The organism is Shewanella sp. ECSMB14102, from assembly GCF_000813075.1.
Classification (GTDB): Bacteria; Pseudomonadota; Gammaproteobacteria; order Enterobacterales; family Shewanellaceae; genus Shewanella; species Shewanella indica.
This window is the reverse complement of sequence record NZ_JWGX01000041.1, coordinates 1-57,671: the sequence shown is the minus strand read 5'-3', so window position 1 is coordinate 57,671 and position 57,671 is coordinate 1. Positions and strand designations below refer to the sequence as shown.

55 protein-coding genes (1 of these 55 running past the window's edge) are annotated in these 57,671 nt (G+C 53.2%); 40 read left to right on the top strand and 15 right to left on the bottom strand.

All coding sequences use genetic code 11. From position 1 onward, the window contains the following. Positions 1–146: the final stretch of an SO_0444 family Cu/Zn efflux transporter gene (locus tag RC73_RS14050; RefSeq protein ID WP_039035241.1), read on the top strand. 1,189 nt of this gene lie to the left of the window's left edge; 146 of the gene's 1,335 nt are visible here — the last part of the coding sequence; the start codon falls outside the window, past its left edge; it ends in the stop codon at positions 144–146. 84 nt (positions 147–230) lie between these two features. Here the strand turns inward: RC73_RS14050 and RC73_RS21395 are convergent, their stop codons facing one another. Continuing rightward, a complete protein-coding gene (locus RC73_RS21395; RefSeq protein ID WP_256213884.1) occupies positions 231–362 on the bottom strand; it encodes a hypothetical protein in 132 nt (43 codons plus the stop codon). A gap of 426 nt (positions 363–788) precedes the next feature. Continuing rightward, positions 789–1,676 carry a DMT family transporter gene (locus RC73_RS14045; protein WP_039035240.1) on the bottom strand — a complete coding sequence of 296 codons (888 nt, stop codon included), beginning with the start codon at positions 1,674–1,676 and terminating at the stop codon, positions 789–791. A 125-nt stretch (positions 1,677–1,801) separates the two neighbouring features. Between RC73_RS14045 and RC73_RS14040 the strand changes: the two genes are divergently transcribed. After that, positions 1,802–2,605, top strand: a complete 804-nt coding sequence (locus RC73_RS14040) for an AraC family transcriptional regulator (RefSeq protein ID WP_039035239.1) — start codon at positions 1,802–1,804, stop codon at positions 2,603–2,605. A 617-nt stretch (positions 2,606–3,222) separates the two neighbouring features. Here the strand turns inward: RC73_RS14040 and RC73_RS14035 are convergent. Then, positions 3,223–3,612, bottom strand: coding sequence for a GreA/GreB family elongation factor (locus RC73_RS14035; protein WP_224867961.1), 390 nt, complete (start codon positions 3,610–3,612; stop codon positions 3,223–3,225). Positions 3,613–3,841: 229 nt separating this feature from the next. Further along, positions 3,842–4,816, bottom strand: coding sequence for a LysR family transcriptional regulator (locus tag RC73_RS14030; RefSeq protein WP_039035238.1), 975 nt, complete (start codon positions 4,814–4,816; stop codon positions 3,842–3,844). A 683-nt stretch (positions 4,817–5,499) separates the two neighbouring features. On the opposite strand from RC73_RS14030, the gene RC73_RS14025 reads away from it, so the two are divergent. Together RC73_RS14025 and RC73_RS14020 are read left to right on the top strand one after the other, a co-directional pair. Then, on the top strand, positions 5,500–5,967 hold the full coding sequence (locus tag RC73_RS14025; protein ID WP_039035237.1) for a GNAT family N-acetyltransferase: 468 nt from the start codon (positions 5,500–5,502) through the stop codon (positions 5,965–5,967). Then, on the top strand, positions 5,968–6,285 hold the full coding sequence (locus RC73_RS14020; RefSeq protein WP_039035236.1) for a putative quinol monooxygenase: 318 nt from the start codon (positions 5,968–5,970) through the stop codon (positions 6,283–6,285). It abuts the gene before it with no gap. A gap of 56 nt (positions 6,286–6,341) precedes the next feature. Here RC73_RS14020 and RC73_RS14015 read toward each other — a convergent pair whose 3' ends face one another. Then, positions 6,342–6,593: a hypothetical protein gene (locus RC73_RS14015; RefSeq protein ID WP_039035235.1), complete on the bottom strand. Its 252-nt coding sequence runs from the start codon at positions 6,591–6,593 to the stop codon at positions 6,342–6,344. Between the two features lie 210 nt (positions 6,594–6,803). Between RC73_RS14015 and RC73_RS14010 the strand changes: the two genes are divergently transcribed. After that, on the top strand, positions 6,804–7,682 hold the full coding sequence (locus tag RC73_RS14010) for a radical SAM protein (RefSeq protein ID WP_039035234.1): 879 nt from the start codon (positions 6,804–6,806) through the stop codon (positions 7,680–7,682). On the opposite strand, the gene RC73_RS14005 is transcribed toward RC73_RS14010, so the two are convergent. Next, positions 7,683–8,528 carry a mechanosensitive ion channel family protein gene (locus RC73_RS14005; RefSeq protein ID WP_039035233.1) on the bottom strand — a complete coding sequence of 282 codons (846 nt, stop codon included), beginning with the start codon at positions 8,526–8,528 and terminating at the stop codon, positions 7,683–7,685. It abuts the gene before it with no gap. Positions 8,529–8,651: 123 nt separating this feature from the next. Between RC73_RS14005 and RC73_RS14000 the strand changes: the two genes are divergently transcribed. Further along, on the top strand, positions 8,652–9,143 hold the full coding sequence (locus RC73_RS14000) for a hypothetical protein (RefSeq protein ID WP_039035232.1): 492 nt from the start codon (positions 8,652–8,654) through the stop codon (positions 9,141–9,143). A gap of 19 nt (positions 9,144–9,162) precedes the next feature. On the opposite strand, the gene ygiD is transcribed toward RC73_RS14000, so the two are convergent. Next, complete coding sequence (gene ygiD, locus RC73_RS13995; RefSeq protein WP_039035231.1) at positions 9,163–9,942, bottom strand: 4,5-DOPA dioxygenase extradiol; 780 nt, start codon at positions 9,940–9,942, stop codon at positions 9,163–9,165. Positions 9,943–10,388: 446 nt separating this feature from the next. On the opposite strand from ygiD, the gene RC73_RS13985 reads away from it, so the two are divergent. Then, positions 10,389–11,564, top strand: coding sequence for a type III PLP-dependent enzyme (locus tag RC73_RS13985; protein ID WP_039035229.1), 1,176 nt, complete (start codon positions 10,389–10,391; stop codon positions 11,562–11,564). A gap of 67 nt (positions 11,565–11,631) precedes the next feature. Here RC73_RS13985 and RC73_RS13980 read toward each other — a convergent pair whose 3' ends face one another. Continuing rightward, a complete protein-coding gene (locus tag RC73_RS13980) occupies positions 11,632–11,844 on the bottom strand; it encodes a YdcH family protein (protein WP_039035228.1) in 213 nt (70 codons plus the stop codon). Positions 11,845–12,151: 307 nt separating this feature from the next. Between RC73_RS13980 and udp the strand changes: the two genes are divergently transcribed. Beyond that, positions 12,152–12,910 (top strand): uridine phosphorylase, encoded by a 759-nt coding sequence (gene udp / locus RC73_RS13975; protein WP_025011557.1) that lies wholly within the window; start codon positions 12,152–12,154, stop codon positions 12,908–12,910. A gap of 63 nt (positions 12,911–12,973) precedes the next feature. Here udp and RC73_RS13970 read toward each other — a convergent pair whose 3' ends face one another. Beyond that, positions 12,974–13,726 (bottom strand): outer membrane protein OmpK, encoded by a 753-nt coding sequence (locus RC73_RS13970; RefSeq protein WP_039035227.1) that lies wholly within the window; start codon positions 13,724–13,726, stop codon positions 12,974–12,976. Between the two features lie 413 nt (positions 13,727–14,139). On the opposite strand from RC73_RS13970, the gene RC73_RS13965 reads away from it, so the two are divergent. The 4 genes from RC73_RS13965 to RC73_RS13950 all read left to right on the top strand — a co-directional run bounded on the left by RC73_RS13965 (position 14,140) and on the right by RC73_RS13950 (position 17,454). Beyond that, on the top strand, positions 14,140–14,601 hold the full coding sequence (locus RC73_RS13965; protein WP_039035226.1) for an NfeD family protein: 462 nt from the start codon (positions 14,140–14,142) through the stop codon (positions 14,599–14,601). 22 nt (positions 14,602–14,623) lie between these two features. After that, positions 14,624–15,550 (top strand): SPFH domain-containing protein, encoded by a 927-nt coding sequence (locus RC73_RS13960; RefSeq protein WP_039035225.1) that lies wholly within the window; start codon positions 14,624–14,626, stop codon positions 15,548–15,550. Then, positions 15,547–16,503, top strand: a complete 957-nt coding sequence (locus tag RC73_RS13955) for an SPFH domain-containing protein (RefSeq protein ID WP_039035224.1) — start codon at positions 15,547–15,549, stop codon at positions 16,501–16,503. The genes RC73_RS13960 and RC73_RS13955 overlap by 4 nt, the downstream gene beginning before the upstream one ends. Positions 16,504–16,923: 420 nt before the next feature. Continuing rightward, complete coding sequence (locus RC73_RS13950) at positions 16,924–17,454, top strand: PH domain-containing protein (RefSeq protein ID WP_039035223.1); 531 nt, start codon at positions 16,924–16,926, stop codon at positions 17,452–17,454. A 54-nt stretch (positions 17,455–17,508) separates the two neighbouring features. Here the strand turns inward: RC73_RS13950 and rarD are convergent, their stop codons facing one another. Continuing rightward, positions 17,509–18,393, bottom strand: a complete 885-nt coding sequence (gene rarD, locus RC73_RS13945) for an EamA family transporter RarD (protein ID WP_039035222.1) — start codon at positions 18,391–18,393, stop codon at positions 17,509–17,511. Positions 18,394–18,499: 106 nt separating this feature from the next. After that, entirely contained in the window at positions 18,500–18,964 is a 465-nt protein-coding gene (locus RC73_RS13940; protein ID WP_039035221.1) for a thioesterase family protein, read from the bottom strand. Between the two features lie 204 nt (positions 18,965–19,168). Here RC73_RS13940 and recQ point away from each other — a divergent pair, with 204 nt between their 5' ends. Beyond that, positions 19,169–20,956 (top strand): DNA helicase RecQ, encoded by a 1,788-nt coding sequence (recQ, locus tag RC73_RS13935; protein ID WP_373297560.1) that lies wholly within the window; start codon positions 19,169–19,171, stop codon positions 20,954–20,956. Here the strand turns inward: recQ and RC73_RS13930 are convergent. Further along, positions 20,938–22,701 (bottom strand): diguanylate cyclase domain-containing protein, encoded by a 1,764-nt coding sequence (locus RC73_RS13930; protein WP_039035219.1) that lies wholly within the window; start codon positions 22,699–22,701, stop codon positions 20,938–20,940. The two genes, recQ and RC73_RS13930, sit on opposite strands and share 19 nt — an antisense overlap. 479 nt (positions 22,702–23,180) lie before the next feature. Here RC73_RS13930 and leuA point away from each other — a divergent pair, with 479 nt between their 5' ends. From leuA to RC73_RS13880, 10 genes are all read left to right on the top strand, one after another. Beyond that, positions 23,181–24,749 carry a 2-isopropylmalate synthase gene (leuA, locus tag RC73_RS13925; protein WP_039035218.1) on the top strand — a complete coding sequence of 523 codons (1,569 nt, stop codon included), beginning with the start codon at positions 23,181–23,183 and terminating at the stop codon, positions 24,747–24,749. After that, the gene (gene leuB / locus RC73_RS13920) at positions 24,746–25,840 is read left to right on the top strand and encodes a 3-isopropylmalate dehydrogenase (RefSeq protein WP_039035217.1); all 1,095 of its coding nucleotides are present in this window, start codon (positions 24,746–24,748) and stop codon (positions 25,838–25,840) included. Before leuA ends, leuB begins: the two co-directional genes overlap by 4 nt. After that, a complete protein-coding gene (gene leuC / locus RC73_RS13915; protein ID WP_039035216.1) occupies positions 25,840–27,249 on the top strand; it encodes a 3-isopropylmalate dehydratase large subunit in 1,410 nt (469 codons plus the stop codon). The genes leuB and leuC overlap by 1 nt, the downstream gene beginning before the upstream one ends. A gap of 1 nt (position 27,250) precedes the next feature. After that, on the top strand, positions 27,251–27,856 hold the full coding sequence (leuD, locus tag RC73_RS13910) for a 3-isopropylmalate dehydratase small subunit (RefSeq protein WP_039035215.1): 606 nt from the start codon (positions 27,251–27,253) through the stop codon (positions 27,854–27,856). Positions 27,857–28,364: 508 nt separating this feature from the next. Continuing rightward, positions 28,365–29,711 carry an outer membrane protein transport protein gene (locus RC73_RS13905; protein WP_039035214.1) on the top strand — a complete coding sequence of 449 codons (1,347 nt, stop codon included), beginning with the start codon at positions 28,365–28,367 and terminating at the stop codon, positions 29,709–29,711. 178 nt (positions 29,712–29,889) lie between these two features. After that, positions 29,890–30,360, top strand: coding sequence for a nuclear transport factor 2 family protein (locus RC73_RS13900; protein ID WP_039035213.1), 471 nt, complete (start codon positions 29,890–29,892; stop codon positions 30,358–30,360). 25 nt (positions 30,361–30,385) lie between these two features. Further along, complete coding sequence (glpK, locus tag RC73_RS13895) at positions 30,386–31,891, top strand: glycerol kinase GlpK (protein ID WP_039035252.1); 1,506 nt, start codon at positions 30,386–30,388, stop codon at positions 31,889–31,891. Positions 31,892–31,980: 89 nt separating this feature from the next. After that, the gene (locus RC73_RS13890; protein WP_039035212.1) at positions 31,981–32,694 is read left to right on the top strand and encodes an NUDIX hydrolase; all 714 of its coding nucleotides are present in this window, start codon (positions 31,981–31,983) and stop codon (positions 32,692–32,694) included. Between the two features lie 149 nt (positions 32,695–32,843). Next, complete coding sequence (gene prs / locus RC73_RS13885; protein WP_160289578.1) at positions 32,844–33,710, top strand: ribose-phosphate diphosphokinase; 867 nt, start codon at positions 32,844–32,846, stop codon at positions 33,708–33,710. Between the two features lie 12 nt (positions 33,711–33,722). Next, positions 33,723–35,303, top strand: coding sequence for a nicotinate phosphoribosyltransferase (locus RC73_RS13880; protein ID WP_039035211.1), 1,581 nt, complete (start codon positions 33,723–33,725; stop codon positions 35,301–35,303). A gap of 31 nt (positions 35,304–35,334) precedes the next feature. Here the strand turns inward: RC73_RS13880 and RC73_RS13875 are convergent, their stop codons facing one another. After that, entirely contained in the window at positions 35,335–35,634 is a 300-nt protein-coding gene (locus RC73_RS13875) for a hypothetical protein (RefSeq protein ID WP_052248197.1), read from the bottom strand. A gap of 571 nt (positions 35,635–36,205) precedes the next feature. Between RC73_RS13875 and mraZ the strand changes: the two genes are divergently transcribed. From mraZ to lpxC, 15 genes are all read left to right on the top strand, one after another. After that, entirely contained in the window at positions 36,206–36,664 is a 459-nt protein-coding gene (gene mraZ / locus RC73_RS13870; RefSeq protein WP_039035209.1) for a division/cell wall cluster transcriptional repressor MraZ, read from the top strand. Between the two features lie 29 nt (positions 36,665–36,693). Beyond that, positions 36,694–37,635 carry a 16S rRNA (cytosine(1402)-N(4))-methyltransferase RsmH gene (gene rsmH, locus RC73_RS13865; RefSeq protein ID WP_039035208.1) on the top strand — a complete coding sequence of 314 codons (942 nt, stop codon included), beginning with the start codon at positions 36,694–36,696 and terminating at the stop codon, positions 37,633–37,635. A gap of 7 nt (positions 37,636–37,642) precedes the next feature. After that, positions 37,643–37,957: a cell division protein FtsL gene (gene ftsL, locus RC73_RS13860; protein WP_039035250.1), complete on the top strand. Its 315-nt coding sequence runs from the start codon at positions 37,643–37,645 to the stop codon at positions 37,955–37,957. After that, complete coding sequence (locus RC73_RS13855; RefSeq protein ID WP_039035207.1) at positions 37,954–39,690, top strand: penicillin-binding transpeptidase domain-containing protein; 1,737 nt, start codon at positions 37,954–37,956, stop codon at positions 39,688–39,690. The genes ftsL and RC73_RS13855 overlap by 4 nt, the downstream gene beginning before the upstream one ends. Beyond that, positions 39,687–41,156, top strand: a complete 1,470-nt coding sequence (gene murE / locus RC73_RS13850) for a UDP-N-acetylmuramoyl-L-alanyl-D-glutamate--2,6-diaminopimelate ligase (RefSeq protein ID WP_039035206.1) — start codon at positions 39,687–39,689, stop codon at positions 41,154–41,156. Before RC73_RS13855 ends, murE begins: the two co-directional genes overlap by 4 nt. Further along, the gene (locus RC73_RS13845; protein WP_039035205.1) at positions 41,153–42,529 is read left to right on the top strand and encodes a UDP-N-acetylmuramoyl-tripeptide--D-alanyl-D-alanine ligase; all 1,377 of its coding nucleotides are present in this window, start codon (positions 41,153–41,155) and stop codon (positions 42,527–42,529) included. The genes murE and RC73_RS13845 overlap by 4 nt, the downstream gene beginning before the upstream one ends. Continuing rightward, positions 42,530–43,612, top strand: a complete 1,083-nt coding sequence (mraY, locus tag RC73_RS13840) for a phospho-N-acetylmuramoyl-pentapeptide-transferase (protein ID WP_039035204.1) — start codon at positions 42,530–42,532, stop codon at positions 43,610–43,612. Positions 43,613–43,618: 6 nt separating this feature from the next. Continuing rightward, positions 43,619–44,938, top strand: a complete 1,320-nt coding sequence (gene murD / locus RC73_RS13835) for a UDP-N-acetylmuramoyl-L-alanine--D-glutamate ligase (protein ID WP_039035203.1) — start codon at positions 43,619–43,621, stop codon at positions 44,936–44,938. Beyond that, on the top strand, positions 44,928–46,145 hold the full coding sequence (ftsW, locus tag RC73_RS13830; protein ID WP_039035202.1) for a cell division protein FtsW: 1,218 nt from the start codon (positions 44,928–44,930) through the stop codon (positions 46,143–46,145). The genes murD and ftsW overlap by 11 nt, the downstream gene beginning before the upstream one ends. Further along, a complete protein-coding gene (gene murG / locus RC73_RS13825; protein ID WP_039035201.1) occupies positions 46,142–47,245 on the top strand; it encodes an undecaprenyldiphospho-muramoylpentapeptide beta-N-acetylglucosaminyltransferase in 1,104 nt (367 codons plus the stop codon). The genes ftsW and murG overlap by 4 nt, the downstream gene beginning before the upstream one ends. Beyond that, positions 47,242–48,711, top strand: coding sequence for a UDP-N-acetylmuramate--L-alanine ligase (murC, locus tag RC73_RS13820; RefSeq protein ID WP_039035200.1), 1,470 nt, complete (start codon positions 47,242–47,244; stop codon positions 48,709–48,711). The genes murG and murC overlap by 4 nt, the downstream gene beginning before the upstream one ends. Before the next feature lie 96 nt (positions 48,712–48,807). Beyond that, positions 48,808–49,572, top strand: coding sequence for a cell division protein FtsQ/DivIB (locus RC73_RS13815; protein WP_144362109.1), 765 nt, complete (start codon positions 48,808–48,810; stop codon positions 49,570–49,572). Between the two features lie 3 nt (positions 49,573–49,575). Next, positions 49,576–50,811 carry a cell division protein FtsA gene (gene ftsA, locus RC73_RS13810; protein WP_039035199.1) on the top strand — a complete coding sequence of 412 codons (1,236 nt, stop codon included), beginning with the start codon at positions 49,576–49,578 and terminating at the stop codon, positions 50,809–50,811. A 35-nt stretch (positions 50,812–50,846) separates the two neighbouring features. After that, on the top strand, positions 50,847–52,019 hold the full coding sequence (gene ftsZ, locus RC73_RS13805) for a cell division protein FtsZ (protein ID WP_039035198.1): 1,173 nt from the start codon (positions 50,847–50,849) through the stop codon (positions 52,017–52,019). 178 nt (positions 52,020–52,197) lie between these two features. Beyond that, positions 52,198–53,118: a UDP-3-O-acyl-N-acetylglucosamine deacetylase gene (gene lpxC, locus RC73_RS13800; protein WP_039035197.1), complete on the top strand. Its 921-nt coding sequence runs from the start codon at positions 52,198–52,200 to the stop codon at positions 53,116–53,118. An 8-nt stretch (positions 53,119–53,126) separates the two neighbouring features. Here lpxC and RC73_RS13795 read toward each other — a convergent pair whose 3' ends face one another. Beyond that, complete coding sequence (locus tag RC73_RS13795; RefSeq protein ID WP_039035196.1) at positions 53,127–53,579, bottom strand: DUF721 domain-containing protein; 453 nt, start codon at positions 53,577–53,579, stop codon at positions 53,127–53,129. A gap of 28 nt (positions 53,580–53,607) precedes the next feature. Between RC73_RS13795 and RC73_RS13790 the strand changes: the two genes are divergently transcribed. Beyond that, complete coding sequence (locus RC73_RS13790; protein ID WP_039035195.1) at positions 53,608–54,507, top strand: M23 family metallopeptidase; 900 nt, start codon at positions 53,608–53,610, stop codon at positions 54,505–54,507. Between the two features lie 58 nt (positions 54,508–54,565). Further along, complete coding sequence (gene secA / locus RC73_RS13785; RefSeq protein ID WP_039035249.1) at positions 54,566–57,289, top strand: preprotein translocase subunit SecA; 2,724 nt, start codon at positions 54,566–54,568, stop codon at positions 57,287–57,289. Between the two features lie 113 nt (positions 57,290–57,402). Here the strand turns inward: secA and RC73_RS21195 are convergent. Continuing rightward, on the bottom strand, positions 57,403–57,671 hold a 269-nt coding region (locus RC73_RS21195), incomplete at its 5' end, for a hypothetical protein (protein ID WP_039035194.1).

Here is a 57,671-nt window from a genome sequence, read left to right as displayed (position 1 = left end):
TGATGCCGCAGATAGGGGAAGAGCACCAGTTACTGCCACAGGCTGTGGTTAACTGGTCGGGGATTATTCTGGCGCTGCTGATGGGCAAGGTGATTTACGACAAGATCCCCAGGCGTTGGCTGCGGCGGGATTGCTGCTCTGGCTGACACTCAACTGAATATAGGGAAAGGCGCTCGATTGAGCGCCTTTCGTTTTATCTATTGCCAAACAGGGGCTGTGAAGGGAGGGGGTCATTTGCTTTGTTTGATATTCTCCACAGGATTGAGTTTGGCCTGTTTCTTGGCTATTTTGGCGGCCCGTTTCTCCTTGGCAGAGTGCATGGGTTTCTTCTTTTGCTCTTTGCTGTTTTTGTGCTCTTTCATGGTGTTGATTCCATTGATAGCGAAAGCCTGGCTGGGGTTTATCTCCCCGCTTCCTGCAATTTAAGATCCACTTACAGCTGGCATACCGGTCAGTCAGACACCGGCGTGATTCAACCAGTTGGTCGGCTTGGGCCGACCTGAATATTTTACGCCTGTTGCCGAAATACTGCTGTCGGCTTCAATAGAATATTTGTGAATAACGCTCTGGTTTTGAGACGGTATTTGACTAAGGAGCGTTAACAAGCTTTATCTGTGCAGTGCGTCGGTTTGCAGGCCTGGACGCAAGGCGCGGTTCGCAGCCAATGGCCCTGGCCCTTTGCAAGAATTTTCTAAGAGTATTTCACTACAAAGTGGCCAGGGCCGTGCGCAAGATTGTGTGAGAGAGCGAGTGAAAGCTTGGACGAATCTGTCTCTGCCACAACTTTTTTAAAGTGCTTCCGCCTTGAGTATGGCTCTTGGGCGTCTGGCTCGATACTGCACCAGGCTGACCCCGGTCAGCACTAAAGCACCGCCGACATAGTGAGGTATTCCCAATTGCTCATCCAGTAGCGTGGATGCCAGCACGGCAGTGAAAATTGGCATCAGATTCATAAAGATGGCAGTTCTCTCTGTGCCCAGTAGGGCTATTGCTTTGATCCAGGCCCAAGGCGCCAGAATCGAGGCACAGATAGCGGCATAGGCTATCAAGGGCAGTGAAGCCTGAGTAATGCTGATACTGCTGGCAAAAAGCAGCAGGGGGGACAGCATGAACACGGCGAACAGTATTTGCACGTACAACAAATCCCAGGTCGGCAGTTGCAGTGACCAGCGTTTCAACAGCACGCCGTAGAGGGCGTAGACCACGGCGGCCAGCAGTAACAGGAGATCGCCGGGAACCACTGAGGTGGACAGCCGGGCCAAGTCGCCTTGGCTGAGCATAAACAGTAAGCCGCTGAAGGAGATAAAGGCGCCAAGCAGTGCCAATTTGGAGAGCCTTACTCCGAGTAAAGGCACCGCCAGCAACAGGCTGAGAACCGGCACCAGAGAGGTGATCAATGCCATATTGGTGGCGCTGGTGGTCGCGGCGGCAAAATACGCCAGGCTTTGGTTCAGCACCATTCCTAGGCTTGCCAACACGGCGAGTTTGCCAAGATGAGGGCGAATCATGGCGCGGCGGCGCCAAACCCCGGGAAGCAACACTGGGGTCAATAACAAAAGTGCAAAGGCCCAACGATAGAAGGAGATGGCTTCCGGCGCTATAACATCGGCGGAGAGTTTATTAACCAGACTATTGCCGGCCCAGATGGCTACCGCCAATAAGGGAAAAAGATACAAAAAAGGACTCCTCAGCCCTAAGAACAAGGCTTAACAGATAGATAATAGGGGCAGATTATTTCACGTCTTATGTGATATACATATCTGCTATCAGACAAGTTCAATCCGCCTTCGGACATAGGTATATGGCTAATATTTATCATCCACCGGGGCAGCATCCTGGTGATGGCTCACAGGTGTTTTTCTATTACCAGCAGTTTTCACCCGATACGCTGACACCCATGCACAGCCATACCTGGGGGCAACTGCAATTGAGTCGCGGTGGTTTGATGGAGCTGGTGGCTCAAGGGCGGCGCTTTATGTCGTTGTCGCAGTGCGGTATCTGGATCCCGGTCGGTATAAAACATGAGAGCTACATGCGCCGCTGCGTGCAGTACAGTTCAATGAATGTGCCGCAGGAACTGGCTACCAGGCTGCCCAAGCACATCTGCCTACTGGAGTTGAGTCCGATAGCGGAAGCTATTTTGATGGACTTGAACTCAAGAGGTGTTGAGTTGGCCCATACGCCTGAGGATCAAAGGCTGCTTAAGGTGCTGTTGGATCAATTGAGTCGGGCCAGGGAAGTGCAGCCTTTTTTACCGGTAACCGACCATCCCATGTTGCAAGCCATAGCTGCCGAGCTGGAAGCCGTACCTGAGGGCGGGCGCAGTTTTGCTGCCTGGGCAGATACCTTGGGGACAACAGAACGTACGTTGGCGCGCTTGTGCCAGGCAAGGCTTGGGATGAACTATACCGAGTGGCGGCAACGTTATCGCTTTATCCACAGTTTACAATTGCTGCGGCAAGCGATATCAGTAAAAGAGGTGGCATTGACGCTGGGGTATCATCAGACCTCGCCCTTTATTAGTTTGTTTCGCAAGTATGCCGGTTGTACACCACAGGCTTACAGGCAACAACTGGCCCAAGGAAGTGCCCTTGTTCTTCCTTGAAAAAAGGGGCGCCTTAAGGCGCCCAAAAGGTGGCTCGAAACTAAGGAAGGTGCGAACAAGTCCTCGTGGCACTCTGGCTTACACAGCAATTGGCGTTCAAGGCATCTGACTGAAGGCATGCCGGGGCCTGTCGAAGTCGGATAACGCAGAGAGCCCTTTGCAGTGAAAGCCCCGAAGGGCGTGGCTTACAGGCCTGCCTGCTGTGTTGTGTTTCTTGCAAAGGACTAGGGCCATTTGCTGCGAACCACGCCTTGCATTCAGGCCTGTAAGCCGACGCAGAGCACACATGGGACTTATTTGCACCTTCCCGAAGGAGTAGCTTGGGCTTACTCTTGATCTGCGCGTTTTTCGCGCTTTTCCCGTCGTTTTTCTTTCAGGGATTTAGTTGGTTTTTTCTTCGCTTTTTCTTTACTCATGAGCGTATCTCCTCTTCAATGACCCCTCTCCACGCCGCCGCTTTGCTAGGAGAGAGGGCTGTTTCCCCTTTGACCGACCGGGAAAGAGGCGGTGGTCAAAGGATTAAGCCAAACCCCGGATCATCCTGTCGGGGCAGTTCACGGCTGAATTAAACACTTCAAGGCACTGTCTCCTCTTGTTAAGCGTCTATAAGCATGCAATCAGGCTGGCAGGCAGGGCCTTGGCTGGTTCAGGGATAAGATCTGAAACAGCACGGGGCCACCTGGTACATCCACTTCAATCAGTTCATCCAGCGTACATCCGAGCAGGGCTTCGCCCAGATCGGACAATACCGAATAGCGGCCGGAGTCGGGATCATGTTGTTGTGGATAAACCAACTCTACCTCCAGAAATTCGCCGGTTTTCAGGTTTTGCAGGCGCGCCTTGGTTCCCGGGTGCACCACACCGCCGCCGGGACAGGGTTGCGCCAGTCTGGCGATCACCGATGCCAGGGTCAGTGGTCTCAATGAGACATTGAACGAGTTTTGCAGATAGAGCTGCGATGTTTTGAATGAAAATAGATCTGCCAGTGCAGACAAAGATTTATACACCACCACAACCTCACAGGCTGAAACGGAAAATGAATAGAAAACTTTGTTACTGCCGGATGCGCGGCCGCACCCGGCTTACACTGGAAATGTCAGTGAGGTGCTCTTGAGAGAAAAAGTGTGACTGTACATAATGAGCCTCCGCAACATCAATGCAAGTGCAAGCACTTAAAAATAAGGGAAAATATGACCAACACCCACCATAGCCCAAGGAGATCGTAAAAGCAAACCCTCAATGGTCACAGCAGATATTGGTCGGGGTCATCTGTGCCAAATTCTCCGGGGGAATGACATAGGGGGGTATGTCCAATACCAGATTACCCCAACGTTGGAACAAGGCTTCATAGAAGTATTCGATAAAGGTGCGGCATTTTCTCGGTAGATAGGCGCGTTTGGGATAGATGAGATTGACAGTGACATGCTCCATGGGAAAATCTTGCAGTATCGGCAGCAAGTCACCTCGCTGCAATGCATCATAGGCAATCATCATAGGTAGGCTGGCGATCCCAAGGCCATCTATGGCGGCTTCTCTGGCCAGGGTGATATTGTTGACCTGCAAGCGACAGTCGGGAATGATCTCTTGCCACTGCTTGCCATCAAATATTCGCCAGTTGCCATCTATGTATGGTGATGCCAGGCGTATTCCTTTGTGCTTCAATAGCTCATCGGGTGAAGCCGGTGTACCAAATTTCTGTAGATATTCCGGGCTGGCCATCAACACCTTGTGGGCATTTATCAGGCGGAAGTTTTCCAGTCTCGGGTCATCCAACCCCTGGACATGAAACATCACATCGATCCCTTCTTCGACCATATCTACTTTGCGGTTGGTCAGTTCGGCTTCAATCTGCATTTGTGGATAGTCTTCCAGAAATTTGGCAATTACAGGGCCGAGAGCTTGCTGGCCAAATTCTATTGGGCAAACAATACGCAGGTTGCCGCGGATAGTTTGCTGACTGGCGCTGAGTTGATCTTCGGCGCTGCGTAAATCCGTGAGTATTTTATTGACTTTGTTGAAGTAAATAGACCCTGCCTCAGTCAGTTTCAGGCTACGTGTGGTGCGTAGTAAAAGCTGTACTCCAGTGCTGTGTTCCAACTCGGCTATCTTACGACTAACGGTCGCCTTGGTGATGCCCATTGCCTTAGCTGCGGCGGTAAAGCTTCCCTTATCAACAACTTGTGCAAAAACCTGTATCCGATTAAGATCCATTTTATTGTTACGCCTGTGAAACAGTGGGTTGAGTATCGGGTATCTAATAAATCTACTGAGACAGTTGTAAAATACCACTGCAAACTTCAGGAGTCTAATGATGTCAATGAGTGAGGCCGTCAGCGTTATCTTCGGCTCTCTTGGAATGTGATTACTGACATCGGCAGTCAATATTTATTGAAGCCAAAAACAGTGCTGATATAAAAACTGATATTGCTTGTGCTCGACCCTTGGTGCCGGATGGGGTTGTGTGAGGTAAGGGGACTCGACAGAGCCCGACTTCCACATTGATAACCCGGTTCGTCGATACAGACCTATTTAGATGCGTTTCCCGACCAAACCTTTACTGGTGTTATCGATAGTCTGTCACCGGCCTCCGGCACCAAACCTATCCCACCTTCTCTAGGCTACGCCGGGAGATGGCTTGGCGCTTAACTCGGTAACTTGGGCTATTTTTCTTTGTGGCGCTTGGCTTTGAATAACAAGCAAGGCCGGTTATTTTGAGGACTCGGGACGAGCGATCACTGTCTTATCGACCACATCATGGGGCAGGCCAATGATTGGAGCGTGCGTCTCTTGGTTATACATCTTCATCCCTCCTATCGTACTCATTGCTGAGATATTTTGCGCCGAATTTCAGACTGGTGTAGGCTGAGTTTCCGAGAAATAACAGAGTACTACCTGTGCAGTGGCAATTATTACCCTTTACAGAGTTAACCTTGGACTCCCTCTATGAATTGATGAAACTGAGGGTGGATATTTTTGTAGTTGAACAAAATTGCCCTTACCCTGAGTTGGATGAAAAAGACCGCGTGGCGGGGACCATGCACCTGCTTGGCCGTGGTAGTTCCGGAGAACTGTTGGCTTATGCCAGATTGCTGCCAGCAGGTGTCAGTTATTCCCAGGTCAGTATCGGCCGGGTAGCAGTCGCGCCCAAGGCTCGTGGTGATGGCCGCGCCAGGCAGTTGATGCAGGAGGCGATTGTTAATTGTCAAAAGCTGTGGCCGGCTGAAGATATCAAGATTGGCGCGCAGGATTATCTGCGGGCGTTTTACCAGAGTTTGGGGTTTGAAGCGGTTTCAGATGTTTATCTGGAAGATGGCATTCCCCACCTGGATATGTTGTTGCATGCTCAAAAGAAGGACACTTGAATGTCGTTATATCGTATAAACCAGCGTCAAATCGTATGTGTGGCCAGCTTTCTGGCCAAACCAGGCAAAGAACAGGCTTTGATTGAGGTGCTGGCGGCACTAATCACGGATACTCGCAAGGAAGATGGTTGCATTCGTTACGAGTTGAATCAGAGTCGTGATGAGCCGCGCAGGATCACTTTCGTTGAGAAGTTTGTCGACATCGAATCTTTCGATCAGCACTGCGCTAAAGGAGCCATCCAGCACTATTTCCATCAGCAAATGCCTGAGCTGGTAGAGTCCCATCATGTAGAGACTTATCAGGAAATCATCGTCTGATATTTCCGGGATGAATTGAAGCAGGCTTTAAAACCAATGCCCCGTCCGGGGCATTTTCAGGCCCTCAGGCGAATATCCGGTTGCAGATCCAGCTCTCCTGCCGAGGGGATAGTCGCCAGCTGTGCATGCTGAGCTATGATAGCCAAGGGTCCACTGAGCAGATTACGTACAAACAGCAAGCGATAACCATATCCCTGTAAGCGATAGAAGGCGAGTTGTTGCTCGGCAGTCATGGCATGCCAATGGATGCTATTGCTGACCTGCTCTGCGTCCGGCTTTCGTCTGTCAGGTACTTGTGTGGCGATCATAGTGACTCTTTCCCAGATTGGCACTTGCTGACCATAAGGCGCTGCAGTTGTTACGTATTTGGCTAATATAACAGGCTTGCATGACTTAAAATATGATTTTGTTCAAAAAACAGACTAATTTAGCGCTTCAGTGTTAGCCCTAAAGTTTAAGCCTGGTCGTTACCGGAACATAAAGGGGTAATAGCGATTGGGTCATCGAGGAGGAGCCGTATGTTGTCCTATATTGAACCTGTGTTCCGGCCGCCATCGGAATGGAAATCTCTCATATTGCAGGTAACCAATGGTTGCAGCTGGAACCGCTGCGCCTTTTGCGACATGTATACCCAGGAGCAAAAGCGGTTCAGGGCGTTTAATTTGGAAAAGGTGGAGCAAGACCTGCGCCGGGTTGCAGCTTCCGGCGCCGAGGTGAGCCGGGTGTTTTTGGCCGATGGTGATGCCATGACTTTGCCGTTTGCCAGGTTGGAACAGATTTGTGAGCTGATTCATCACTACTTACCCAATGTCAGTCGCATCAGCAGCTATTGTTTGCCACGCAACCTTGGTAACAAGAGTGTGGAGCAGCTACAGCGGCTGCGGCAACTTAAGCTGTCCTTGCTGTATGTCGGTTGCGAGAGTGGTGATGACGAGGTGCTGACCCGTATTGGCAAGGGGGAGAGTTACGCCTCCTCGCTGGCGGCGCTGGAGAAAATCCGTGCTGCCGGGATTAAGTCATCTGTGATGATACTCAATGGTCTGGGGGGTGTGGCTTTATCGAGGCAACACGCACTTAATTCAGCGCGGTTGATGAATGAGGTGCAGCCGGATTATCTCAGTACCCTGGTGGTGACCCTGCCACTTGGCAAGGAAAGAATGGATAGTGCGTTTGATGGCGATTTTCAAATGCCGGACCAAAGACAACTGTTGCTGGAGATGCGTTATTTGCTGCAGGAGTTGGAGTTGAAGCAGACCATTTTCCGTTCGGATCATGCTTCCAATTATTTGGTGCTGAAAGGCATACTTGGGCGGGATAAGGCCAAATTGATGGCGACGGTTGAGGAGGCGCTCGCAGGACGCTTCGCCCTGCGAGCCGAGTGGCAAAGAGGCTTGTGATCAGTTCTCTTGTCGCTCAGTGATCCTTATGTCCCGTGCCGGGCAGGGGATCTGAATTCCTGCTTGTTGCAGGCCTTGCCAGATTTGCAGATTTATTTGGTACTTATCCTGGAAATAGCTGGCAGTGGGAACCCAATAGCGCACGCCGATATCTATGCCTGTGCTGTTAAAACCATTGATACCCACCTGTGATGGGGAGTTGGCATCGACACTGGGATGGCTGCCGAGCACCGCCTGAGCTATGGCTATCGCCTGCTGGGGATCGGCTTGATAGTCGATATTGAAGTGGGTTTCCACCAACTTGTTGGCAAAGGAGTTATGTAGTATCTCGCCGACAATGTGTTTATTGGGAATGCTAATCTGCTCGCCTTCCTCGTTGGTGAGTATGGTCAGCCCCAGATGAATATCTTTGACCAGGCCAGTGGTCCCCTTGACCGTGATGGTGTTGCCCACGATAAAGGGACGAGTGACGATAATGGTCACCCCAGCGGCGTAGTTGGATAGCATGCCCTGAATTGCCAACCCGGCACCCAGTGACGCGGCACCTATGGCTGCCACCATGGGGGTGACGCTTATCCCCAACTTACCTAAGGCAACGATGGCGATCATTATGATGATCAGTATCCGCACCAGATGGGTGACAAAGGTGGCCAGGGTGACATCGACATTGTGTTTTGCCAACTGGCGGCTGACGGTGTTGGCCACTTTGGCGGCCAGCCACAACCCCAGTAGAAAGATGATCAGTGCACCCAGGAGTTGGAAGCTGTATTTCACCAAAAACTCGGTTATCAGATCATAAACATTTTGCAGCTGCGCCAACTCCAGCTCCAACCCGGTATTTTTCATTGCTTGGCTCCTTTCCTGAAATGTCGCAAGATATGGACACAATATTCCTGAGTCATGTCACTCACTTGTATTCAATAACAGGGTATTCTGCCTCTTTGTTATGGCAAATTAAAAGGGAACTATATGAAGTCTTTTGCGTTTTTATTTTCTCTGTGTCTGACCATATTGGTCAGCCCTGTGATCCAGGCTTCCGAATATACAGTGGGCGATAGATTGACTCCCATTTCGCTGCAGGATCAGCATGAAGCAACCATGGTGTTGGATACTTCGGCCAAGTATCTTTTGTTTGGCCGCAGCATGAAAGGCGGGGAGATCATCAAAACTGCACTCGAAGGCCGTGATAATCAGGCGTTGCAACAGGCGGGTATCTTTTACCTGGCCGATATCAGCGGTATGCCATCCTTGATTGCCAAATTTGTTGCCATTCCACAGATGCGGGATCTGACTTTCAGTATTGCCCTGGACAAAGAGGGTGAGATCAGCAAATTACTGCCCGCCGCCAAGGATGCCGCCAGCCTGATCTCTCTGGACAAGTTGGCCATTACCAAGCTGCAATACTTTGATGATGCCGAAGCCCTGAAGCAGGCACTCAAAGAAGCCGGGCTGCAAGACTGAGCCCTTGGCAGCTAGAGCTTCAGCCGAGCTGCAGACTCAACATACTGATAGCCCCCATCTCCAGGCTGTTGTTGAACAGCAGCCTGCGCTCTCCTGAAAAGGCACTTCCCAATAAATAAAACAGCGGCTGCAGATGCTCATCTGTTGGATGACACAGCTCGGCGGTGTTGGCATCGACCAGGGTTTTATAGTCCAGCAGCGCTGAGTATTCTTCTGCCAATAAACTGTCGGCAACCGCTTGATTAAACCGGGTCGCCCAAGGCCGTGGTGGGCTGCCTGGTGCCAGGACGCGCAGATTGTGGACCACATTGCCTGAACCTATGATCAGTACGCCTTGCTCGCGCCAATGCCTTAACTCGCGTCCAAGCTGGAACTGCTGCTGCGCTCTGAGGTTTTGATCCAGACTCAGCTGAAATACCGGAATATCGGCCTCGGGGTAGAGGTGAACCAAGGCCGACCAACTGCCATGATCCAACCCTTGCGAATTGATACGAGTGACAGGAATGCTCAAACTGGCAGCAACCTGCTCTGCCAACTCCGGCGCGCCGACGGCCGGGTACTGCATGGCAAAGAGTTCGGCGGGAAAACCGCCGAAATCATGTATGGTTTGCGGCCGACGTGCGGTGGAAATAACTGTGCCCCGTGTCAACCAATGGGCCGAAAGTAATAATATCGCTCTGGGCCTGGGGAGTGTTTGTCCCAGCTTTTGCCACTGCTGTGTGGTGGTGTTGTTTTGCAAAGCGTTCATCGGGCTGCCATGGCCCAGAAACAGCGCCGGCATTATCTGTGTTGCGGACATAGAGTCTCCAAATCAGCTATCGGATGCAGCTCCTGACATATTTGCATTCAGCTTACCCGGACGCTCGATTGAAAATAATCGCAAAATACTCGCTATATACTTCCATTAAATCGAATATCTCCTGCTCTCCTGCTCTCCTGCTCTCCTGCTCTCCTGCTCTCCTGCTCCCCTGCTTGCCGCTATGCTTTACCTGTAGCCGTTTGCTTTGAAGCATCTTCAAGCGAGCAGCAATCATGGTTTGTATTTGAGGGTGAAAGTAGTAATTGCATGATTCTTAATGATTTTAATTTGTAGTCGTTAGGGTTTGAATTTTTGGAATAAAAAATTATTTTTAATGTATAAAAATTCATTGCCTGGGAGGCTGAAATAGCGTTTACTGCGCTGGATTTTAATCCGCATCGGCGAGGCTGTTCGCCGCACTTGAATGTCGAGGAGACACAGGGCCAATGAGCCAATTTCAATCTATTGATGTTGCTGATTATTATGACAATGAAACCTTTGAGCGTATCAAAGCTTTTGCCAGTGATAAGGTGACACCTTTTGTGGTGATAGATACCAAGATCATCGCGAAACAGTATGATGATATGGTGCAGAGCTTTCCCTTTGCCAGCGTTTATTATGCAGTGAAGGCCAACCCGGCACCTGAGATCCTCAGCTTGCTGCGTGATAAGGGCGCCAATTTTGATATAGCCTCCATCTATGAGCTGGATATGGTGATGGAGTTGGGTGTTTCCCCCGAGCGGATAAGCTATGGCAATACCATTAAAAAACGCAAGGATGTCAGAGCTTTCTACCAGCGTGGCGTGACTATGTTTGCCTCAGACTCAGAGGCCGATCTGCGGATGATTGCCGAAGAAGCCCCTGGGGCCAAGGTTTATGTGCGGATCCTCACCGAAGGGACTGAAACCGCCGATTGGCCTTTGTCGCGTAAGTTTGGTTGTCAGAACGAGATGGCCTATGAGCTTTTGGTGCTGGCCAAGGAGTTGGGGTTAAAGCCATACGGCTTGTCGTTCCATGTGGGCTCTCAGCAACGGGATATTGGGGCTTGGGACGCGGCTATCGGTAAGGTGAAGGTGATATTTGACCGGCTCAAAGAGGAACACGGCATAGTGCTGGAGATGATCAATATGGGCGGCGGCTTTCCGGCCAACTATATCGACAAGACCAATAGTCTTACCACTTACGCCGAGCAGATCATTCATTTCCTCAAAGAAGATTTTGGTGAGCAGTTGCCCAAGATAGTGCTGGAACCCGGGCGCTCCTTGATTGCCAATGCCGGAGTGTTGGTCTCTGAGGTGGTGCTCATCAGCCGTAAGTCCAACACGGCACTGGAGCGCTGGGTATTTACCGATGTCGGTAAGTTTTCCGGGCTGATTGAGACTATGGACGAAGCGATTAAGTTTCCGATTTACACTGAGGCTCAAGGGGAGCTGCAACCTTGCGTCATTGCCGGGCCTACCTGCGATAGCGCCGATATAATGTATGAACAGTACAGTTATGGGTTGCCAGAGGAGTTGGCTATCGGCGATAGGCTTTATTGGTTGACCACTGGCGCTTATACCACCACTTATTCGGCTGTGTGCTTCAATGGTTTTCCGCCTTTGCAAGACTACTACTTGTAATCCTGGCTAGGGTTTTAGCCTAAATTGATTTACACAGGGTGCCAATTGGCACCCTATCTGTTTGGGGTTAATTGTTCGCCTTGAGGATGGCGAAAACTTGTTCTTTCAACTCCAGTTTACGCTTTTTCATCTCTTTGACTTCTTGGGTAAATTCACTGGATAGTTGGCTTTCCTTATTCTTTATCTCTTTATCCAGCAGATTGTGTTCATCAAAAAGCTTCTGAAAATGGCTATCGCTGTTCTTGAGGCTGGTGATCAGATCGCGGTATTCCGGAAACATTGGCGCACTCCTGTTGGCTGGGGGGTTAGTGTTAACCCTACTCTGTTTGAAATGACGAATTTGTGACCTTGATCAACGGAAAGATTAACCGTTTGGTGGAGGTGAGTGAGGCCTTTTACTGCTATGCTTTCGAACAAGTTGCGGTAAAAATAGTCAGACAATTGTAGCCAACTTGGTAACTCTTTTACGGCTTAATATTTAATTATTGCCGTAAAATCTGTGATCAAGTTAATCTTATCCGCTTCCATACTGGGATAGAGTCTCGTTGAGACGAATTTTACAATCAAAATTGAAAGGGGTTTTCACTATGGCTGATGTATTTCACTTGGGTTTGACCAAGCAGATGTTGGATGGCGCCACACTGGCTATTGTGCCCGGCGATCCTGAACGAGTTAAACGTATCGCTGAATTGATGGATAAGCCAACTTTTTTGGCAAGCCATCGTGAATACACCAGCTATCTGGCTTATCTTGATGGTAAGCCGGTGGTGATCTGCTCTACCGGTATTGGTGGTCCTTCGACTTCCATCGCTGTGGAAGAACTGGCGCAATTGGGGGTTAATACTTTCCTGCGTGTCGGTACTACAGGTGCAATTCAGCCTCATGTGAATGTGGGCGATGTGATAGTGACTCAAGCTTCTGTGCGTCTCGATGGTGCCAGCTTGCACTTTGCACCAATGGAGTTCCCTGCAGTGGCTAACTTTGAGTGTACCACCGCCATGGTTGCCGCCTGTCGTGACGCCGGAATTGAACCACATATTGGGGTTACAGCCTCATCCGACACCTTCTACCCGGGTCAGGAACGCTATGATACCGTTAGTGGCCGGGTAACCCGCCGTTTTGCCGGTTCAATGAAAGAGTGGCAGGAGATGGGGGTTCTTAACTATGAAATGGAGTCCGCGACTCTATTCACCATGTGTGCTTCTCAAGGCTGGCGTGCCGCTTGTGTGGCCGGTGTGATAGTCAACCGTACCCAACAAGAGATCCCCAACGAGGCAACAATGAAGCAAACTGAAGTCAGTGCGGTTTCGATCGTGGTCAACGCCGCCAGAAAACTGCTGGCCTAGGCCTAATAGGTAAAAATGGAAAAGGCGCTCAACGAGCGCCTTTTTAATGAAGCATGATCCGGCTCAGAAATGGTACTGAGCTATTACCGAATAGGTGTTCTGGTCGACACCGTCCACACCATACTTGTTCTGCCAGTAATCATATTCAATACCCACCAAGAGTTTATCCTTTTTGGCTTCACCAAAAAGCACTGCGCCCAGGTCATATTTTATCTGGGGGTTGATGTGGATATTTTCTTTGTAGCCGTCTTCATCGGCGGCGAATACCCAGTCAATAAAGCCGTCGAAAACAATCTTGCTGTTGCCCACGGGAATGTCCATACGGAACACCGGAGTCAATTGCCAGCCATCGCTGAGATTGGCGCTGTTTTGGGCGTCACGGCGATAGGTGTTGAGTTGGAAATAGGTGAAGTAGGGCAGTTTGAGATCCATGCCGACACCGTAGAGTAGCGTCTCAACCGGGCCTTCACCCTCTTCAAACGTCAGGGCCAGCGACAGGTCGGTTACCGGACCGAAACCCACAGGTTCGCCGAGAATTTTACCGGCACTGAAGCGGGTAGAGATCTCACCATAGGTAGTATTGTCTTTGCCGCCATTGTGGCCGTTGAAATTGATAAAGTCCTGAAACACAAACCAGTCACCGTATTTCCAGCCACCGGCGCTTTCCAGGGTAAAAGTGGTTTGTTTGTCGGATGGTGCCAGGTCATAGTCCTGGCCATAGAGTGCGGTTACATTGATATCCCACCATTGCACCAGAGGTTCGCTGAATGCTTGAGGCGAGAGTAACAGAGCTGCACACAGGCAGATTTTTTTCATCTTAGAGTATCCCTTTGGTAGAGTCAGAAGCGGTTTGCTGTTGTGCCGGCAGCTATCTGTTGACGAAATATTTCGTCAAGGCTGAATTCTGTGATTCGATTGCCGGTCAAAAAGCCATGGCAATATAGGGAAAAATCGCGTTGGACTCAAAGCTTTTTTAACTGGCAGAAATACTTGTTACTTAATAATATTTTTGCATTTATTCAATGACTTAACTTGTATTTTGGGAGCTGTTGATTCGAGGCGGGTTAACGGGGATGTAAAGAAAAGTTGAATTTTGTGAGCTGAAAGTCATTTGTGCGGCTCATTCAAGGTCGTTTCAATTGCCCGTCATGACATATTATGTCGCCAAGGTGCGTAACTGCTGATATAGTGCTGAGAATGGATACTTGATTTTTGGGGGGGAGGGATATATGGCATCTTCGGATCCCATGCTTTATTGGGCCTTAGTCGGTATAGTGCTGATGCTGGCCGAACTGATACTGCCTGGCGGGATAGTAGTATTTCTCGGCGCGGCTTGTCTGGTGGTTGCCGGGGCTATCTGGGTGGGTTTGGTTGATGGCTTGGCCCAAAGCCTAACCCTGTGGTTTATCTCCTCAATCGTTTTGTTATTGAGCTTCAGGCAACTGACTCAACGCTTGGTGGGGGGGGACTCTCACGTTGGCAATACTGACGAAGAGCTGGATCTGTTTAATTTGCCGGCTCGGGTCAAGGAAACTATTGGGCCGGGTGAAAAAACCGGTCGCGTCGAATTTCAGGGGGCGGATTGGCCTGCACTGGGAGACGGCTCGGAGATCCCGGCCGGTACTCGGGTGAAGATCATCTGTCGCGACAATATTGCGCTGGTCGTGGAACCATTAGACGACTCTGAATAATCAATCAAGCAGGAAGGACTCTATGTTTGCATTTACCATTTTTATACTCTTTGTTCTGTTTATTCTCTATAAGCTGATGTTGATTGTGCCCATGCGTGAGGTGCATGTCATTGAGCGTTTGGGAAAATTCCGTACAGTGTTGCAGCCTGGCTTTCACTTTTTAATCCCTTTTTTCGATCGAGTGGCTTATCGCCACGATACCCGTGAGCAGGTGCTTGATGTACCGCCGCAGAGCTGTATCTCCAAGGACAATATCCAGCTGGAAGTTGACGGTCTGGTTTACCTCAAAGTGATGGACGGTAAGCTGGCAAGCTATGGGATTGAAGATTACCGCATGGCGGCGGTAAATTTGGCGCAAACCACCATGCGTTCCGAGATAGGTAAGTTGAGCCTGAGCCAAACTTTCTCAGAGCGTGACGCGCTCAACGAGGCAATTGTCCGCGAAATTGACAAGGCGTCCGATCCCTGGGGGATCAAGATGCTCAGATATGAAATCAAAAACATTAGCCCATCCAGGCATGTGATCCACACCCTGGAGAAGCAGATGGAAGCCGAGCGCCGCAAGCGCGCTGAAATCACCCTGGCCAGCGCCGAGAAAGAAGCGATGATCAATCTGTCTCAGGGTGAGCGGCAGGAAGCGATTAACATCTCAGAGGGCCAGAAACAGAAACGCATCAACGAGGCTCAAGGTACGGCACAGGAGATTGCGATTGTTGCCAACGCCCAAGCCGAGAGTATGGCCATGATTGCCAAGGCGCTGGCGGTCAACGGCGGGAACGAGGCGATGAACATGCAGCTCAAGGAACAGTTTATCGAACAGGTCGGTGAGATCTTGCAGAAGGCCGATATTTCTGTGGTTCCCACTGAACTGGCGAAGATGGAAGGTTTTTTCGAGGGTATTCAGCAAGTCAGCAATACAGCTGCCGGTAGCAAAGGAGCGCGCAAATGAATCTGGGACAGATAGATACCGACATGGTCGTACTGGGGATCTGGGGTCTTATTTTTCTGGTCTTTATCATCAAGCTGTTTCAGTCGATTCGCTTGGTGCCAACCAAATCCGCCTATATTGTGGAGCGTTTGGGTAAATATCATATGACCCTGGATGCCGGTTTCCATGCGCTGCTGCCATTTATTGATAAGGTTGCCTATATCCATGACCTTAAAGAAGAAACCATAGATGTACCGCCTCAGGAATGTTTCTCCAGCGATGAAGTGAATGTCGAAGTCGATGGGGTTATCTATATTTCTGTGGTGGACCCGGTTAAAGCCAGCTACGGGGTAACCGATTATCGTTATGCTGCGATTCAGCTGGCGCAAACAACCACTCGCTCTGTGATAGGTACTCTGGAGCTGGACCGCACCTTTGAAGAGCGCGACTTGATTAGTGCCAAGGTGGTAGAGGTACTGGATCAGGCCGGTGCCACCTGGGGGATTCGGGTGCATAGATATGAGATCAAGAATATTACGCCGCCGGAAACCGTGAAAAACGCCATGGAGATGCAGGTCAATGCCGAGCGTGAACGCCGGGCATTGCTGGCCAAGAGTGAAGGCGATAAGCAGAGTAAGATCAATCGCTCCGAGGGTTTGAAACAGGAGATGATCAACCACTCAGAGGGTGAGATGCAGCGCCGAATCAACGAGGCCGAAGGTAAGGCCGAGGAGATACTGGCGATTGCCCGCGCTACTGCAGGTTCGATAGAGAAGTTGGCCGAAGTGATCGCTGCGCCCGGTGGCAAAAACGCACTGCGGATGCAACTGGGTGAGCAGTATCTGGCGCAGCTCAGTGGTCTGAGCAAGCCTGGCAGTAAGATAGTCCTGCCGGGGAACATGGTGGACTTTGAATCCTGGATGGCCTCAATCGGGCTGACTGAAGAGAATGATACCATTCCACCCAGGAGTTAATTTAATCCTCTAAGAATGGAAAGGTGGGGATGCGGCTAAGGATATACATTGTCCGGCGCCGTATCCGTGCCCGTTTGATGCGTCTTGCAGGTACTTGTCAGCCACGTGATTATTTACCAGATTGTTTAGTTCTAGGTTTTTGCTTGCGACTCGAATGAGTGCCGTAGTTTCCGGTAGTGTAAACATACTCCAAAGTTGCTGGGTCATGGATTCTGTTTATATATCAAGCCCCTGCATTTTAAAATTATCCACTCCTTCTTTGAATTAAAGTCTTGCAGACCACATTAAGGCCCTGTTCGGGCTTTGATTTCAGTTTTAGTCGGGCAGCGCTTTTTATTACTGCGAGATTTTATTTTTGACATATTATGTCTTTCAAACCTAAGCTAAGGCCACTTATGCCTATCCATTAAGGAGCAAGAGATGAACAGTGGAAGTTACGAGTTGGCGCCATTGACCGGCGTCGCCATTGGCAGCTTTATCGCCTTGATACTGATGTTGGCGGCTATATTGCTGTTTATCCGCAGGCGAAAGATGCCGACAACGGCCAAGAGCGCCGCCTCGGGTTTGCTGTTGGTAACATTGGCGGGTTCTGTGTGGGTATTTTGGCAGGCGCAGGCATCCAAGGTGGAATTGACGGCTCAAAGCCTGGTGATCGAGGTGCCTTTCTACGGTCAGAGCCTGGCTCCTGAGCATCTGCGTATCTCAGAGTCGAAAGTGATTAAGCTCGGCGATGCCAGTGGCCCCAAGCTTGGCATGCGTACCCAGGGCATAGGTCTGCCCGGTTACACCCTGGGGTGGTATCGGCTCAATGATGGCAGCAAAGCGTTTGTGGCTCTGACGGAAAAAGACAGCGTTTTGTTGTTGCCGACCGACCTTGGTTACAGCCTGCTGCTGAGTATGCCTGAAGCGGAGAGTTTGCTTAAGGGACTGGGGCAGAACCTGCCGGGATAAACGTTGAATATTGCTTAACCGGCCCGGAAACTCCATCCGGGCCGATTGTACTTGTTACCTGCGAGAGCGTTTTTGCAGCATATCCAAAGTAAACACCACCAGGGCGGCCCAGATAAAGCCGAAGGTAATGCTCTTTTCGATATCGAAGGGTTCATCGAACAGGGTCACCGCCATGATAAACATGATGCTGGGGCCAATGTACTGGAAGAAGCCCAGCATGATCAGCGGGATCCGCACTGCCGCACCGGCAAAGCACAGCAAGGGGATGGTGGTGATGATACCGGCAGCCATCAGCAGCAGGTTGAGATCCCAACTGTTGCTGAGCATATTGGCGCTGGCTTCACCGGTGCCCAGCAGTAAAAAGCCCAGCGCTGCCGGCATTAACACTGCAGTTTCGACCAAAAGTCCTGTCTTGGCGTCGACATTGACCTTCTTGCGCAGCAGGGCGTAGAAACCGAAGGAGGCTGCGAGCCCCAGGGATACCAGCGGAATTGAGCCGAAGGAAACCAGCTGGATCACCACCCCGGCAGCGGCAAGCGATACCGCAACCCATTGCAGTTTTCCGAGTCGCTCCCCCAGAAACAGCATGCCGAGCATCACATTGAACAGCGGGTTGATAAAGTAGCCCAGGCTGGCATCCAGCATATGATCATTGTTGACCGCCCAGATAAACAGCAGCCAGTTGCCGGCGATAAGAATCGAAGTCAGCAGCAGTACCGCCAACTGTTTCGGGCGCTTGAGTAACAGCCTGAGCTGTCCGAAACCACCGATAAATTGCATCAGGACCCCCATAAAGACGAAGGACCAGATGATGCGGTGCAACAGGATCTCGGGGGCCGAGACATGATGCAGCAACTTGAAGTACAGCGGCGCAAAGCCCCAAAAAATATAAGCGCAAAGGGCGAGAATGACCCCCTTGCGGTATTCGGTTTCAGGCATAGGTACTACACAATGACGAAAAGGAGAGAAGGGCGATTGTAGGGGGCAAAGCCCCTCGGCTCAAGTTATCGACAACAGATTCAGTGTTTGAGTTTTAAACAGCCACTCAGCCGACCATGTAAGTCCCTGTACCAAAAGCGATATGGCTGCCTTTTTCATTATGCAGCTCCATTCGACAGACAGAGACCCTGTTGCCGGCACGGATCACTGTTCCTGTGCCACTGAAGACTTCTCCCCAGCCGGGGCGCAGATAGTCGACCCTGAGATCTATGGTGCTCAGGGTTTGCAGTCGCTGTTGCAGCTGCTCCACTGTCCAGTTGTCGCGACTGATAACCAAGCCGGAGAATGCCGTCAGGCCGCCAACCACATCCAGCACGGTTGCGGTAACCCCGCCATGGAGTATTTTTTGATGTATGTTGCCGATTAGCTCCGGCTTCATTTTGATCTCCACTTCGACACCAGAGGCGTCGTATCGGCGGATCCCAAGGCCGAGAAGATTGTGAAAAGGCACTTGTTTATCAAATACTTCTGCTACCTTGGCGAGTACTTCGGCTTGAATGTCCTGGCTCATGGGGCTTCCTGCGGTTGTTGTTTTTTAGAGCAATCAATCTAACGCTAATATGGCCGTTTGCCTAGTCCGGGCGGAAAAATCCCCTCTTGGCTGGCACTCTGGTGTTGGCTTCATTTAGAATAGCGTCCTCTTCTTTGGACACAGACAGTCATGGATCAGCCGCTGAGTATCGCTCCCGAGAGCCTAAATCATCCCCAAGACCCTATGCAGCAAGCCTTGCAGCAGGTGTTCGGCTACCGTACTTTCCGTGAAGGGCAGCGCCAGGTGATTGAACGTGTGATGGCCGGGGAAGACTGCATGGTGATCATGCCCACCGGCGGCGGCAAGAGTCTGTGTTACCAACTGCCCGCATTGTTGATGCCAGGGCTGACTCTGGTGGTTTCGCCGCTGATCTCCCTGATGAAAGATCAGGTCGACAGCCTGCTGCAGACCGGAGTCAATGCCGCTTATCTCAACTCATCCCTGCCCAGGGAGCAGAGCCTCAAGGTGCTGCGCCAGTTGCATCAGGGGGAGATCCGCCTGTTATATGTCTCGCCGGAGCGCTTGCTGCAGCATGAGTTTATTGAACGGCTGCAATCCCTGCCGCTGTCGATGTTTGCCGTGGATGAGGCGCACTGTATCAGCCAGTGGGGCCATGATTTTCGCCCCGAATATGCCCAGCTTGGCCGCCTGAAACAGCTGTTTCCCGGCGTGCCTGTGATGGCGCTGACCGCCACCGCCGACAAGGCGACCCGGGAAGATATCTGCCAGCGGCTCAATATCGCCCCCTATGTGCTTCTTTCCAGCTTTGATAGGCCGAATATTCGCTACACAGTGGCGGAAAAGCTCAACGCCGCCAATCAATTGCGTCAGTTTATTGCCGCGCAGAACGGCGCCGCCGGGATTGTTTATTGCTCCAGCCGCCGCCGGGTCGATGAAGTGGCCGAAAGGCTGAGGTTACAGGGCTATGCCGCCGAAGGCTATCATGCCGGTATGAGCGGTGACGAGCGCGCCAGTGTCCAGGACAGATTTCTCAAGGAACAGTTGGATATAGTGGTGGCCACGGTCGCCTTCGGCATGGGGATCAACAAGTCCAACGTGCGTTTTGTGGTGCATTACGATCTGCCCAAGAGCATAGAGGCCTACTATCAGGAAACCGGCCGCGCCGGGCGAGATGGCCTCGAGGCCGAAGCCTTTATGCTGTTCGAGCCCGCCGATATCGGCCGGGTGCGCCACCTGATTGAGCAGGGGGAACCCGGGCCGCAGCAACAGGTGGAACTGCATAAACTCAATACCATGGCGGCCTTTGCCGAAGCCCAGACCTGCCGCCGCCAGGTGTTGCTGCACTACTTTGATGAGCCCGCGCTGGAGCCCTGCGGTAACTGTGATATCTGCCTGGACCCGCCGAAACGCTACAACGGTACCGAGGATGCACAGAAGGTGTTGTCCTGCATATATCGCTTGGGGCAGAGGTTTGGCATGAACCAGTTGATTGAGGTGCTCAGAGGCTCCAAGTCCGCCGCCGTGGTCGACAGGGGGCACGACAAGTTATCCACTTGGGGCGTCGGCAAAGACAAGAGCCATGAACACTGGCTCAGTGTGACCAGGCAGCTTATCCATCTTGGGCTGGCGAGCCAGGATATTACCCGCGGCTCGAGTATTCGCCTGAATCCGGCCGCCAGGCCTGTGCTCAGGGGCGAAGTTGCACTGATGTTGGCCGAACCCAGAATTGACCTGCATGTTACCCGCAGGCGCAGTGTCAGCAGCAAGGCGCCACTCAATTACGATCGCAAGCTGTTTGCCCGTCTCAAGCAGTTAAGGCGCAGCATAGCCGAAGAGCAGGACGTCCCACCCTATCTGGTATTCAACGATGCAACCCTGGCGGAAATGGCGGCGATTTTGCCTACCAGTCAGGGCGAGATGTTGGCGGTCAATGGCGTTGGTGAGCGCAAGTTGGCCCGCTTTGGCGATCAGTTTCTTGACGAGATAGAGGCTTATCTCGCCGGTGACTGATGTTGCTCGGCGGCTTTCTGCTGGCTGAGTTGGTTGACTCCGGCACGCTTCACCAGGCTATCCAGGGTATCGGGCTGCTGCAGCGAGGCTACTCCAATAGGTACACAGTGATCTGCTTGCCAGCTCTGCACTATCGGCTTGAGTTGCTCGCTGACCTGCAAGGCGCCCTGGACTGAGGTGTAGGGCAGCAGGATCACTATCTCATCCATGCTGTAGCGCAGCAGTCTGTCTTGCTCCCTGAGTTTCTGTTCCAGCGCCCGCTGCAGGGCGGAAAGATCCACCTGACGTATATGGCTGGTACTCAGCAGCAGCAGGCTCAAGGGGTAGTTGCCCTTTTTGGCACTGCTGAGCATAACATCTAACTGCTGGGCCACCGGTAGTCTTTCCAGCGCCACAGTGCTTGGTTGTTGCCAGCGGTTACGGCAACTGACCAACCAGAATAGTGTACCTATGATGGCGAGCGCCAGCACTGAAATGGCGCCGTAGGCTTGGCTCAGTTTGGAGCGCTGATCGGCACTGGCAAGACGAATGTTCTGCTGGGTTTCTACCTGCAGCTGCTCCTGCTGGCTGAGCCTGGCCTTGTATTGCATAAAGCGGGTGTTGTTGAGCTGTTTTTGGGCCTCGGCCGCAGCCTGGGCCGCCAGTTTCATCGCCTCGTATGCCGGCTTAAACTCTGCTTTTTCGGCGTAATAGTCACTGATAAGCTGTTGGGTGTAGGCCACTTCATCGGCCAGTTGCAGTTGCTCGGCTTGCTGCGCTGCTTGCATCAACAGCCTTATGCCTTCATCGTCGTTACGCTGGGCGAGACGTACCCTGGCCAATAGCCGGGTAGCACGCATATAGTTGTTTACTTTGCCTTGTTTTTCATAGGTTTGCAGGGCAATGCCCACTAACTCATCGGCGATCTCGGTTCTGCCCCTAGCGAGTTCTATCACGGCTATCTGGCTGTAACTGTTGGCAAGTTCCAGCGGTGAGCCTATTTCGGGCAACAGTATTTTGGACTGTTTCAACAGGCTGTCGGCTTGGGCCATATCCTCCTGCGCCAGCGCGACTCCGGCGGCCATCAATAACAGCACATGGCGCACTTTGCCTTTGGCTTCATCTGTGTCCAGTGCCAACTTGAGGTAGTAAGCCGCTTGGCGCAGGTCGCCGGTGGAATACATCAGGCTGGCCATGTCGCCGTAAACATAGGCCAGAGGCGGCGATAACCAGGACGGATTTTGACTGCTGATATCCGGGTAGATGTCCAGCGCTAGGCGCAGATCTTCAATGGCGGTGCCATAATTGCCAAGGTCGTTCTCCAGCTGGCCCTTGAGTCTCAAGGCGTTGACCAGAGCCTGGGGTTGGTTGTGGTGTTTGGCCTGTTCAATGGCGCCGTCGAGTAACAGCAGTGATTGCTTCAGATCGTCGAAATTGGCATAGGCATCGGCGCGGCAGATTTGAAAATAGCTTTTGGCCTGTTCCAGCCTTAGCTGCCTGGCTCTGGCTTCCCCCAGTTCTGCCAGATTGATGGCGGCGCCGTTGTCTCCTAATTGCAGGAGTGCTTCACATTTAAATAGCTGTAATCTCAGCATTTGGGCCTGACTCAACTCGGAGGCCTGACGCTCAAGTTCATTGATTTGGGTCAGCGCCAGCGTAGGATACTGATAGAGGGTGTTGGCCAGTGTGTCCAACCGCTCCGCGGCCCAAAGCGCGCCAGAAAATGACCACAGGAGCAAGCTCAGTGCCAAGAGGCGAAAATCCATTTTTTCTCCGCTGAGTGAAGGTGAGTTTTGCCGGGCGAAACCGTGTTGGGATAATAACTATTTTTTATCATTTTTGGCACAAAAAATGATGCTATCGGCAAGATTTTATTCATCTATTTAGCTTTGGAGCGCCAAGGCTGGAATGGTGCAAATCAGCACGTTAAGCCGAAATTTTCAACTGATGCTGAGAAATATAGGCTTGACAGCGGGTAAGCTGGCAGTTAATTATTGAACTTCTTGAACCCGGTGGGAAGAATATAAACCCACTTCAAACGAATTTTTATCTGGTATAGAACGGCTAAATGAACCCACAAATGCAACTGTCTCTCCTCCTCCTTACTCTCGCAGCCACTGCGCGGAGGAGCTAGACTTGCACGTCGATTAGCAAGCCAGAACTCAAAACCCCGCGCCAGAAACCGCGGGGTTTTTTGTTTCTGGCACGGGAAAAATCAATCGAAACCCCTGAATGGAGAATCCAGATGTCTGACAGAGTGTTTATTTTCGATACCACCTTACGGGACGGCGAGCAGGCGCTGGCTGCCAGCCTGACAGTGAAAGAAAAACTGCAGATAGCCCTGGCTCTCGAGCGCCTGGGGGTCGACATCATGGAGGTAGGGTTCCCGGTTTCCTCTCCCGGCGACTTTGAGTCGGTACAGACCATAGCCCGTACCATCAAAAACAGCCGGGTTTGTGCCCTGTCGCGGGCACTGGAGAAAGATATCGACGCCGCGGCCCAGGCCTTGTCGGTCGCGGATCAGTTCCGCATTCATACCTTTATTTCAACCTCAAATATCCATGTGCAGAGCAAACTGAAGCGCTCCTTCGACCAAGTGCTGGAGATGGCGGTAGGGGCGGTGAAGTATGCCAGGCGTTTTACCGATGATGTGGAGTTTTCCTGCGAAGACGCCGGCCGGACCCCGATAGATAATCTGTGTCGCATGGTCGAGGCGGCCATTGATGCCGGTGCCCGCACCATCAATATTCCGGACACAGTGGGCTATACCCTTCCCAGCGAGTTCGGCGGCATTATTCAAACCCTGTTCAACCGGGTGCCCAATATCGATCAGGCGGTGATCTCTGTGCACTGCCACGACGATTTGGGGTTGTCGGTCGCCAACTCCATCATGGCGGTGCAGCAGGGGGCCCGGCAGATTGAGTGTACCGTCAACGGCATAGGTGAGCGGGCCGGTAACTGTTCACTGGAAGAGATCGCCATGATCCTGGCGACCCGCAAGGATATTCTGGGGCTGGAGACAGGCATCAAGGCTCAGGAAATTCACCGCACCTCCTCCATGGTGAGCCAGTTATGCAATATGCCTATTCAGGCCAACAAGGCGATAGTGGGCGCCAATGCCTTTACCCATTCATCCGGTATCCATCAAGACGGCATGTTAAAGGCGCAAAACACCTATGAAATCATGACACCTGAGAGCATAGGCCTGAATCGCAATCACCTGAATATGACCTCACGCTCCGGCCGCCATGTGATCAAGCATCGAATGGAGCAGATGGGTTATTCAGAGCAGGATTATTCATTGGATCAGCTGTACGACGCCTTCCTGAAACTGGCCGACAAGAAGGGCCAGGTGTTCGACTATGACCTGGAAGCCTTGGTGTATATGGAGGGCCGGGCGGCGGCCGACGACCACTTCCAGTTGCAGCAGCTGGTGGTGCAATCCGACTCTACCGAGGGCATGGCCACCGCCACTGTACGTATTGAAGCCGCCGGTGAGGTAGTGACCGAAGCCGCCACCGGCAATGGCCCTGTGGATGCTGCCTATAAGGCGATAGCCCGCGCCAGCGGTCAGAGCGTGGATATCTGCAGCTATAAGTTGAGCGCCAAAGGCGAAGGCCAGAATGCGCTGGGGCAGGTGGATATTACGGCTCAGTACCAGGGGCGCAATTTCCACGGTGTCGGCTTGGCTACCGATGTGGTCGAGGCTTCGGCCGCGGCCCTGGTGCATGTGATGAACCTTATTCAGCGTGCCGACCAGGTGGCGGATCATAAACAGAAAATACAACAGAGAAAGGAGTTGGGTGGCGTATGAGTTATCAGATAGCGGTATTGGCCGGCGACGGCATAGGCCCGGAAGTCATGGCCCAGGCCCGAAAGGTGCTGACGGCGGTAGAGCAACGCTTCGACCTGGCAATGGAGTACGCCGAATATGATGTCGGCGGCATAGCGATAGATAACCATGGCTGCCCATTGCCGGCATCGACCCTGGCCGGATGTGAAGCGGCAGATGCAATTTTGTTTGGCTCGGTCGGCGGCCCCAAATGGGAAAAACTGCCTCCCAATGAACAACCCGAGCGCGGCGCGTTGTTGCCGCTGCGGGGCCATTTCGGCTTATTCAGTAACCTCAGACCGGCCAAGTTACATCAGGGGCTGGAACATCTGTCGCCGCTGCGCGCCGATATCTCGGCCAAAGGGTTTGATGTGCTGTGCGTACGTGAACTGACCGGCGGTATCTACTTTGGCAAACCCAAGGGACGTCAGGGGGAGGGCGAGAGTGAAGAGGCGTTTGACACCATGAGATACAGCCGCGCCGAGATCCGCCGAATCGCCCATATCGCCTTCGAGGCCGCCCGTGGCCGCCGCGGCAAGGTGACGTCGGTCGACAAGGCCAACGTGCTGGCCTGCTCGGTACTTTGGCGTGAAGTGGTCGAGCAGGTCGCGAGCGAGTATCCGGATGTGGAACTGGAACATATCTATATCGATAACGCCACCATGCAACTGCTGCGTCGCCCCTGGGACTTTGATGTGATGCTGTGCTCCAACCTGTTCGGCGACATACTTTCCGATGAAATCGCCATGTTGACCGGCTCCATGGGGCTGTTGTCATCGGCTTCCATCAACAGCAGTGGTTTTGGTCTCTATGAACCGGCCGGTGGCAGTGCCCCGGATATTGCCGGCAAGGGGATTGCCAACCCGGTAGCGCAGATCCTGTCGGCGGCCTTGATGTTGCGCCACAGTCTGCAGCAGGAAGAAGCGGCGGCAGCGATAGAGCGCGCCGTTGGCAAGGCGCTGGCAGATGGCTTCTTTACCTGTGAGTTGCTGGCGCCGGAGCAGCGGCATAATGCCAAGACCACGGCAGAGATGGGTGACTATATCGCCAATGCGATTCGGGAGGGGGTGTAATGGGTAAGACATTGTATGAAAAGGTGTGGGATGCCCACCTGGTGACGACGCCGGAAGGAGAAGCGCCGATTATTTACGTCGACCGTCATCTGGTGCATGAGGTGACCTCGCCCCAGGCCTTTAGTGGCCTGAAGATGACCGGGCGCCAACTTCGGGCACCGGACAAGACCTTTGCCACCATGGATCACAACACCTCGACCAAGAGCGCCAGTCTGGACGCCTTGAGCCCCATGGCGCGCACTCAGGTTGAAACCCTTGCACAGAACTGTCGCGAATTCGGTGTGCGTCTGTATGACATTCACCACCCCAATCAGGGCATAGTGCATGTGATGGGGCCAGAGCTGGGCATTACCCTGCCGGGTACGGTTATTGTCTGTGGCGATTCCCATACCGCTACCCACGGTGCCTTTGGCGCGCTGGCCTTTGGTATCGGCACCTCTGAGGTGGAGCATGTGCTGGCCACCCAAACGCTGCGGCAGCTTAAGGCCAAGACCATGAGAGTTGAGGTCAAGGGGCAACTGGGCGAGGGGATTACCGCCAAGGATGTGGTGTTGGCGATTATCGGCAAGATAGGCATGGATGGCGGCACCGGCTATGTGGTGGAGTTTTGCGGTGACGCGATTCGCGCCCTGTCGATGGAGGGGCGCATGACGCTGTGCAACATGGCGATTGAGATGGGTGCCAAGGCCGGCATGGTCGCGCCGGATGAAACCACGTTCGCCTATCTTGAGGGGCGTCAGTTTGCGCCCAAGGGCGCCGATTGGGATGCCGCCCTGGCAGCTTGGAAGACGCTCAAGTCCGATGATGACGCCATCTTCGATGCCTATGTGGAGTTGGAAGGCAGTGAAATCGCGCCGCAACTGACCTGGGGCACTAATCCGGGCCAGGTGGTGGCCATAGATAAACCTGTGCCCAACCCCGCCGAGGAGGCCGATGCCACAGTGCGCGGCAGTATGGAAAAGGCGCTGAATTATATAGGTTTGACACCGGGTACCCTGATGACGGATGTGGCCATCAACAAGGTCTTTATCGGTTCATGCACCAATTCACGTATCGAAGATCTGCGCAGCGCCGCGGCGCAGATCCGTGGTCGGCGGGTGGCTGACGGCGTGACCGCCATAGTGGTGCCTGGCTCGGGACAAGTAAAGGCTCAGGCCGAAGCCGAAGGGCTGGATAAACTGTTTGTCGAGGCCGGGTTTGAATGGCGCTTGCCGGGCTGCTCCATGTGCCTGGCGATGAATGATGATCGCCTGGAAAGCGGCGATCGCTGCGCCTCAACCAGTAACCGCAACTTTGAGGGGCGGCAGGGGCGCGGCAGTCGTACCCATCTGGTGAGCCCTGCCATGGCTGCCGCTGCCGCCATTGCCGGTCACTTTGTCGATATCCGCCACGCTGGCCAGGAGAAATAAAATGCAGGCTTTTACTATTCATCAGGGAATTGCGGTGCCATTGGATAGCGCCAATGTGGATACGGATCAGATCATCCCCAAACAGTTTCTATCCAAGGTCACCAAGGATGGCTTCGGTGTCCATCTTTTTCACGACTGGCGCTATCTGGACGATGCCGGTGAGCAGCCGGATCCTGCCTTTGTGATGAACCAGCCCAGATATCAGCGAGCCTCTATTTTACTGGCGCGGGAAAACTTCGGTTGTGGCTCCAGCCGTGAACACGCGCCTTGGGCCCTGGCCGATTATGGTTTGCGGGTGATTATTGCGCCCAGCTTTGCCGATATCTTTTACGGCAACGCCATCAATAATGGGTTATTGCCGGTGATTCTTGAGGCCGCTGAGGTGCAGCAGTTGTTTGAGGAGGTAACGGCGACCGAAGGCAGTGAAATCAAGGTTGACCTGCAGCAGTGCCAGGTTGTTTCACCCTCCGGGAAACGCTTTACATTTCAACTGGCTGAATCTGCCCGTCATAAGCTGCTCAATGGATTGGATGCCATCGGCCTGACTCTGTCCCATGAGCAGGCCATTGCCGATTATGAAGCCGGGCTACCGGGCTGGCGGGCCTGATCCAATCTGTATATTCAGCGTACACTTGTACAAGAGCAGACCAGTGGCTTGGTAACTGGGCTGCTCTCTTGTGTTCCAAACAAGTATGTTGACCGTCTTAAACTATAATTTGTCATTTAAAAACAATTGTTTGATTGTTTTATCTATAGGGCGGCAGACTAGAGCTTTGAATGCTTAGTGATTTATGCTGTTTGTCTGGTTTAAATTAAGTGAACAAGTGTTTTTATGGGTTTTTGTTTTAGTTGTATTATTTTTCAATAGTTTATGTTGATTCTATAGTGATTTTTCAATCCTTTTTAGCAAACATTAATGCCATTTATTCTCTGTTTTAAGCACTTTTAAGGTGATCTTTGTCACTTTCTTGTCTTTATGTGGTGATTTTTTTGGTGTTTTACTCTGTTTTTTGCCTTCTGCTTGCAAAGATATTCTGTGTCAGTAAACTGCGCCGCAACAAAATGGAGTGATTACTCTATTTAGAAATTGCTAAATGAACAGGCAGAGAATAACAATGAAGAAACAACTTATTGCTGTCGCCATTGCGGCCAGCTTTGTGGGTGCAACGACTCAGGTACAAGCGGCGGGTTTCCAACTGGCGGAATCTTCCGCGACCGGACTTGGACGAGCCTTCGCCGGTGAAGCGGCCATGGCCGATAACCCAGCGGTTCAGGGGCGTAACCCTGCCATGCTCAGCTATCTTGAAGGTCGGCAGATCTCTGCCGGGGCCATCTATGTGATGCCGGACGTTGACGCCACAGGCCAGGTTTCGCTGGCATCTCCTTTGCTGCCGCAATCTATCACCATGAATGCCGATGCGCTCGATGTGGCAGACAACGCCGCAGTGCCTAACTTCTATTACTCCAACCAGCTCAACGACAGTTGGACCTGGGGTCTGGCTCTGAACTCCAACTATGGTTTGTCTACCGAACTGCCGGCCGCTCATGCGGCCTCCATTTTCGGTAATAAGACAGCCATTACCACAGTAGAGTTGAATACCAATATTGCTTACCGCATTGATGAGCACTTCACTGTGGGTGCCGGTCTGCGCGGCGTATATGGTGACGGTGAAATCGGTGCTTCGGTTCCCGGCTGGATTGAAGGTGTTCGTGCCGTCCCTGGCTTGCCTGCAGAGGTGACTTCGCGTTTGCCTGCTGCCGGTACTGAGCTCAAGCATCTGGAAGGTGATGACTTTGGTTATGGATGGCAACTGGGGGCCAGCTGGCAGATCAACCCTGATCACCGCTTGGGTATTGCCTATCACAGCCACGTTGAGCTGGATCTGGACGGTCAGGCCCGTGGCCTGGTCTATACAGGCGGTACTGCCGAGGTGGATGGTTACTTGCCATTAGAGCTGCCGGCATTTGCCGAGCTGGCTTCTTACCATCAGTTGACTGACAACTGGGCGATGCACGCCAGCATCAATTGGACCGACTGGAGCGTATTCAACAAGCTGGTGGCGTATTTCCCCGGCGAGCAGAAGCCTGTCGGTGGCCTGGAATCCGATCTGGTGAAGGAAGAAAACTTTAAAGATAACTGGCGCTTTGCTCTGGGTACCAGCTACCAGCTGAACAACGCATGGTTGCTGCGTGCCGGTGTGGCTCTGGATAAGACAGCGGTTGACGATGAATACCGTACCATCACTATTCCAGATACCGACCGTCTCTGGTTCAGTGTCGGTGCCGGTTATGCGCCCAGCAAGAACCTGACAGTGGATCTGGGTCTCACCTATATCCGTGCCCACGGTGATGCTCCTATCACAGAGACTCAAGATTTGATGGGCCTGGCTCAGGTTGCCTTCCAGGGCGATGCCAGCGGCCACGTCTGGTTGGCGGGTCTGCAAGTGACCTACAAGATGTAATACCATTCCAGCCAAGGAATGAGACAAGAGCCCCGCCGAGCGGGGCTTTTTCATATCTGTCAGGCAGGCCAGATCGGCTTGATGGTCACCAAGGTTAGATCTAAGGCTGTTTTATACTTGGCGTGGCCGGTCTCAGGGCTTATATTCATGCTATTGCCAACAAAAGAATAATAAGCCCATGAAATATCCATTCTTGTTTGCCAGCGCTATCTCACTGATTTCAATGCCGAGTTTGGCCGAGTCCGATCCTGTCAGTTTGTTTATTCAGGGGTTCAATGAGCAAAAGATTGAGCTGATGCTGGCGCAAACCACCAAAGAGGTGACTTGGTTTAATGTCAGCATCACCAAGGTCGATCTGCAGGCTTCCGGGCATTCGGAGTTGGGCGCGGCGATGACCGACTATTTTCAAACTTTGCCGGGGGCCAAGGCCAGTATTCTGGGCTCGCTGAGCTCAGGTAACTATGTCAGCACCCTGGAAAAGGTCAGCTGGCAACAGGATGGCGAGCAACACAGCCAATGTAATATGGGCGTTTATAGCTTGAGAGGCGATAAGATTGCCGCCGTCTGGTATTACCCGGCGCAGGAATGTGATATCCCCGAAGCGGAAATTGGCTTACCCCGGGGCGATCAGCCTTGGCAGCAAAATTAATTCAGCCACCCAAGAAAGCTTTCACGTGCAAAAAAAATATATTATTGCCCTGGATCAGGGCACTACCAGTTCACGGGCGATTATTTTCGATCAGCAGGCCAATATCGTGGCCGTCTCCCAGCGGGAGTTCAGTCAGCACTACCCGCAACCCGGTTGGGTCGAGCATGACCCCATGGAAATTTGGGCATCTCAGAGTTCGACAATGATAGAGGTTATTGCCCGCGCCGGGATCCACAGTGACGAAGTGGCAGCCATCGGCATCACCAATCAGCGGGAAACTACTGTCATCTGGGATAAGCTCACGGGTAAGCCAGTTGCCAACGCCATTGTTTGGCAGTGCCGGCGCAGCAAGGAGATCTGTGAGCAGCTCAAGGCCGAGGGGCTGGAGGACTATGTCCGCGACAATACAGGTTTGTTACTGGATCCCTATTTTTCGGCCACCAAGATTAAGTGGTTGCTGGATAATGTTGAGGGTGCCCGCGAGCGGGCCGAAAGAGGCGAGTTGCTCTTTGGCACGATCGACAGCTGGCTGGTATGGAAGCTGACCGAGGGCAAGGTGCATGTGACTGACCCCACCAATGCGTCGCGCACCATGCTCTACAACATCCACAAACAATGCTGGGATCAGACCCTGTTGCAGGCGCTCGACATCCCTGCTTCGTTGTTGCCCGAGGTCAAGCCGTCTATGGCTGTTTATGGCACAACCCGGATTGCCGGTGAGGGCAGTGAAATTCTCATCGCCGGCATGGCCGGGGATCAGCAGGCGGCGCTGTTCGGCCAGCTGTGCGTCGAACCCGGCATGGCCAAGAATACCTATGGCACCGGCTGCTTTTTGCTGATGAACACAGGTGACAAGGCGGTGCGCTCAGAGCATGGGTTGCTGACCACAGTGGCTGTAGGCCCCAAGGGTGAGGTGCAATACGCGCTGGAAGGCTCGGTATTTATGGGCGGCGCGACCATACAGTGGCTGAGGGACGAGTTGGGGCTTATTCGTGATGCCCAGGACACAGAGTACTTTGCCTCCAAGGTAGAAGATACCAATGGGGTTTATCTGGTGCCGGCATTTGTTGGGCTGGGAGCCCCTTACTGGGACGCCAACGCCCGTGGCTCCTTGCAAGGATTGACCCGCGGCGTAAACCGCAACCACATCATACGTGCGGCGCTGGAATCCATCGCCTATCAGAGCCGGGATCTGCTGGATGCCATGAGTAAAGACAGCGCGGTTGCACTCAAGCAACTGAGGGTGGATGGCGGCGCCGTGAGTAACGACTTCCTGATGCAGTTTCAGGCCGATATCACAGATACTCAAGTACTGCGGCCGGCCTTGACCGAAACTACCGCCATGGGCGCGGCATTTTTGGCCGGTCTTGCCTGTGGTTTCTGGGACTCGGTGGAAGATCTTTCTCACCGGAGCGATGTTGAACGTTGTTTCGAGCCGGCCATGGATGAAGGACGGCGGGAGCTGTATTACCGTGGTTGGCAAAAGGCGGTGGACAGGTGTCGCCACTGGCATGAAACCGAGGAACTGTGATGTGCCGGGCGGTTTCTTGTCGGCTGTTATTGTCTCCCATTGAATAGTGACTCAAAATAGTGCCCCAAAGACACCAAAGTGAGCCCGCCATGACAGTGACGACCGAAGACGAATATCTGGCGCAATACAATATCCATGATTATCCGCTGCCGCTAACCAGTGTCGATAGCGTGCTGCTCTGTGTGCAAGAAGGGCAATTGTGTGTGCTCTTGGTCAAGCGTTCCGGGTTTCCCTGCAAGGGGATGTGGGCATTGCCGGGAGGCTTTATCGATCTGCAGCAGGATCAGGATATCGATGCTTCGGCCAAGCGCAAACTTAAGCAAAAGACCGGCATAGTGCCGCCCTACCTGGAGCAGTTACAGAGTATAGGCAATGGCCGCCGGGATCCCAGAGGCTGGTCGGTCACCATCAGCTATTATGCGCTGATGCCTCATCTTGAACCCGTCATGGAAGGGTCTGAAGAGAGCCGCTGGTTCAGCTTGCAGTCGCTGCCCGAACACTTGGCCTTTGATCACGCCGAGATCATAGCCTTGGCACAGGAGCGCTTACGCCAAAAGGCGCTCTACAGCTTGGTGGCGGCTTTTGCCTTGCCGGAATTGTTTACCTTGGCCGAATTGCAGCGAGTGCATGAGGCCATCCTGGGCAAGCCACTGCAGAAGAAATCTTTCCGGCGGCGAATCGAGCAGGCCGGCGTGCTCGCGCCCTGTGGTGAGGGCCGGGTCGAAGTCGGTCGCCCACCCCAGCTCTACCGGGTATTGCCTGAAGCCGCCGATTATCGCTTTGTACGCAACCTGGAAGCTTGAACTCCATTCGAGCTTCTTTGGTTTATTACTATCTTAGCTATTGGTTTAGTTCTTTTTTAAATAAGTGTCCTATAGACTTAAAATAAGCTTGACCGTTCTAAGTTGTTGTTTTAGATTAAGTGTCATTAAGACACTTAATGGTGAGCGATATGGATATCAGTATTGAGCTAGTAAACAAAGATGCGACCCGACAGGCTTTGACTGTTGAGCAATGGCAGTTTGCCGGTGGTGAGCAGCATGTGCGTTTGGCGGGTTTTGATGGACAACAGCTACAGAGCGCGATTATCTACGCCAGGTTGCAGAGCAGTGATGCCATCATGCAGCTGCTGCTGATCAAAGATGCTTTGGACCGCGCCGCCCCCGGCATTCAGGTTTCACTGCAACTTCCCTATTTCCCCTATGCCCGCCAAGACAGGGTTTGCGTCGCAGGTGAAGCTTTTTCCGCCGCCGTGATGGCGGGGGTGCTGCGAAATGCCGGTTTCAGCCAGATCCGCTGTTGGGATCTGCACTCGGCGGTCAGTGAGCAACTGCTGGAGGCCGAGCAGGTACATCAGGCGCAGCTGGTTTGTCAGTTTGCGCAACTGAAGCAGTGGCTGCAAAGCCACCAGGCGGCGCTGCTGGCACCGGACAAGGGCGCCAGCCACAAGATTGCCAAGGTTGCCGATGCGCTGAGTGCCGCCGGGATTGAGGCCGAAGTGTTTCAGGCCAGTAAACGCCGGGATCCGGCGACGGGCACCATATTGGCATCCGAGTTGGACGCCGAGGTCGCTGGCCGCAGTTTGCTGATCCTGGATGATATTTGCGATGGTGGCAGAACCTTTATCGAGCTGGCGCGGCTTTTGAAACAAAAAGGCGCCGCCCGAGTGGGACTCTATGTGACCCATGGCCTATTTTCTCGCGGAATCGAGCCGCTGGAAGGTTTGATTGATGCCGTGTTTACCACAGATTCGGTGCGCCCATTGCATCCGTTTGAGTCGCAAATTGTCGAGCTGCACACCTTGAAACTGTTCGAATAAAAGGAGTTTATTATGAGTATCATCGCCCCCTCAATGCAGAAGGATGTCTACAAAGAGTTTCATGGTCGCGCCTATCATCCTCAGGTGACAGAGGTGTATGCCAACTTCACTTCCCGCAGCGGTCGCAATGCCAACATAATGGATAATGACAAGGTCGCTTTTATTGGACTGCAGTATTTTATCAAGAGCTATTTGATGGAGGAGTGGGACAGCTTCTTTCGTCAGCCCAAGGCGCAGGCGGTGGCCGCCCATAAGCGCATACTCAGTGCCATGCTGGGGTATAGCGTTGATGTCTCTTATCTGGAAAAACTCCACGACCTTGGGTATTTACCGCTGCGGATCAAGGCGCTGGAAGAGGGCACTCTGGTGCCTTATCTGGTGCCGCCGTTGACCATAGTCAACACCCATCCGGATTTCCCCTGGCTGACCAACATGATAGAAACTGTGCTCAGTTGTGAAAACTGGCCGATACAAACCAGTGCCACCACGGCCGTTGCTTACCTGCGTACCTTTAAAGAGTTCGCCGATAAGACAGGCCTGCCCGCCGAGATGATAGCGTTTCAGGGGCATGACTTCAGTTTTCGCGGCATGTTCGGTAAGCAGGCCGCCGCCATGAGTGGTTTTGGCCATTTGGCCAGCGGCTTTGTTGGAACCGACACCATTCCGGCGGTGCTGTTTGCCGAGAAGTACTATGGTGCCGATGTCGATAAGGAGTTGGTTGGCGCCTCAGTGGATGCCACCGAGCACTCGGTGACCTGTTCCTGGATCCTCGAAGGGGAGATCGCCTTCTTCCGTTATCTGATGCAGACCCAGTCTCCCAAGGGGATCCTCAGTGTGGTGTCCGATACCTGGGATTTCTGGACTCTGGTGACTCAATACTTACCTGAACTCAAGCAGGAGATCCTCGAGCGTGACGGCACCCTGGTTATCCGTCCCGATTCCGGTGATCCTGTGACCATTCTCAGCGGTTATAAGCTGGCGCCTGAATCACTTATCCGCGAATGCGGCCTGGATGAAGCCTTGCAAAAGGCGGCCGATAGCGGTTATGAGGCGATAAGTTGGTATGGTGAGTTTATCGGTCTGCAGCGTCAAATCCTGATGGCCTGCGAGGTGAAGGGGCTTATCGAGTGCCTGTGGGACATTTTTGGTGGCACCTTGACCGACAAGGGTTACAAGCTACTGGATAGCCATGTGGGTGCCATCTATGGCGATGCCATCACGCTTGAGCGCCAACGACAAATACTGCAGCGTTTAATGGATAAAGGTTTTGCTTCCAAAGTCGTGCTGGGGATTGGCTCATACAGCTATCAGTATGTCACCCGGGATACCCATGGCTCGGCAGTCAAGGCGACTCATGTGATAAAAGACGGCGAGCCGCTGGCTATTTTCAAGGCGCCCAAGACAGATAACCAAAAGCGTTCCGCCAAAGGGCTACTGCAAGTGGTTATGCAAGACGGGGAGCTGGTGCTGAGAGACGATGTTTCGGTGACTGAAGAAACTCAGGGGCTGCTGCAAACCGTTTATGAGGATGGCAAACTGCTTCGCGAAACCAATCTGGCCGAGATACGTCAACGGGTGGCGGCGCAGCTGTGAAGCCTTGATTCAATGGCCCCAGTGGGCAGGGTCAGACATCGATATCTATGATCTGACCCTTGCCTTCTTCTTGAGGCCTGGATTCATTTTTTGCCTCATCTTCCCTACGACGGTTATGTTTGCGCCGCTCGCGGGCAAAGCCTTTTTGTTCTTTGCGGCGATCGCCGATTCTTTCACGTTTGTCTATCTCGGGAGGCAGTTGCGATTGCGGGGCTTCGTGGCTGTCGGGCGCTATAGCTGAGCTGGTCTTGACCTGCTCCACTTCGCGTTTGGGCTGAAATACCGCTTTGACCGGGCGTGCCAACATGGCGTAAATGCTGTCTAATCCCATGATGTCCCCCCTGATTTAACGGTGTTTTTTTAGTTGAACACCGCATTGTCTGTAAGCCTTATATCCTTTTATCGGCCAGGAGTGTTTAAAATTTAGACTGTTATTGTTGTTTCTGGTTCCTTGGGCTTTTGGGGTAAGAATAAATTGCTTCTTTGCATTCACAATAGCGGTTCGCCGAATGACCTGACGGCTTTAGGTTATAAGGGGTAAATCTGCTTTTCTGTGCCTTTAGTGTTTTGTTCTGGGTTCTTGGAGCCATGACAAAGTTTGCGCTGGATCGTATTACTCACATGCTCAATTTTGGGAAACTTCTCCACAATCATCTCTTTTCACTGTGAAAATCTTCCTGGCCTGTGTCGAAATTTTCCCCTGACAGGTGCGTTTGCACCACTTTTTGCCACTTGGAATTCGCTAATGTAAAAAATGTTGTGACACGCTGCTAACCCGCTTGGTGACTGGCTTTATTCGAGTTTGCATTGCTTGACAATCCTTGTTGACTGTCCCTAAACTTAGCATCTGTGGGAATTTGTGGATATTTGTGGATCTATTAACTGAACAAGGATGAAACCAAGTGTTTTCCGGCGCAAGTGCTTTGAATCTGGATGCCAAGGGGCGGATCGCTATGCCAACGCGATACCGCGAGCCTCTGCATGCCGATCATCAGGGCAAGCTGGTGATTACTGTGGATATCCAATCTCCCTGTCTGTTGATCTATCCGGTAAACGAATGGAACAAAGTTGCCGACAAACTGCTCGGCTTGTCTGATTTCCAACCGCAGGAGCGGGCGATGAAACGCCTGATGCTGGGTTATGCCCAGGAATGTGAGTTGGATACCAATGGCCGGGTTTTGTTGACTCCGCCGCTCAGACAATATGCCTCCTTGGAAAAGAAGACCATGTTGGTTGGGCAGTTGAACAAATTCGAACTCTGGGATGAACAGGTCTGGCAGCAGCAGTTGGCCGACAGCCTGGAGATGATTAAGAGCCAGGGATTGACCGCCAGTGAGCGGCTGGCCGATTTCTCACTCTGATGAGTGAGACCAGATTAAAGAAGAGAGTGATGAGCCAAAACTTTGCCCACCTGTCTGTCCTGCTTCAAGAAACGGTAGACGGGCTCAATATCCGCCCAGATGGCATCTATATCGACGGTACTTTCGGTCGGGGTGGACACTCACGTCAGATCCTTGCCCGCCTGGGGCCTCAAGGACGACTGATCGCCATCGACAGAGACCCGGCGGCCATTGAAGCCGCGAAACAGTTCGCCGATGACCCGCGTTTCTCCATAGTTCATGGCGGTTTCGGCCAGTTGGCCGACTATGTTGAGCAACTTGGGCTAGTGGGCAAGATAGACGGCGTCTTGCTGGATCTCGGTGTGTCATCGCCGCAACTGGACGATGCCGAACGTGGCTTTAGTTTTCTGCGTGATGGCCCACTCGATATGCGGATGGATAACAGTCAGGGGCAAACGGCGGCACAGTGGCTCGCCAGGGCCGAAGTCGAAGATATGGCCTGGGTGTTCAAGACCTATGGTGAAGAGAAAAATGCCCGCCATATTGCCCGTTGCATCGCCGCTGACCGTGATGAAAAACCGTTTTTACGCACCAAAGATTTGGCCGGCTTGATCGAAAGGATCACCAAACACAAAGAACGTAACAAGCATCCGGCAACCCGGGTGTTTCAGGCGATTCGTATCTATATCAACAGCGAGCTGGATCAGATAGATCAGGCGCTGGAAGGTGCATTGAAGGTACTGGCGCCCAAGGGCCGACTGTCGATCATCAGCTTCCATTCTCTTGAAGATCGCATGGTGAAGCGCTTTATCCGCCGTCACAGCAAAGGCGAGGAAGTGCCTTACGGCTTGCCGGTGACTGAGGCCGAGCTCAACCGCTCACGGCAGTTGTTGCCCATAGGCAAGGCGATGAAACCGTCGGATGAAGAGATTGCCGTTAATGCCCGGGCCCGCAGTTCTGTACTCAGAATTGCCGAGCGTTTGCCCTACTGAGGTGGCGGTGAGTAAGTCGCAACTCAATCTGGCGCGCATAGTGCTGCGGGATCTTTGGCAGCACAAATGGATTCTTTTGCTGGGCATGCTGGTGTTGGGGAATGCGGTTGCCGTGGTATATACCAGCCACATCAGTCGTACCCAGACCAGTGAGTTGGACAAGCTGTTACAGGAAAGGGATCGCTTGGATATCGAATGGCGCAACCTGTTGCTGGAAGAGCAGTCGCAGGCTGAGCATAGCCGGATAACCCGGATAGCGACCAAGGAATTGGACATGATAAGGCCCTTACCCAATGAAGAGGTGGTAGTGAGACTTCCATGAGAAAACAGGCTAAAAGGATTCAAAAGCCCCAACTGATCCACTGGCGACTGCAGGTGGTGGTGGCTTTTGTTTGTCTGTTGTTTGTCTCACTGGTGGGACGCGCTGCCTACATTCAGGTAATAGAGCCGGAAAAACTGCGTCATGAGAGTGATATGCGCACTTTGCGAACCACTTCCAACCAGGTGCAAAGAGGGCTTATTACCGACCGCAACGGCGAGATGTTGGCCGTCAGTGTGCCGGTGCGTGCCGTCTACGCCGACCCCAAGGTGGTTCACGACAAGGATGGCTTCAATGACATGCGCCGCTGGCGGGCGCTGGCCGATGTATTGCACGAGCCGCTGGATGAGTTGCTGGCCAGAGTGCAGTCCAACCCCAGGAAACGTTTTACCTATCTCAAGCGCCAGGTTACCCCGGCGGTCGCGCACTATATCGAGCAGCTGAAGCTACCCGGTATCTACCTTAAGTCCGAGTCACGCCGTTACTATCCGGCTGGCGAGATCAGTGCTCAGCTGGTCGGGATCACCAATATCGATGATGTCGGCATCGAAGGCATTGAAAACACCTACAATAGTTGGCTGACAGGCACTCCCTCCAAACAGAAAGTGCGCAAGTCCCGTGACGGCCGGGTGGTTGAGCGGCTGGATATCATCCAGGAGGGCGAGAGTCCCAACGATCTGGTGCTCAGCATAGATCAGCGTATTCAGCAGTTGGCTTACCGTGAGCTCAAGCGTGCCACCGAAATGAACCAGGCAACATCCGGTTCCGTGGTGGTACTGGATGTACACACGGGCGAAGTGCTGGCGATGGTCAACACTCCCTCCTATAACCCCAACTCGCGGGAAAACCTGCAGAGCCACAGGATGCGTAACCGCGCCCTGACAGACACCTTTGAGCCCGGTTCGACGGTGAAACCCTTTGTGGTGGTGGCAGCGTTGGAGGCCGGGATCGTCAAGAATGATGAGCTGATCCCGACATCACCCGGTTGGATGCGTATTGGTGGCCGGCAGGTGCGGGATGTCCGCAACTATGGCGATATGTCATTGGCGAAGATTTTGATCAAGTCCAGTAACGTGGGGATCAGTAAGTTGGCGCTGGAAATGCCGGTGCAGCAACTGCTGGGCACCTATCAGTCCATGGGGCTCGGCAACTATTCAGGGATCAACCTGACCGGCGAGAGTGCCGGTTTGGTGCAGGACAGACACAGATGGTCTGACTTTGAACGGGCGACTCTATCTTTTGGTTATGGTCTGACAGCCACCCCGCTGCAGTTGGCGCGAATGTACGCCACTCTGGGCAGCGGCGGCATACTTTACCCGGTATCGATTCTTAAACTGAAGCAACCGCCGGAAGGCACCCGGGTGATAGCCCCGGACGTGGCCCGCGATGTGATCAACATGTTGGTGGGCGTGACCGAGAAGGGCGGCACAGGTACCCGGGCTCATATTGAGGGCTATCCGGTTGCCGGTAAGTCGGGCACCAGTCGTAAGGCGATAGCCGGTGGCTATGGCGATGATTATGTCGCCCTGTTTGCCGGTGTTGCGCCGGCCAACAACCCCAGGCTCGCCATGGTGGTGGTGATCAACGAGCCCAAAGGGGATAGATATTACGGCGGCGTGGTGGCGGCACCTGTGTTTGGCAAGGTGATGTCCGGCGCGTTGCAGATGTTGAATGTGGAGCCTGTGAGTGATGATGCTCGCGTACAACTGGCTCAGGTACCTAGGAGAGCAGAATGATGTTATTGCGGGATCTGCTGGCTCCCTGGTTTCATTACTCCGGCGCGGAGGCGGTGGCCGAGCCCTGTCTCGACAGTCGGAAAGTAGTTGAAGGTGGCCTTTTTGTGGCCGTTCCCGGACATCAGGCCGATGGTCGGGAGTATGTTGCCGCCGCCTTCAACAAGGGAGCCGCGGCTGCCTTGTTGCATACGGACGATCCGGATGCCCACGGCAAGGTAGAGCGGGAGCAAGGTTTAACCATTTATTTTTTTCAACTGAGTCGGCAGCTATCGGCGCTGGCGGCCCAGTTCTATGGCATTCACGCGGCCAAGCCACGTTTGGTGGGGATTACCGGCACCAATGGCAAGACTTCCGTCAGCCAGCTAATCGCCCAGTGGGTGTCTTTGCTCGGCGAAAAGGCCGGTGTCATGGGCACTTTGGGGAACGGTTTGCTGGGGGAACTCCAGGAAGCGACCAATACTACCAGTGATGCCTTAGCCGTAATGGCCCAGCTCAAGGCTTTTGAGCAGATGGATGTCAGCGTCTGTGCCATGGAAGTATCCAGCCACGGTTTGGTGCAGGGACGGGTAGAAGCCGCGCCCTTTGAAGTGGCGGTGTTTACCAACCTGAGCCGGGATCATTTGGATTATCACCAGACTATGGAGGCTTATGCCGCCGCCAAATTGAGGCTAATGCGGTTTGCCAGTCTCAAACACGCTGTGATTAACCTGGATGACGCCACAGGACAGGCTTGGTTTGAGGAATTACCCAAGGCCAAGTTGCTCGGCTATAGCATTAAGCAAGATCCCAGAGCGGCAGTTATTGCTGTTAACCCTCAATATCACGCCAAGGGCGTACGCGCCGAGATCCACTGGCCGGAAGGTAAAGGTGTGCTGGAAACCCCGCTGCTGGGCGAATTCAATCTCTCCAATCTGTTGGCGGCGTTGACGGCGCTGTATGCCATGGGTTATCCGCTGCAAAAGCTGCTGTCGCTGTCACCGGCTCTGAAACCCGTGCCCGGACGGATGGAGTGTTTCCCGTCGAGAAAAGGTTTTTCGCTGGTGGTGGACTATGCCCACACCCCGGATGCGCTGGAGCAAGCGCTCAAGGCACTGCGGCTGCATACCGACAACCGCCTCTGGTGTGTCTTTGGCTGCGGCGGCGATCGTGACAGGGGCAAGCGGCCGCTGATGGCCCGCGCTGCCGAGGCTTTTGCCGACCGCTTGATGGTCACCAGCGACAATACTCGCAGCGAAGAGCCACAAACCATCATTGATGAAGTCATGGCCGGGCTGACTCGCCCCGAGGCGGCACTCTCCTGTGTCGATAGGGCGACAGCCATTAAACAGGTTTGCGCCCAGGCCGAGGCTGGAGATGTGATTTTGCTGGCCGGCAAGGGGCATGAAACCTATCAGGAAGTTGCCGGAAGCCGTCATCACTACGATGAGCGGGCCTTGGCGCTGGAACTTAGCGGAGGCAAGGCATGATCCCTTTAACTCTGCAACAGATAGCCACGGCGCTGAATGCCAAGTTGATTCCAGCGACTGCCGCAGAGCAGTTGATTGAGAGTGTCAGCACAGATAGCCGCGATATAGGCACCAAAGGTTTGTTTATCGCCCTCAAGGGAGAGCGCTTCGACGCCCATGAGTTTGCGCCAACGGCGGTCAAAAATGGCGCCGTAGCGCTCCTGGTCAGCCGTGAATTGGCACTCGATGTGCCTCAGCTACTGGTGGCCGACCCTCATCAGGCCCTGGGACAACTGGCGACCATGGTGCGCAGTTTGGTTTCACTCAAGTGCGTTGCCTTGACCGGCTCCAACGGCAAGACCAGCGTCAAGGAGATGTTGGCGACTATATTGTCGCAATATGCCAAGGTGCTCTACACCGCCGGTAACTTCAACAACGACATAGGCGTGCCGCTGACTGCCTTGCGGCTGGAGCCTGAACACGAATATGCGGTATTTGAGCTTGGCGCCAATCACAAGGGTGAAATTGATTACACCTCGGCCATAGTGCGCCCGGATGTTGCCCTGGTGAACAATGTCGCCAGCGCCCATCTCGAAGGGTTTGGCTCAGAGGCCGGTGTGGCGGCGGCCAAATCCGAGATTTTCAATCACTTGGCCGCGGACGGCTGTGCCATTATCAATGCCGATGACAGATACGCCGAGGTAATGCGTCAGGCTGCGTTAGGCTACCGTCAGTTAAGCTATGGCATTGACGCAGCAGCCGAACTGACAGCCAAAGATTTGCAGGCCGATGCCTCGGGGCGTTATCGCTGCATTCTTTGCTGGCAGCAGCAGGAGTATCCGCTGGTGTTGCCGCTGGCCGGACGACATCAGGTGGCTAACGCCCTGGCAGCAACTTCGGTTTGCCTGGCGCTGGGCCTGGATATGGAAAGTATTATCTCCGGCTTGCAACAGATGCAGCCGGTCAAGGGACGCATGTTGCCCACAGAGCTTGGGCGGGTGCAGCTGATCGATGATAGCTACAACGCCAATCCGGCTTCGGTCAAGGCGGCGATCAACTGGCTTCACGAAATTCACGGAAATCGCATTCTGGTACTGGGCGATTTAGGGGAATTAGGCGACAATGCCCCCCTTTTGCATCGCGAGCTGGGTGAGTATGCCCGGGAGGCCGGGATAGATGCCCTGTTTTGCTGCGGTCAATTAACCCAGAACACCAGCCAGGGGTTTGGTACGGAACATCTGGATACCCAAGGGCGTTTGGTGGAAAATTTAATCGAATATATCAATCAGTTACCAGGGAGTGTCACTGTATTGGTCAAGGGTTCACGCAGCATGCGTATGGAACGTGTGGTCGAGGCCCTTAAATCAGCCTTCGGGCGTGGGGAGTTAGTGTAGATGCTGGTGTATCTGGCGGAGTATCTAACCCAGTTTTATACCGGGTTTAACGTGTTTTCCTATTTGACCTTCAGAGCCATTCTGGGGTTGTTGACCGCCCTCAGCTTCGCACTCTGGTGGGGGCCCAAGTTGATTGAACGTTTGCAGCTTTTGCAGATAGGCCAGGTGGTGCGTAACGATGGCCCTGAGTCACATTTCAGTAAGCGTGGCACCCCAACTATGGGTGGATTACTGGTGCTGGCGGGGATCTTTATCAGTGTCCTGCTGTGGGGCGATCTCGGTAACCGCTATGTCTGGGTGATGTTATTCGTTCTGGGCAGCTTTGGCCTTATCGGCTTCCTTGATGATTATCGCAAGGTGGTGCGTAAGGATCCCAAGGGGCTGGTAGCCAGGTGGAAGTACATTTTACAATCGCTGGCGGCGATTGCGGTGGCCTTTTATCTCTACGCTACCGCGGCCTTGCCCGGTGAAACTCAATTGGTAGTGCCTTTCTTCAAGGATGTGATGCCGCAGTTGGGGCTGTTTTTTGTGGTGCTGGCCTATTTCACCATAGTGGGTTCGAGCAATGCGGTTAACCTGACCGACGGCCTCGATGGTTTGGCGATTATGCCTACCGTCATGGTCGCGGCGGCGTTTGCGCTTATTGCCTACCTCTCCGGCCACGCGCAATTTGCCGGCTATTTGCATATTCCACATCTGCCGGGAGCCGGTGAACTGGTGATCGTCTGTACCGCAATAGTGGGTGCCGGTCTTGGTTTCCTGTGGTTCAACACCTATCCGGCTCAAGTGTTTATGGGTGATGTAGGCTCGCTGTCACTGGGGGCTGCGCTCGGCACCATGGCCGTACTGGTACGCCAGGAGATTTTGCTGGTGATCATGGGTGGTGTGTTTGTAATGGAGACTTTGTCAGTCATCCTTCAGGTTGGATCCTATAAGCTGCGGGGCCAGCGGATTTTCCGTATGGCACCCATACACCACCATTATGAATTGAAAGGTTGGCCCGAGCCCAGAGTGATAGTGCGCTTCTGGATTATCTCTTTGTTCCTGGTTCTGCTGGGATTAGCCACCCTGAAGTTGAGGTAAGCAGTCATGATGAGTCGCTGTTCGCACATAGTGTTGGGGTTGGGGGCCACAGGTTTGTCTGTGGTGCGCTATCTGGTGGCTCAGGGGCATGCCCCTATGGTGATGGACAGCCGCCGTAATCCTCCCGGTGCCGAGGCGCTGAAAAATGAATTTCCGGATCTGGAGTTTTGCTTCGGTGGTTTTGATTGCCGTGGCCTGGTGCAGGCTGAGCAGATCGTCATCAGTCCCGGGATCCCCATGGATACCCCAGAAGTAAGAGCGGCTCTGGATATGGGCATAGAAGTGATTGGCGATGTGGAGCTGTTTGCTCGCGCCATCGCTGACAAGGGCCCATGTGTGCTGGCGATTACCGGCTCCAATGGTAAGTCAACTGTAACGACCCTGGTCGGTGAAATGCTCAAAGCCGGCGGCAAGCAGGTTGCCATCGGCGGCAACATAGGGGTACCGGCGTTGGAGCTTTTGGGCGAAAACGTCAGTCACTATGTGCTGGAGTTATCCAGTTTCCAGTTGGAAACGACCCATAGTCTTAAATGTTTGGCGTCCACTTGCCTGAACATTTCTGAAGACCATATGGATAGATACAGCGATCTGGAAGCCTATCGTCAGGCCAAACTGCGGCTCTATGAACTGAGTCGACTGGCGATTTTCAACCGGGATGATCCGCAGACTCAGCCCATGTCACCCATGAACAACAATAGCTTTGGCCTGGGCAACCCCGAGGGGGATGAGTGGGGGATCACCGACGGTAAGATTTTCCACGGCAGCAGTGAAATCATGAATCTGTTGGATGTGGCGCTGCTTGGTAGCCATAACCACGCCAACTTGCTGGCCGCCATGGCGTTGGCCGATGCGGCCGGAGTGGATAAGGAAGCCATGGCCAGAGTGGCCCGCGAGTTTAAAGGCCTGCCGCATAGATGTGAACTGGTGGCGGTCAAAAATGGTGCCACCTGGATCAACGATTCCAAGGCCACCAATGTGGGCGCTACCGTGGCTGCGCTCGAAGGACTCAGCGACTATCTCGGCGATGTGATCCTGATTGCCGGTGGTGATGGTAAAGGGGCTGATTTCCGGCCGCTTGCCAATGCGCTGGGCTCTGTGACTCACCTAATCACCCTGGGGCGAGACGGTGACAAGATAGCGGCCCTGAAAGAGGGCGCCATCAAGGTTGGCTCCATGGCGGAAGCCGTGAGTAAGGCCGCCGAGCTGGCGAGTTCCGGAGACATAGTCATGTTGTCGCCGGCCTGTGCCAGCCTGGATATGTACAGCAACTTTATGGCCAGGGGCGATGATTTCCGCCATCTGGTGGAGGCACTGGATGAGCAGTGATGAGCGACAACTCAACCTGTTTGGAACCAGCCTCAAGTGGCGCTGGTCCGACTGGTTCGGTGAAAAGCAATCGCAGGGCATGCAACTGTATGACCGGCGTTTGCTGCTTGCCGTTTTGTCGTTGATCGCCTTTGGCTTTGTGATGGTGATGTCGGCTTCCATGCCGGAAGCTCAGAGTCTGACAGGTAATCCATTTCACTTTGTGACCCGGCATCTGTTCTATTTGGCGGGTTGCGTGGTGATCGCCGCAGTGGTGTTGCAGGTAGAGATGCAGCGCTGGCAGCAACTGAGTCCGCTGATGCTGTTGCTGGTTGGAGTCATGTTGGTAGCCGTGCTGGCAGTAGGCACCACGGTAAACGGCGCGACACGCTGGCTGTCGCTGGGGCCGGTGAGAATTCAGGTGGCCGAGATAGCCAAGTTTGTTTTTGCGGTCTACATGGCCGGTTATCTGGTTAGGCGGCATCAGGAAGTGCGTGAAAACGCCAAGGGTTTTTACAAGCCGATTGCGGTTTTTGCCGTCTATGCCTTCTTGATCCTGATGCAACCGGATCTGGGGACTGTAGTGGTGCTGTTTGTTGGCACGGTCGGGCTGCTATTTTTGGCCGGCGCCCGTTTGCTGGACTTTTTTGCGCTGATCCTGACCGGGGTCATGGCCTTTGTGGCTTTGGTGTTGCTGGAGCCCTACCGGATGCGGCGGGTGACCTCCTTCCTCGACCCCTGGCAGGATCCGTTCGGCAGTGGTTACCAGTTGACTCAGTCGCTGATGGCTTATGGCCGTGGTGACTGGTTTGGTCAGGGGCTTGGCAACAGTATCCAGAAACTGGAATACCTGCCGGAGGCGCACACTGACTTTATCTTCGCCGTTATAGGGGAAGAACTTGGGTTTATCGGCATAGTTGCCGTGCTGGCGGTGCTACTTTTCGTTGCGCTGCGGGCGATTCGTCTCGGCAGCCAATGCTTGGCCATGGACCGGGCATTTGAAGGTTATCTGGCCTACGCCATAGGGATCTGGATCTGTTTCCAGACCGTGGTGAACGTGGGCGCCAGTATCGGCATTTTGCCGACCAAGGGGCTGACACTGCCCTTTATCAGCTATGGCGGCAGTAGCCTCTGGGTGATGACGGCTGCGGTCATGATGCTGATCCGGATAGATCATGAGCGGCGTCTCAGCCTGATCCAGGCGGTACAGGGGAGGCTGAAGTCATGAAAGGTAATAATGTGAATAACAAACGTATTTTGGTGATGGCCGGTGGTACCGGTGGTCACGTTTTTCCGGCGTTGGCAGTGGCCAGACGCTTGGCACAGCAGGGCTGGCAGGTGCGTTGGCTGGGTACCGCCGACCGGATGGAGGCGCGTTTGGTGCCTCAGCACGGCTTTGACATAGATTTTATTGATATTAAAGGTGTGCGTGGCAACGGCATAGTGCGCAAGCTGGCAGCGCCTTTCAAGGTGCTGCGCTCAATTATCCAGGCGCGCAGGGTTATCCGCGAATTTCGGCCAGATGTGGTGTTGGGCATGGGCGGCTTTGCCAGCGGCCCGGGCGGCGTTGCCGCTAAGCTAAGTGGTATTCCGTTGGTGTTGCATGAGCAAAATGCCATTCCCGGGATGACCAATAAGCTGCTTTCCCGTATCGCTACCAAGGTGCTGTGCGCCTTTGCCAACACCTTTGAGCCGGGTAAGGCTGAAGTGGTGGGCAACCCTATTCGCCAGGAACTTATTAGTCTGGGTGGGCAGCATAGAGCCCAACATCAGGATGCGCTGAAAATTTTGGTTGTCGGTGGCAGCTTGGGGGCCAAGGTCTTCAACGACCTTATGCCGGCCGTGGTTGCCGAGGTCAGCAAGTCACAGTCGGTGACGGTTTGGCATCAGGTGGGCAAGGGCAATCAGGCGCCGGTGGAAGCTGAATATCAGCAGCTGGGACAGGATGGCAGAGTCAAAGTGGCTGAGTTTATCGATGATATGGAAGCCGCCTATCGCTGGGCTGACGTGGTCATCTGTCGTGCCGGAGCTTTAACCGTTTCCGAGCTGGCGGCCGTTGGTCTACCCAGCCTGTTGGTGCCTTATCCCCATGCGGTGGATGATCACCAGACCCGCAACGCCCAGGTGTTGGTGGATGCGGGCGCGGCCTTCCTGTTGCCGCAACCGATTGTCGATGTGCCCAGGCTGGCGAACAAGCTTGCCCTGCTTGGCAGTGATAGAAATGAATTGGCCCTGATGGGGCAAAGAGCCAGAGCGGCCGCCGTGCTGGATGCGACCGATAAAGTCGCCCAGGTCTGTATCGAACTGGCAGAGAAAGGAAATAGATGAACAACAGAGCAGAGAAATACGCCCAGCTTCGCGCCATGATCCCGGAAATGCGCCGGGTGCGTCGCATTCACTTTGTTGGCATAGGTGGTGCCGGCATGGGGGGCATTGCCGAGGTTCTGGTCAACGAAGGTTATCAGGTCAGCGGTTCGGATATTGCCGAAAATGCCGTGACCGAACGTTTGGCGGCTCTGGGTGCTCGCATCATTATCGGCCATAGTGCCGAGGCTGTGGTTAACGTTGATGTGGTGGTGGTTTCCACCGCGATTAAAGCGGATAACCCGGAAGTCGCGGCCGCCAGAGCCAATCGCACTCCGATAGTGCGCCGTGCCGAGATGCTGGCCGAGCTAATGCGTTACCGTCATGGGGTGGCGATCGCCGGCACCCATGGCAAGACCACTACAACCAGCCTTATCGCCAGTGTTTATGGCCAGGCCGAGCGGGATCCGACCTTTGTAATAGGTGGCCTGCTTAATAGTGCCGGCACCAATGCTCGCTTGGGGCATAGCCGTTACCTTATCGCCGAGGCCGATGAGAGTGATGCCAGCTTCCTGCATCTGCAGCCTATGGTGAGTGTGGTAACCAATATTGAAGCCGACCATATGGATACTTATGGCGGCGATTTTGAGAAGTTGAAAACCACCTTTGTCGACTTCCTGCATAACCTGCCGTTCTACGGTGTGGCCGTGCTCTGTATTGATGATCCTGTGGTGAAAGAGATCATGCCGCGTATTGGTCGCCACATGGTGACTTATGGCTTCAGCGATGAGGCCGATGTGCAGGCACTCAACTTTAGCCAGGAAGGGCATCAATGCCGTTTCACCGTGCGTCGCAAGGGACGGGATGACTTGGAACTGCTGCTGAATCTGCCGGGACGGCACAATGTACTGAATGCTTTGGCGGCGATTGCCGTGGCCAGTGAAGATGATATAGATGATGCCGCCATAGTGCAGGCGCTGGCGGAGTTCCAGGGAATTGGCCGCCGCTTCCAGCACTTGGGGGCCTACGATACTCCCAAGGGCGAGGTGATGCTGGTTGATGATTACGGCCATCATCCCAGTGAAGTCGCTGCCACTATCAAGGCGGCTCGCGCCGGTTGGCCCAATAAGCGCCTGGTGATGGCTTATCAGCCACACAGATACAGTCGCACCCGGGATCTGTACGAGGACTTTGTCGAGGTCTTGTCTCAGGTCGATGGTCTGCTGCTGCTGGAGGTCTATCCCGCCGGTGAAGCACCTATCGCGGGAGCCGACAGCCGCGCGCTGTGCCGCAGCATCAGATTGCGTGGTCAGGTCGACCCTATCTATGTCGCTACGCCGGAGCAGTTGCAGGAGATACTACCGGATGTGCTTAAGGACGGCGATCTGCTGATGACTCAAGGTGCCGGCAACATAGGGGCCCTGGCGCGCCAGTTGGCGAGCAGCAAACTGGGGTTTAGTGATGATAAGAAAGATACGATTTCTGAATAGATTTTCGCCGCTTAATGGCTTGAAAACAGTATCTTTTGACCAAGAAAACCAGCCCTATATAATGGCCGGTTTTCCGCCAAGCTAACAGGCAGGACCATGGCGCTGAAGGACAGGTTGCACAAGGGCCGTGAAAGGCTTGCCGGAGTCAATTGGTATCTCTGCAGCGGGATTGGCTTTCTGCTGTTGGTACTGGCGGCATTCGGCATGGCGGCTTGGAAACTGGGACTGGTGCTGAATGATGCCGAGGCCTTGCCCATAGAGGCTGTGGCGATAAAAGGCGAGCGCCAGTACACCACGGATGCAGAAATCCGTGGCGCCTTGCAGGACTTGATGCAGCGCAGTTTTTTCAGCGCAGATGTGGCCGAGGTGCAACAGGCGCTGGAGGCTCTGCCTTGGGTATACCGGGCCTCGGTTCGACGTGAATGGCCGGCCAAGCTGAAGGTTTATCTGCAGGAGCAGGTCGCCGTGGCGCACTGGAATCAGGATGAATGGCTCAATGAACACGGCGAGGTGTTCCTGGCGCCACCGCAACCCGGGCTGGAAAATCTGCCTTGGTTGGCGGGACCTGAACCTATGGCACAGGAGGTATTGACCTCCTTTCGGCAGATGGATGAACTGCTGCGGATAAACAGCTTTAAGTTGGATAGATTGAGTCTCAGCCCGAGACATGCCTGGGAGGCGACTTTGGGCAACGGCATCATGCTGGAGTTGGGACGAGAAGACAAGATGGCGCGGATACAGCGTTTTATCAATGTGTATCCGGAGTTGGTTAAACAGGAAAAGAGTGTCGCCAGAGTGGATCTACGCTATGACACGGGTCTGGCTGTAGGCTGGGAAGACGCACAAGAAGAGAGCCGTTAATTAATGACCAAGAACCAAGATAGAAATCTGATCGTCGGATTGGACATAGGGACATCCAAGGTCGCTGTGATCATAGGTGAAGTCTTGCCCGATGGCGAAATCAGTGTCGTCGGTCTGGGTAATCATCCATCACGCGGCATGGATAAAGGCGGGGTTAACGACCTCGATTCTATCGTGCGCAGTGTGCAGCGGGCCTTGGATCAGGCCGAGCTGATGGCAGACTGTCAGGTGTCTTCGGTGTATTTGAGCATTTCCGGCAAGCATATCGCCTGTCAGAACGAAAACGGCATGGTCTCCATCAATGATGAAGAGGTGACCCAGGAAGACGTGGACAACGTCATTCACACGGCCCGTTCGGTGAAGATCCCCACCGAACGCCGCATTTTGCACGTATTGCCGCAGGAATATGCCATAGATGTTCAGGAAGGGATCCGCAGCCCTATCGGCATGTCCGGCATGCGGATGGAAGCCAAGGTGCATATAGTCACCTGCGCTAATGATATGGCCAAGAACATCACCAAGAGTGTTGAGCGCTGTGGCCTCAAGGTGGACGACTTGGTGTTTTCCGGTATCGCTTCGGCCGATGCGGTACTGACCAATGATGAAAAAGATCTGGGTGTTTGTCTGGTGGATGTCGGTGGCGGCACCACAGATATCGCCGTGTATACCAATGGCGCTCTGCGTCACTGCGCCGTGGTGCCGGTGGCCGGCAACCAGGTAACCAGCGATATCGCCAAAATTTTTCGTACGCCACTGTCGCATGCCGAGCAGATTAAAGTGCAGCATGCCAGTGCCCGCAGCTCCATGGTGAGCCGTGAGGACAGTATAGAAGTGCCGTCCGTGGGTGGCCGACCGTCAAGAACCATGTCGCGTCATACTCTGGCCGAGGTGGTTGAACCCAGATATCAGGAACTGTTCGAGTTGGTATTCAAGGAACTCAAGGACAGTGGCCTGGAAGATCAAATTGCCGCCGGCATAGTGTTGACCGGTGGTACCGCCTCTATTGAAGGGGCTGTGGATGTTGCCGAAGCCACTTTCGGCATGCCGGTCAGGGTGGCATCACCGCTGCCGGTGAAAGGTTTGTATGAATATGTGGATCAGCCCATCTACTCCACAGGTGTTGGGCTGTTACATTACGGCGCGCGCAGGGTTATCGAACGTCAGTTTGAACGACCCGAGCGTCAAGGGGTGACCAGTCTCTGGAATCGGGTTCAGAGCTGGTTTAAAGGTGAGTTTTAACTTACGTAAACGCAGGTAATACGGAGAATTCAACCATGTTTGAGATCATGGATACTCATTCTGACGAGGCGGTGATAAAGGTCATCGGCGTCGGTGGCGGTGGTGGTAATGCCGTCGAACATATGGTGAAACACAACATCGAAGGTGTTGAGTTTGTTGCCACCAATACAGATGCCCAGGCACTGCGTAAGTCTGCCGCGGGCACCACTATTCAACTGGGACGTGATGTCACCAAGGGTCTGGGGGCTGGTGCCAACCCGGAAGTCGGTCGTGCTGCAGCCGAAGAAGATCGTGAAAATATCCGTGAGGCTATCAAGGGCTCGGATATGATTTTTATCGCTGCCGGTATGGGTGGCGGTACGGGGACAGGTGCCGCACCTGTGGTGGCGCAGATTGCCCGCGAAGAAGGGATCTTGACTGTGGCCGTGGTCACCAAACCTTTCCCATTCGAAGGCAAGAAGCGTATGGCGTTCGCCGATCAGGGGATCACTGAGCTGGCCAAACATGTTGACTCGCTGATCACTATCCCCAACGAGAAACTGCTTAAAGTATTGGGCCGTGGCACGTCATTACTGGATGCCTTTGCTGCCGCCAACAACGTGCTCTTGGGTGCTGTGCAAGGTATCGCCGAACTGATCACCCGTCCCGGTCTGATTAACGTCGACTTCGCCGACGTGAAAACCGTTATGTCCGAAATGGGTAACGCCATGATGGGCACAGGTGTCGCTCGTGGTGAAGACCGCGCTGAAGAAGCAGCCGAAGCGGCTGTTGCCAGTCCGCTGCTGGAAGATATCGATTTGGCAGGCGCCCGTGGCGTGCTGGTTAACATCACTGCCGGCATGGATATGAGTATCGAAGAATTTGAGACTGTGGGTAACCACGTCAAGGCTTATGCTTCAGACAATGCGACTGTGGTCGTCGGTGCTGTTATCGATCCGGAAATGAGCGATGAACTGCGGGTTACTGTGGTTGCTACCGGCATAGGATCGGAAAGAAAACCTGACATCCAGTTGGTATCCAAACCTGCTCCGCGTCAGGAACCTGTGCCAGAGCCCAAGGTCGAAGCCTACATGCCTCAGGAAGAAGCTGCTATGCCTGTTTCTCATAAGAGCAATGCAGTTCCGGCGTCCCAACCTGCGGCCAATCCGCATAAGAACGAGCTTGATTATTTGGATATTCCGGCGTTTTTGCGTAAGCAAGCCGACTGATACTGGCGGGTATCGCGGGTGTAAATTGGGTGAGCCCCTTTGTTTCCAGGAAGCGAAGGCAGGTAAATTTTTGTGAAATTGCCGATTTATGCTAGGATATCCGACCAGCTGCGCCCGAGGAGTGTCGATTTTATCGTCCTAGGCAGAGCTTTTTGTTGAGATGAATACGGGTAACTAAATGATTTTTCAAAGAACTGTTGAAAAAATAGTAAAGACCACAGGTGTCGGTTTGCATTCCGGCAATAAGGTGACTTTGACTATCAAGCCCGCACCAGTCAATACAGGGATCGTACTCGTGCGTACCGATATGCAGCCGGCAGTGGAGATTGCTGCCAAGGCGGAGCAGGTGCGTGAAACGACTATGTGTACGGCTCTGGTTAATGATGAAGGTGTTCGCATCTCAACGATAGAGCATCTGTTTGCTGCGCTCGCGGGCCTGGGTATCGACAATGCCGTTATTGAAGTGGATGCTCCCGAGATCCCTATCATGGACGGCAGTGCCAGCCCCTTTGTATTCCTGCTGCAAAGCGCGGGGATCAAAGATCAGTCAGCGGCCAAGAAATATCTGAAGATCAAGCACACAGTGCGTGTTGAAGACGGTGATAAGTGGGCTGAACTGCGACCTTTCAAAGGTTTCAGAGTCGATTTTGCTATTGACTTCAATCACCCTGAAATTGCCCGTAGTCAACAGCATATGGTGATGGATTTTTCCTCTTCCGCCTTTGTGAAAGATATCAGCCGCGCCAGAACCTTTGGTTTTATGCGTGATATCGAGTATCTGCGTGCCAACAATCTGGCATTGGGTGGCAGTATGGAAAACGCGGTTGTGCTTGATGAATATCGTGTCCTCAACCCCGATGGCCTGCGTTATGAGGATGAATTTGTTAAGCACAAGATTCTTGATGCGTTTGGTGACCTGTATGTGGCGGGTCACGCCATAGTCGGAGAGTTCTGTGCCTACAAGACGGGGCATGCCCTGAACAACCAGCTGGTGCGGGCATTGCTTGCACAGCAGAATGCCTGGGAGTTGGTCAGCTTCGAAAAAGAAGCGGATGTGCCTGTCAGCTTTATGATGCCATCCAATGTGGTGATGGCTTAATCGTAAAACTAGGACTGCCTTTTACGGCTGGCTAATGCAGCCAGCCGTTTTAGTTTCTGGCCCAGCTCACCGTCAGTGTGTTCGGCCAGTGCATTGATATGTGAAGCCGCGGTTTCACTCAGTTGTCTGTGAACCACTTGGGGTTTTGCCCCTGATGTTGCCAGTGCCGGGTTGACTTTAACCTCAATAGCGGTAAGCATTGGGAGCGTTTCTGCCTGAAGTTGGGCAAGAAGTTTGGTTTTTTGGAAGTTAATCCTGGCGGCCCATGCGGCGGAAGGGGTTTCAATAACCAGCACACTTTGGCGCAGATTGGCGACTTGCAGCTGTTCGCTGACAGGGCCTGACAGCAGCTGTTTGACATGCTGGTTCAGATACAACAAAAGCTCCGCTTTCTCGGCCAGATCGGGCAGACGTCCCGACTGATGCAGTAATTGGCTGAGGTGCTGAGGGAGCTTCTTCATTATGATAATAAGATGGCTGAATTAGGCTATGAGTGTAACAGTTTTTATTCAAGGTCGGAATGGCGTGACGCGCTGGCAACCTGGCAAACGCTGGTTGTTATTGCCTATATTGCTCCTCGCTGCGGGCACAGGGCTCTATCATTACAACGCCGAGCGATTTGAGTCGCAACAGGCCAACGTCGACAACGAGCGCCAAGCTCGTGAGCAGCAACAGAAACAAGTCAAAGAACTCAAGCAGGCAACCGAAACTCAGTTGGCAACCTTGGTGGCACATGTCGCCAGAATGCAGGCCAAACTGACCCGGCTTGAGGCTCTAGGGCAAACTCTTGCCCAGAATTACCAACTTGAAGAACAGTTCGATTTCGGCGCCGAGGTAGGTATTGGCGGCCTGAGCGAGCTGGGCACCAGCATAGAGCTGGAGCAGCTGATCTCCGATATGGATCGGCTGGCATCAGGAATTGATAGTAATAATGCTCAGTTGTCCCTGCTTGAAACAGTGGCTTCCAATCTCCATATAGATGAAGAGCGTTATATATCAGGGCGGCCAATCAACAAAGGTTGGTTATCCTCGCCCTACGGTTTACGTAATGATCCTTTCAATGGCCGCAGATCTGTGCATAAAGGCATAGACTTTGCGGGTACAGAAGGAGCCGATGTGATCGCCACCGGTGGTGGTGTGGTGACATGGGCCGGGAATATGTTTGGCTATGGTGAGTTGGTGGAGATAGATCACGGTAACGGATTGCGCACCCGCTATGGTCATAATAAAGCTTTGTCAGTAACTGTAGGTGACGTGGTCGCCAAGGGCGAGAAAATTGCCACCATGGGAAGCACTGGGCGTTCGACAGGACCTCATGTGCATTACGAAGTGTTGCGGGGTGGACAGCAGATAGATCCCAAGAAGTACGTCTACCGCAAAGCAGGTTAATTGGAACTGGCCGCCAGACTCGTAAGAGGCTTGGCCTACAACAGAATAAGTGATTCAGATGTTAGGTAAATTACTGACAAAAGTATTTGGTAGTCGTAACGACCGCACCCTTAAAGCCCTGGGCAAGATAGTCAACAAGATCAACGCGCTCGAAGGTGAATATGAGCAACTCAGCGATGAGCAGCTCAAGGCCAAAACCCAGGAGTTCCGTGACCGGCTTGAAAAAGGGGAAACCCTTAACGACATCATGGCTGAAGCCTTTGCCACTGTGCGTGAAGCTTCCAAGCGGGTGTTCGAGATGCGCCACTTCGACGTGCAGTTGATAGGTGGTATGGTGCTGGACAGCAACCGCATTGCCGAGATGCGCACCGGTGAAGGTAAGACTCTCACCGCCACGCTGCCGGCCTATCTCAATGCGCTGACCGGCAAGGGGGTTCACGTTATTACAGTGAACGACTATCTGGCTCGCCGTGACGCCGACACCAACCGCCCACTGTTTGAATTCCTGGGAATGACAGTCGGAGTTAACGTCGCCGGTCTTGGTCAGCTGGAAAAGAAAGCCGCCTACAACTCAGATATCACTTACGGTACCAATAACGAATTTGGTTTCGACTATCTGCGCGACAACATGGCATTTTCACCGCAGGAGCGGGTACAGCGGCCATTGCATTATGCTCTGATAGACGAAGTCGACTCCATTCTTATTGATGAAGCCCGTACGCCGCTGATCATCTCCGGTGCTGCCGAAGATAGCTCTGAGCTCTACATCAAGGTCAACACACTTATCCCCAACCTGATCCGCCAGGATAAAGAAGACTCGGACGATTATGTCGGTGAGGGTGACTTCAGTGTTGATGAAAAGGCCAAACAAGTTCATATGACTGAACGCGGTCAGGAAAAAATTGAACTTCTGCTGACCCAGGCTGGACTGTTGGCCGAAGGGGATTCACTCTACTCGGCCGCCAATATTTCACTGCTGCATCATGTTAACGCTGCGCTGCGTGCTCACACCCTGTTTGAACGTGATGTCGACTATGTTGTGCAGGACGGCGAAGTGATCATCGTCGATGAGCACACCGGCCGTACCATGCAAGGGCGTCGTTGGTCTGAAGGCTTGCACCAGGCGGTGGAAGCCAAAGAAGGCGTGAAGATCCAGAATGAAAACCAGACCCTGGCTTCTATCACCTTCCAAAACTACTTCCGTCAGTATGAAAAACTGGCCGGTATGACAGGTACTGCTGATACCGAAGCTTTTGAATTCCAGCATATCTATGGTCTGGATACCGTAGTGATCCCCACCAACCGGCCGATGATCCGTAACGATATGGCTGACTTGGTGTATCTCACCGCCAAAGAAAAATACAACGCCATTATCCAGGACATCAAAGGTTGTCGTGAACGCGGCCAGCCGGTATTGGTCGGTACGGTTTCCATCGAACAGTCTGAACTGCTGTCCAACCTGTTGGATCGGGAAAAGATCCCTCACAAGGTACTGAACGCCAAGTTCCACGAAAAAGAAGCAGAAATTGTTGCTCAGGCTGGACGTAGTGGTGCAGTAACCGTGGCCACCAACATGGCCGGTCGTGGTACGGATATCGTCTTGGGCGGTAGCTGGAAAGCGGAAATTGAGGAACTGGAAAACCCAACCGAGGAGCAGATTGCCAAGATCCGTGCTGACTGGCAAGAGCGTCACGATGCTGTGGTCGCTGCCGGTGGTTTGCACATTTTGGGCACCGAGCGTCACGAGTCTCGCCGTATCGACAACCAGCTGCGTGGTCGTTCCGGACGTCAGGGCGATGCGGGTTCATCACGTTTCTATCTGTCGATGGAAGACAGCCTGATGCGGATCTTCGCTTCAGATCGTGTTGCCAACATGATGAAGAAGTTGGGCATGGAAGAAGGCGAAGCCATCGAACATCCTTGGGTATCTCGTGCGATTGAGAATGCCCAGCGCAAAGTGGAAGCCCGTAACTTCGATATTCGTAAGCAGCTGCTGGAGTTTGATGATGTCGCCAACGACCAGCGTCAGGTGGTTTACGCTCAGCGTAACGAACTGATGGATGCCGAAAGCATTGAAGATACCATCAAGAATATTCAGGAAGACGTGATCACAGGCGTTATCGATCAATACATTCCACCACAGTCAGTTGAAGAGCTCTGGGACGTTGCCGGCCTCGAGCAGCGACTCAAGCAGGAATTTGTACTGGACTTGCCGCTGCAGGAGTGGCTGGACAAAGAAGAAGACCTGCACGAAGAGACCCTGCGTGAGCGGATCATCGAATCCTGGCTCAAGGCCTATGAGGCCAAAGAGCAGATGGTGGGCCCTGAGGTGCTGCGTCAGTTTGAAAAGGCCGTGATGCTGCAAACCTTGGATGGTTTGTGGAAAGAGCACCTGGCTGCCATGGACCACCTGCGTCAGGGTATTCACCTGCGTGGTTATGCGCAGAAGAACCCCAAACAGGAATATAAGCGTGAGTCCTTTGAGCTGTTCCAGCAGATGTTGGAGTCACTCAAGCACGATGTGATCAGTATTCTGTCCAAGGTTCAGGTACAGGCCCAATCGGATGTCGATGAAATGGAAGCCCGTCGCCGTGAAGAAGAAGCGCGGATCCAACATCAATATCAGCACGCCACGTCTGAAGCTTTGAACGAAGCCGAACAAGATGCTGAAGTCGCGGCTCATACTCCAGTTGTGCGTGATGGTGAGAAAGTTGGACGTAACGATCCTTGTCCTTGCGGCTCAGGTAAAAAATACAAACAGTGTCATGGCAAACTGAGCTAACACACTGTAAGTCATTAAAGGCAATCTTCGGATTGCCTTTTTTGTTGCTTTTAAAACGTCGTTTTTTACTTCATAAATCCATAATTGTGGATAACTCTGGGGGTAAAAAGTGTTTAACGTGTGGCTAACCCTGGAGCCTCAAAAAAGATCGCAAAATGCTGAAAAAAGCCCTTGCGCAAAAGTTTTGGCCCCCTATAATGCGCACCCACTGACACGGCGAACGAGAACAAATATCTGTTCAAATTCAAAGTTGGTAACGCGGCAACAAGCCTTGGTTTCAATGGTGTGAAGATAAAATCATCACTCGCTCGAAACCAGATAAAAAAGGGCTTGACGCTGAAAAAGGGTTCTGTAGAATACGCAGCCCTGACCCGATGAGAAT

Excerpts from the sequence above, each read along its gene's own strand:
- RC73_RS21395 (WP_256213884.1), bottom strand. The coding sequence starts at position 362 with ATGAAAGAGCACAAAAACAGCAAAGAGCAAAAGAAGAAACCCATGCAC.
- RC73_RS14040 (WP_039035239.1), top strand. The coding sequence starts at position 1,802 with ATGGCTAATATTTATCATCCACCGGGGCAGCATCCTGGTGATGGCTCA.
- RC73_RS14030 (WP_039035238.1), bottom strand. The coding sequence starts at position 4,816 with ATGGATCTTAATCGGATACAGGTTTTTGCACAAGTTGTTGATAAGGGA.
- RC73_RS14020 (WP_039035236.1), top strand. The coding sequence starts at position 5,968 with ATGTCGTTATATCGTATAAACCAGCGTCAAATCGTATGTGTGGCCAGC.
- RC73_RS14015 (WP_039035235.1), bottom strand. The coding sequence starts at position 6,593 with ATGATCGCCACACAAGTACCTGACAGACGAAAGCCGGACGCAGAGCAG.
- RC73_RS14010 (WP_039035234.1), top strand. The coding sequence starts at position 6,804 with ATGTTGTCCTATATTGAACCTGTGTTCCGGCCGCCATCGGAATGGAAA.
- RC73_RS14005 (WP_039035233.1), bottom strand. The coding sequence starts at position 8,528 with ATGAAAAATACCGGGTTGGAGCTGGAGTTGGCGCAGCTGCAAAATGTT.
- RC73_RS14000 (WP_039035232.1), top strand. The coding sequence starts at position 8,652 with ATGAAGTCTTTTGCGTTTTTATTTTCTCTGTGTCTGACCATATTGGTC.
- ygiD (WP_039035231.1), bottom strand. The coding sequence starts at position 9,942 with ATGTCCGCAACACAGATAATGCCGGCGCTGTTTCTGGGCCATGGCAGC.
- RC73_RS13985 (WP_039035229.1), top strand. The coding sequence starts at position 10,389 with ATGAGCCAATTTCAATCTATTGATGTTGCTGATTATTATGACAATGAA.
- RC73_RS13980 (WP_039035228.1), bottom strand. The coding sequence starts at position 11,844 with ATGTTTCCGGAATACCGCGATCTGATCACCAGCCTCAAGAACAGCGAT.
- udp (WP_025011557.1), top strand. The coding sequence starts at position 12,152 with ATGGCTGATGTATTTCACTTGGGTTTGACCAAGCAGATGTTGGATGGC.
- RC73_RS13970 (WP_039035227.1), bottom strand. The coding sequence starts at position 13,726 with ATGAAAAAAATCTGCCTGTGTGCAGCTCTGTTACTCTCGCCTCAAGCA.
- RC73_RS13965 (WP_039035226.1), top strand. The coding sequence starts at position 14,140 with ATGGCATCTTCGGATCCCATGCTTTATTGGGCCTTAGTCGGTATAGTG.
- RC73_RS13960 (WP_039035225.1), top strand. The coding sequence starts at position 14,624 with ATGTTTGCATTTACCATTTTTATACTCTTTGTTCTGTTTATTCTCTAT.
- RC73_RS13955 (WP_039035224.1), top strand. The coding sequence starts at position 15,547 with ATGAATCTGGGACAGATAGATACCGACATGGTCGTACTGGGGATCTGG.
- RC73_RS13950 (WP_039035223.1), top strand. The coding sequence starts at position 16,924 with ATGAACAGTGGAAGTTACGAGTTGGCGCCATTGACCGGCGTCGCCATT.
- rarD (WP_039035222.1), bottom strand. The coding sequence starts at position 18,393 with ATGCCTGAAACCGAATACCGCAAGGGGGTCATTCTCGCCCTTTGCGCT.
- RC73_RS13940 (WP_039035221.1), bottom strand. The coding sequence starts at position 18,964 with ATGAGCCAGGACATTCAAGCCGAAGTACTCGCCAAGGTAGCAGAAGTA.
- recQ (WP_373297560.1), top strand. The coding sequence starts at position 19,169 with ATGCAGCAAGCCTTGCAGCAGGTGTTCGGCTACCGTACTTTCCGTGAA.
- RC73_RS13930 (WP_039035219.1), bottom strand. The coding sequence starts at position 22,701 with ATGGATTTTCGCCTCTTGGCACTGAGCTTGCTCCTGTGGTCATTTTCT.
- leuA (WP_039035218.1), top strand. The coding sequence starts at position 23,181 with ATGTCTGACAGAGTGTTTATTTTCGATACCACCTTACGGGACGGCGAG.
- leuB (WP_039035217.1), top strand. The coding sequence starts at position 24,746 with ATGAGTTATCAGATAGCGGTATTGGCCGGCGACGGCATAGGCCCGGAA.
- leuC (WP_039035216.1), top strand. The coding sequence starts at position 25,840 with ATGGGTAAGACATTGTATGAAAAGGTGTGGGATGCCCACCTGGTGACG.
- leuD (WP_039035215.1), top strand. The coding sequence starts at position 27,251 with ATGCAGGCTTTTACTATTCATCAGGGAATTGCGGTGCCATTGGATAGC.
- RC73_RS13905 (WP_039035214.1), top strand. The coding sequence starts at position 28,365 with ATGAAGAAACAACTTATTGCTGTCGCCATTGCGGCCAGCTTTGTGGGT.
- RC73_RS13900 (WP_039035213.1), top strand. The coding sequence starts at position 29,890 with ATGAAATATCCATTCTTGTTTGCCAGCGCTATCTCACTGATTTCAATG.
- RC73_RS13890 (WP_039035212.1), top strand. The coding sequence starts at position 31,981 with ATGACAGTGACGACCGAAGACGAATATCTGGCGCAATACAATATCCAT.
- prs (WP_160289578.1), top strand. The coding sequence starts at position 32,844 with ATGGATATCAGTATTGAGCTAGTAAACAAAGATGCGACCCGACAGGCT.
- RC73_RS13880 (WP_039035211.1), top strand. The coding sequence starts at position 33,723 with ATGAGTATCATCGCCCCCTCAATGCAGAAGGATGTCTACAAAGAGTTT.
- RC73_RS13875 (WP_052248197.1), bottom strand. The coding sequence starts at position 35,634 with ATGGGATTAGACAGCATTTACGCCATGTTGGCACGCCCGGTCAAAGCG.
- rsmH (WP_039035208.1), top strand. The coding sequence starts at position 36,694 with ATGAGCCAAAACTTTGCCCACCTGTCTGTCCTGCTTCAAGAAACGGTA.
- RC73_RS13855 (WP_039035207.1), top strand. The coding sequence starts at position 37,954 with ATGAGAAAACAGGCTAAAAGGATTCAAAAGCCCCAACTGATCCACTGG.
- murE (WP_039035206.1), top strand. The coding sequence starts at position 39,687 with ATGATGTTATTGCGGGATCTGCTGGCTCCCTGGTTTCATTACTCCGGC.
- RC73_RS13845 (WP_039035205.1), top strand. The coding sequence starts at position 41,153 with ATGATCCCTTTAACTCTGCAACAGATAGCCACGGCGCTGAATGCCAAG.
- mraY (WP_039035204.1), top strand. The coding sequence starts at position 42,530 with ATGCTGGTGTATCTGGCGGAGTATCTAACCCAGTTTTATACCGGGTTT.
- murD (WP_039035203.1), top strand. The coding sequence starts at position 43,619 with ATGATGAGTCGCTGTTCGCACATAGTGTTGGGGTTGGGGGCCACAGGT.
- ftsW (WP_039035202.1), top strand. The coding sequence starts at position 44,928 with ATGAGCAGTGATGAGCGACAACTCAACCTGTTTGGAACCAGCCTCAAG.
- murG (WP_039035201.1), top strand. The coding sequence starts at position 46,142 with ATGAAAGGTAATAATGTGAATAACAAACGTATTTTGGTGATGGCCGGT.
- murC (WP_039035200.1), top strand. The coding sequence starts at position 47,242 with ATGAACAACAGAGCAGAGAAATACGCCCAGCTTCGCGCCATGATCCCG.
- RC73_RS13815 (WP_144362109.1), top strand. The coding sequence starts at position 48,808 with ATGGCGCTGAAGGACAGGTTGCACAAGGGCCGTGAAAGGCTTGCCGGA.
- ftsA (WP_039035199.1), top strand. The coding sequence starts at position 49,576 with ATGACCAAGAACCAAGATAGAAATCTGATCGTCGGATTGGACATAGGG.
- ftsZ (WP_039035198.1), top strand. The coding sequence starts at position 50,847 with ATGTTTGAGATCATGGATACTCATTCTGACGAGGCGGTGATAAAGGTC.
- lpxC (WP_039035197.1), top strand. The coding sequence starts at position 52,198 with ATGATTTTTCAAAGAACTGTTGAAAAAATAGTAAAGACCACAGGTGTC.
- RC73_RS13795 (WP_039035196.1), bottom strand. The coding sequence starts at position 53,579 with ATGAAGAAGCTCCCTCAGCACCTCAGCCAATTACTGCATCAGTCGGGA.
- RC73_RS13790 (WP_039035195.1), top strand. The coding sequence starts at position 53,608 with ATGAGTGTAACAGTTTTTATTCAAGGTCGGAATGGCGTGACGCGCTGG.
- secA (WP_039035249.1), top strand. The coding sequence starts at position 54,566 with ATGTTAGGTAAATTACTGACAAAAGTATTTGGTAGTCGTAACGACCGC.